The sequence below is a fragment of the Planctomycetota bacterium genome, from assembly GCA_016872555.1.
Lineage (GTDB): Bacteria > Planctomycetota > Planctomycetia > Pirellulales > UBA1268 > F1-20-MAGs016.
In genome coordinates this window covers 1-57,671 of record VGZO01000024.1, presented here as the reverse complement: position 1 = coordinate 57,671, position 57,671 = coordinate 1, and the positions used below count along the sequence as shown (strand labels likewise).

General features: G+C 71.6%; 45 protein-coding genes and 1 tRNA gene (1 of these 46 running past the window's edge). 24 read left to right on the top strand and 22 right to left on the bottom strand.

All coding sequences use genetic code 11. The features are described 5' to 3' along the window. A protein-coding gene (locus FJ309_09865; GenBank protein ID MBM3954904.1) for a transglutaminase family protein crosses the window boundary here: on the top strand, nucleotides 1–763 show its 3' portion. The gene continues 572 nt to the left of window position 1, outside the view; 763 of the gene's 1,335 nt are visible here — the last part of the coding sequence; its start codon lies off the left edge, out of view; its stop codon occupies nucleotides 761–763. 86 nt (nucleotides 764–849) lie between these two features. Here the strand turns inward: FJ309_09865 and FJ309_09860 are convergent, their stop codons facing one another. Beyond that, nucleotides 850–2,073, bottom strand: coding sequence for a sugar phosphate isomerase/epimerase (locus FJ309_09860; protein MBM3954903.1), 1,224 nt, complete (start codon nucleotides 2,071–2,073; stop codon nucleotides 850–852). Between FJ309_09860 and uppP the strand changes: the two genes are divergently transcribed. After that, nucleotides 2,072–3,001 carry an undecaprenyl-diphosphatase UppP gene (gene uppP / locus FJ309_09855; protein MBM3954902.1) on the top strand — a complete coding sequence of 310 codons (930 nt, stop codon included), beginning with the start codon at nucleotides 2,072–2,074 and terminating at the stop codon, nucleotides 2,999–3,001. The genes FJ309_09860 and uppP overlap by 2 nt on opposite strands. On the opposite strand, the gene FJ309_09850 is transcribed toward uppP, so the two are convergent. The 7 genes from FJ309_09850 to FJ309_09820 all read right to left on the bottom strand — a co-directional run bounded on the left by FJ309_09850 (nucleotide 2,869) and on the right by FJ309_09820 (nucleotide 10,402). Next, on the bottom strand, nucleotides 2,869–4,296 hold the full coding sequence (locus tag FJ309_09850; protein ID MBM3954901.1) for a sigma-54-dependent Fis family transcriptional regulator: 1,428 nt from the start codon (nucleotides 4,294–4,296) through the stop codon (nucleotides 2,869–2,871). The two genes, uppP and FJ309_09850, sit on opposite strands and share 133 nt — an antisense overlap. Nucleotides 4,297–4,456: 160 nt before the next feature. Next, the gene (locus FJ309_09845; GenBank protein ID MBM3954900.1) at nucleotides 4,457–5,272 is read right to left on the bottom strand and encodes a DedA family protein; all 816 of its coding nucleotides are present in this window, start codon (nucleotides 5,270–5,272) and stop codon (nucleotides 4,457–4,459) included. A 105-nt stretch (nucleotides 5,273–5,377) separates the two neighbouring features. Next, nucleotides 5,378–6,379: an FAD:protein FMN transferase gene (locus tag FJ309_09840; GenBank protein ID MBM3954899.1), complete on the bottom strand. Its 1,002-nt coding sequence runs from the start codon at nucleotides 6,377–6,379 to the stop codon at nucleotides 5,378–5,380. Continuing rightward, nucleotides 6,379–7,860 carry a CbtA family protein gene (locus FJ309_09835; protein MBM3954898.1) on the bottom strand — a complete coding sequence of 494 codons (1,482 nt, stop codon included), beginning with the start codon at nucleotides 7,858–7,860 and terminating at the stop codon, nucleotides 6,379–6,381. Before FJ309_09835 ends, FJ309_09840 begins: the two co-directional genes overlap by 1 nt. 9 nt (nucleotides 7,861–7,869) lie before the next feature. After that, on the bottom strand, nucleotides 7,870–8,442 hold the full coding sequence (locus FJ309_09830; GenBank protein MBM3954897.1) for a hypothetical protein: 573 nt from the start codon (nucleotides 8,440–8,442) through the stop codon (nucleotides 7,870–7,872). Between the two features lie 121 nt (nucleotides 8,443–8,563). Next, nucleotides 8,564–9,100 carry a hypothetical protein gene (locus FJ309_09825; protein MBM3954896.1) on the bottom strand — a complete coding sequence of 179 codons (537 nt, stop codon included), beginning with the start codon at nucleotides 9,098–9,100 and terminating at the stop codon, nucleotides 8,564–8,566. Nucleotides 9,101–9,406: 306 nt separating this feature from the next. Then, nucleotides 9,407–10,402, bottom strand: coding sequence for a hypothetical protein (locus FJ309_09820; protein ID MBM3954895.1), 996 nt, complete (start codon nucleotides 10,400–10,402; stop codon nucleotides 9,407–9,409). Between the two features lie 326 nt (nucleotides 10,403–10,728). Here FJ309_09820 and FJ309_09815 point away from each other — a divergent pair, with 326 nt between their 5' ends. Both FJ309_09815 and FJ309_09810 read left to right on the top strand, forming a co-directional pair. Beyond that, nucleotides 10,729–11,379, top strand: coding sequence for a hypothetical protein (locus FJ309_09815; GenBank protein ID MBM3954894.1), 651 nt, complete (start codon nucleotides 10,729–10,731; stop codon nucleotides 11,377–11,379). A gap of 410 nt (nucleotides 11,380–11,789) precedes the next feature. After that, nucleotides 11,790–12,341, top strand: coding sequence for a hypothetical protein (locus FJ309_09810; protein MBM3954893.1), 552 nt, complete (start codon nucleotides 11,790–11,792; stop codon nucleotides 12,339–12,341). A 129-nt stretch (nucleotides 12,342–12,470) separates the two neighbouring features. Here the strand turns inward: FJ309_09810 and FJ309_09805 are convergent, their stop codons facing one another. Next, a complete protein-coding gene (locus FJ309_09805) occupies nucleotides 12,471–14,303 on the bottom strand; it encodes a hypothetical protein (GenBank protein ID MBM3954892.1) in 1,833 nt (610 codons plus the stop codon). Nucleotides 14,304–14,534: 231 nt separating this feature from the next. Here FJ309_09805 and FJ309_09800 point away from each other — a divergent pair. Both FJ309_09800 and FJ309_09795 read left to right on the top strand, forming a co-directional pair. Beyond that, a tRNA-Gly gene (locus FJ309_09800) sits at nucleotides 14,535–14,607 on the top strand. A gap of 151 nt (nucleotides 14,608–14,758) precedes the next feature. Beyond that, complete coding sequence (locus FJ309_09795) at nucleotides 14,759–16,351, top strand: DUF418 domain-containing protein (protein MBM3954891.1); 1,593 nt, start codon at nucleotides 14,759–14,761, stop codon at nucleotides 16,349–16,351. 95 nt (nucleotides 16,352–16,446) lie between these two features. On the opposite strand, the gene FJ309_09790 is transcribed toward FJ309_09795, so the two are convergent. The 5 genes from FJ309_09790 to FJ309_09770 all read right to left on the bottom strand — a co-directional run bounded on the left by FJ309_09790 (nucleotide 16,447) and on the right by FJ309_09770 (nucleotide 21,001). Further along, entirely contained in the window at nucleotides 16,447–17,481 is a 1,035-nt protein-coding gene (locus tag FJ309_09790) for a DUF1559 domain-containing protein (protein MBM3954890.1), read from the bottom strand. A 212-nt stretch (nucleotides 17,482–17,693) separates the two neighbouring features. Further along, nucleotides 17,694–18,332, bottom strand: a complete 639-nt coding sequence (kynB, locus tag FJ309_09785; protein MBM3954889.1) for an arylformamidase — start codon at nucleotides 18,330–18,332, stop codon at nucleotides 17,694–17,696. Then, on the bottom strand, nucleotides 18,311–19,543 hold the full coding sequence (kynU, locus tag FJ309_09780; GenBank protein ID MBM3954888.1) for a kynureninase: 1,233 nt from the start codon (nucleotides 19,541–19,543) through the stop codon (nucleotides 18,311–18,313). Before kynU ends, kynB begins: the two co-directional genes overlap by 22 nt. Before the next feature lie 76 nt (nucleotides 19,544–19,619). After that, on the bottom strand, nucleotides 19,620–20,039 hold the full coding sequence (locus tag FJ309_09775) for a hypothetical protein (GenBank protein ID MBM3954887.1): 420 nt from the start codon (nucleotides 20,037–20,039) through the stop codon (nucleotides 19,620–19,622). A gap of 341 nt (nucleotides 20,040–20,380) precedes the next feature. Then, entirely contained in the window at nucleotides 20,381–21,001 is a 621-nt protein-coding gene (locus FJ309_09770) for a hypothetical protein (GenBank protein MBM3954886.1), read from the bottom strand. Nucleotides 21,002–21,335: 334 nt separating this feature from the next. Between FJ309_09770 and FJ309_09765 the strand changes: the two genes are divergently transcribed. Then, nucleotides 21,336–22,160 (top strand): hypothetical protein, encoded by an 825-nt coding sequence (locus FJ309_09765; GenBank protein MBM3954885.1) that lies wholly within the window; start codon nucleotides 21,336–21,338, stop codon nucleotides 22,158–22,160. A gap of 78 nt (nucleotides 22,161–22,238) precedes the next feature. On the opposite strand, the gene FJ309_09760 is transcribed toward FJ309_09765, so the two are convergent. Then, entirely contained in the window at nucleotides 22,239–23,804 is a 1,566-nt protein-coding gene (locus tag FJ309_09760; GenBank protein ID MBM3954884.1) for a hypothetical protein, read from the bottom strand. On the opposite strand from FJ309_09760, the gene FJ309_09755 reads away from it, so the two are divergent. Further along, nucleotides 23,756–25,114 (top strand): hypothetical protein, encoded by a 1,359-nt coding sequence (locus tag FJ309_09755; protein ID MBM3954883.1) that lies wholly within the window; start codon nucleotides 23,756–23,758, stop codon nucleotides 25,112–25,114. The two genes, FJ309_09760 and FJ309_09755, sit on opposite strands and share 49 nt — an antisense overlap. Before the next feature lie 9 nt (nucleotides 25,115–25,123). Here FJ309_09755 and FJ309_09750 read toward each other — a convergent pair whose 3' ends face one another. The 3 genes from FJ309_09750 to FJ309_09740 form a co-directional block, all read right to left on the bottom strand. Then, nucleotides 25,124–26,617: a glutamate synthase subunit beta gene (locus tag FJ309_09750; GenBank protein MBM3954882.1), complete on the bottom strand. Its 1,494-nt coding sequence runs from the start codon at nucleotides 26,615–26,617 to the stop codon at nucleotides 25,124–25,126. Next, nucleotides 26,610–31,325, bottom strand: a complete 4,716-nt coding sequence (gene gltB / locus FJ309_09745; GenBank protein MBM3954881.1) for a glutamate synthase large subunit — start codon at nucleotides 31,323–31,325, stop codon at nucleotides 26,610–26,612. Before gltB ends, FJ309_09750 begins: the two co-directional genes overlap by 8 nt. Before the next feature lie 107 nt (nucleotides 31,326–31,432). After that, nucleotides 31,433–32,476: a LysR family transcriptional regulator gene (locus FJ309_09740; GenBank protein ID MBM3954880.1), complete on the bottom strand. Its 1,044-nt coding sequence runs from the start codon at nucleotides 32,474–32,476 to the stop codon at nucleotides 31,433–31,435. A 465-nt stretch (nucleotides 32,477–32,941) separates the two neighbouring features. Here FJ309_09740 and FJ309_09735 point away from each other — a divergent pair, with 465 nt between their 5' ends. From FJ309_09735 to argF, 13 genes are all read left to right on the top strand, one after another. Further along, complete coding sequence (locus FJ309_09735) at nucleotides 32,942–34,405, top strand: hypothetical protein (protein MBM3954879.1); 1,464 nt, start codon at nucleotides 32,942–32,944, stop codon at nucleotides 34,403–34,405. A gap of 24 nt (nucleotides 34,406–34,429) precedes the next feature. Beyond that, on the top strand, nucleotides 34,430–35,083 hold the full coding sequence (locus FJ309_09730) for a hypothetical protein (GenBank protein MBM3954878.1): 654 nt from the start codon (nucleotides 34,430–34,432) through the stop codon (nucleotides 35,081–35,083). Then, entirely contained in the window at nucleotides 35,080–36,609 is a 1,530-nt protein-coding gene (locus FJ309_09725) for a hypothetical protein (protein ID MBM3954877.1), read from the top strand. Before FJ309_09730 ends, FJ309_09725 begins: the two co-directional genes overlap by 4 nt. Before the next feature lie 69 nt (nucleotides 36,610–36,678). After that, nucleotides 36,679–37,341 (top strand): hypothetical protein, encoded by a 663-nt coding sequence (locus FJ309_09720; protein ID MBM3954876.1) that lies wholly within the window; start codon nucleotides 36,679–36,681, stop codon nucleotides 37,339–37,341. Next, a complete protein-coding gene (locus tag FJ309_09715) occupies nucleotides 37,338–38,870 on the top strand; it encodes a hypothetical protein (GenBank protein ID MBM3954875.1) in 1,533 nt (510 codons plus the stop codon). Before FJ309_09720 ends, FJ309_09715 begins: the two co-directional genes overlap by 4 nt. A gap of 19 nt (nucleotides 38,871–38,889) precedes the next feature. Beyond that, entirely contained in the window at nucleotides 38,890–40,017 is a 1,128-nt protein-coding gene (locus FJ309_09710) for an FAD-binding oxidoreductase (GenBank protein MBM3954874.1), read from the top strand. Further along, on the top strand, nucleotides 40,014–41,054 hold the full coding sequence (locus FJ309_09705) for a glycosyltransferase (protein MBM3954873.1): 1,041 nt from the start codon (nucleotides 40,014–40,016) through the stop codon (nucleotides 41,052–41,054). The genes FJ309_09710 and FJ309_09705 overlap by 4 nt, the downstream gene beginning before the upstream one ends. A 61-nt stretch (nucleotides 41,055–41,115) precedes the next feature. Next, the gene (locus FJ309_09700; GenBank protein ID MBM3954872.1) at nucleotides 41,116–41,877 is read left to right on the top strand and encodes a glycosyltransferase family 2 protein; all 762 of its coding nucleotides are present in this window, start codon (nucleotides 41,116–41,118) and stop codon (nucleotides 41,875–41,877) included. Between the two features lie 22 nt (nucleotides 41,878–41,899). Next, complete coding sequence (locus FJ309_09695; protein ID MBM3954871.1) at nucleotides 41,900–42,670, top strand: sugar nucleotide-binding protein; 771 nt, start codon at nucleotides 41,900–41,902, stop codon at nucleotides 42,668–42,670. Next, complete coding sequence (locus tag FJ309_09690; protein ID MBM3954870.1) at nucleotides 42,661–43,644, top strand: sugar phosphate isomerase/epimerase; 984 nt, start codon at nucleotides 42,661–42,663, stop codon at nucleotides 43,642–43,644. Before FJ309_09695 ends, FJ309_09690 begins: the two co-directional genes overlap by 10 nt. Further along, nucleotides 43,641–44,630, top strand: a complete 990-nt coding sequence (argB, locus tag FJ309_09685) for an acetylglutamate kinase (protein ID MBM3954869.1) — start codon at nucleotides 43,641–43,643, stop codon at nucleotides 44,628–44,630. The genes FJ309_09690 and argB overlap by 4 nt, the downstream gene beginning before the upstream one ends. A gap of 63 nt (nucleotides 44,631–44,693) precedes the next feature. After that, nucleotides 44,694–45,935 carry an aspartate aminotransferase family protein gene (locus FJ309_09680; GenBank protein MBM3954868.1) on the top strand — a complete coding sequence of 414 codons (1,242 nt, stop codon included), beginning with the start codon at nucleotides 44,694–44,696 and terminating at the stop codon, nucleotides 45,933–45,935. A gap of 4 nt (nucleotides 45,936–45,939) precedes the next feature. Next, nucleotides 45,940–46,857, top strand: a complete 918-nt coding sequence (gene argF, locus FJ309_09675) for an ornithine carbamoyltransferase (GenBank protein MBM3954867.1) — start codon at nucleotides 45,940–45,942, stop codon at nucleotides 46,855–46,857. Nucleotides 46,858–46,893: 36 nt separating this feature from the next. Here the strand turns inward: argF and FJ309_09670 are convergent, their stop codons facing one another. From FJ309_09670 to FJ309_09655, 4 genes are all read right to left on the bottom strand, one after another. Beyond that, nucleotides 46,894–48,972, bottom strand: a complete 2,079-nt coding sequence (locus FJ309_09670) for a hypothetical protein (GenBank protein MBM3954866.1) — start codon at nucleotides 48,970–48,972, stop codon at nucleotides 46,894–46,896. 355 nt (nucleotides 48,973–49,327) lie between these two features. Further along, nucleotides 49,328–50,881 (bottom strand): hypothetical protein, encoded by a 1,554-nt coding sequence (locus FJ309_09665; GenBank protein ID MBM3954865.1) that lies wholly within the window; start codon nucleotides 50,879–50,881, stop codon nucleotides 49,328–49,330. Nucleotides 50,882–51,184: 303 nt separating this feature from the next. Then, nucleotides 51,185–51,631 (bottom strand): DMT family transporter, encoded by a 447-nt coding sequence (locus FJ309_09660; GenBank protein ID MBM3954864.1) that lies wholly within the window; start codon nucleotides 51,629–51,631, stop codon nucleotides 51,185–51,187. Between the two features lie 187 nt (nucleotides 51,632–51,818). Then, nucleotides 51,819–52,301, bottom strand: coding sequence for a hypothetical protein (locus FJ309_09655; GenBank protein MBM3954863.1), 483 nt, complete (start codon nucleotides 52,299–52,301; stop codon nucleotides 51,819–51,821). Between the two features lie 281 nt (nucleotides 52,302–52,582). On the opposite strand from FJ309_09655, the gene FJ309_09650 reads away from it, so the two are divergent. The 3 genes from FJ309_09650 (at nucleotide 52,583) to FJ309_09640 (ending at nucleotide 57,317) form a co-directional block, all read left to right on the top strand. Then, a complete protein-coding gene (locus FJ309_09650) occupies nucleotides 52,583–53,179 on the top strand; it encodes a sigma-70 family RNA polymerase sigma factor (protein MBM3954862.1) in 597 nt (198 codons plus the stop codon). Then, nucleotides 53,101–56,844 carry a hypothetical protein gene (locus FJ309_09645; protein MBM3954861.1) on the top strand — a complete coding sequence of 1,248 codons (3,744 nt, stop codon included), beginning with the start codon at nucleotides 53,101–53,103 and terminating at the stop codon, nucleotides 56,842–56,844. Before FJ309_09650 ends, FJ309_09645 begins: the two co-directional genes overlap by 79 nt. Before the next feature lie 284 nt (nucleotides 56,845–57,128). Next, complete coding sequence (locus FJ309_09640) at nucleotides 57,129–57,317, top strand: hypothetical protein (protein ID MBM3954860.1); 189 nt, start codon at nucleotides 57,129–57,131, stop codon at nucleotides 57,315–57,317. The last annotated feature ends 354 nt before the right edge of the window (nucleotides 57,318–57,671 follow it).

Genomic DNA, 57,671 nt, shown 5'->3' with positions numbered 1-57,671 from the left:
GGTCCCCGATTCATGGCCCGAGCAGCGCGTCGAGGTTGCGGGCGAAGACCTGTCCCCTGATGTCCGCACGCTGCGCTACCGGAGCCTGCCCGGTGGCGTGAAGCAGCTGGTCGTCGAGATACCAGACCTCCCGGCCGGCGAACGGGCCCGGGCGCTGGTGACGTTCGAACTCGACCGGGCGGCGCTCGTGGCGCCCGAGGACATCAGCGCCCTCCGCATTCCTGAAAAACCGTCCCGCGAGCTCCGGCCCTACCTCGCCCCGAGCCCGTACATCGAGAGCCGCCATCCGCGGATCGTCAAGCTCGCCAAGGCCACCGCCGCCGATCGCGAGGGCTGGGGACTGGTCGAGGCGCTGTACGACACCGTCCGCGAGAAGGTCGAGTACCGCAACGGCCCCCTCAAGGGCGCCGCCCGGGCGCTCGCCGACGGTTGGGGCGATTGCGAGGAGCTGACCTGCCTGTTCATCGCGATGGCGCGCGCGATGGCAGTGCCGGCCAGGACGGTATGGGTCGAGGGGCATTGCTACCCGGAGTTCCACCTCGTCGACGGGTCGGGCGAGGGATGGTGGTTCCCCTGCCAGGCCGCCGGATCGCGCGCATTCGGTGGAATGCCCGACCAGCTCCCGATCCTCCAGAAGGGCGACGCCTTCCGCGATCCAGACCGCCCGGCGCAGACGCTCCGCTACGTCTCGGAATTCGCGCGCGGCGCGACCAGCGACGGCGCCGGCTCGCCGAAAATCCAGTGGATCCGCGAAGGGGCCTGACGCCCCGACACCCCACCTCCCGCGGGCCGAGCGGGATCGACCGCCGTAGAGGCCGTGGAAGGAGCGGAGGCCAACGGGGCCAAAGCTCAGGTCGCCGGGCCGCGGCTCGGCACCGCGCCGCTGCCGGGGACCGGGGCCGGGCCCCCCTCGTCGCCGATCCGCCCCGGTTCGCGGACGACCGGTGCGAACCAGCGCGGTGTGATCGGCAGACCGGCGGCGCGCCACGCCGCATCGAGGCGGTCGCCAGAGAGGCGCACGATCTTCTCGCGCCCCCGGCCGACGAGCGTTTGCCGATCGGCCCACGGCGTCACCGGGCCATCGAAGCCGGCGTCACGGGCCGCCGCGAGAATCGCGGCCGAGTCGACAACCCCTGTCTCCCCGGGCATCAATCGTTGGCCGGGATGGAGCTCCGCTCCGGGCGTCTCACGCGGAGCGTCGGAGAGCCGCACCTCGACGATTTTTCCGGCGGGGATCTGCCCGATGATCGACAACGGCTCGCCGGTCACCGCCAGCGCCCAGCCATCGACGACGACACCGATCGCCGGGTGCGAAGCCGCCACCAGACCGATCAGGCCCTCGTAGGTGTGGATGAATTGCAGCGACTGACCGGCACGGAGCTCGGTCTCCGGCACCAACACCAGCCCGACCTGGATGCCGTGGGAGGCGGCGAGATCGCCGAGGGTGTTCAACCGGCTGCGGTGCAACTCGAAGAAGTCCTTGAACGAATGCTTGTCGCTGCCCGGGGCCACGGGCACGACGGCCCGCGACAGCTCGGTGGCCCGTGCCAACTCCATCCGCTTGCCGAGCTCCTTCACCTGCGCGTCGAACCGCTCGTCGTGGGTGTCGAGCGTGACGGGAATCTGGAACACGCCCGATTTCAGCCGGGCGCTGACCATCAACCGGCGGGCGTGCTCGACACCGAAGATTTCCGCCTGCCGCTGGAAATCGACGATGTCGATGTCCATCCCGTCGAAGCCGAACGAGAGGGCCAATTCGATGAGCTCGCTGGGACGGCCGGACAGGGGCAGGCCGACGGTGCTGAGATTGCGGAACATGCGGCGAACGACTCCTGGCAGACGGTTGAAAGGCCCGCCCCCACACGATGCGGCGTCCGTCGACTCCGGCACCCGGTGGGGCGCCTGGTGTCGATCGGGTGGCAACCGTCGACGATGACGGCTGCCATGGCCAACTGGCTGGGGAGCGGCGGATGGGGCATTATGCTCTCCGCCGTCAGGCGAGGGAAGATCCAGACCCCCTCCTCCGCCCTCGCTCTCCGGCCCCGGCTCCCTCCGTCCGCCATGATCCGCCATGAGCAGCCTCACGATCCTCGATGCAGTGATCCTCGGGATCGTCCAGGGGCTGACCGAGTTCCTGCCGATCTCGAGCACCGCGCACCTGCGGATCGTGCCCGCCCTGCTCGGCCGGGGGGACCCCGGCGGGGCGTTTTCGGCGGTCATCCAGCTCGGCACCCTGGCGGCGGTGGTGGCGGTCATGTGGCGCGACCTGCGCCGCCTCGCCGGCGGCTGCCTGACGGCGCTGGCCAGCGGCCGCCCGTTGGCCAACCCCGAATCCCGGACGGCCCTGGCGATCGTCGTCGGCACCGTGCCGATCGTCGTCTGCGGGCTGCTGTTCAAGGACCTCATCAAGGGCCCGCTGCGGTCGCTGGAGTCGATCATCGCCGCCCTCGTCGGGGCCACGGTGGTGATGGCCGCGGCCGAGATCGTCGCCCGCCGCCGCGCCGGCCACGGCCAACACGGTCGTCACGGCCTCGACGCGGTGACCTTCCGCGACACGCTCGCGATGGGCTGCGCCCAGGCGCTGGCGCTGCTCCCGGGCACGTCGCGGAGCGGGATCACGATCGCGACGGGCATGTTCGCGGGACTCGACCGGGCGACCGCGGCGCGGTTCTCGTTCCTGTTGTCGCTGCCGGCGATCACCGCGGCCGCGGTGCTCGAGGCGGTCGAAGAGCGCGCGGCGATCCTCGGATCCCCCGACGCCCGCGCCGCGATGATCTGGGGCACGGCGACAGCGGCGCTGGTCGGCTTTCTCTCGATCCGCTGGCTGCTGCGGCTCCTCGCGACGCGGACGCTGTGGCCGTTCGTCGCCTACCGGCTCCTGCTCGCCGCGCTCCTGGCGGCGCTGCTTGCGGCCGGGCGGCTCCCGGAGCCGGCGGCGGCGGGGCTCCCCGGCGGCGGCAGCGAACGCGGATCCATCCCCAATCGCTTGAGCTTCTTGTAGAGCGCGGTGCGGTTGATTCCCAGGTGCCGCGCGGCGGCGTCGCGCCGCCAGCCGTGGCGCTCGAGCGCCTCGAGGATCAGCCGGCGCTCGGGATCGAACAACGCCTCGCGGAGCGCCCCCGGACGTTGGCCACCGCCGGCAGCGGCGATCGCCGGCGGCAGGTCGGCGACATCGATCAACGGCGACCGGCCGAGGAACACCGCGCGCTGCACGGCGTGCTCCAATTCGCGGACGTTGCCCGGCCAGGGGTAGCGGGCCAGCGCCGCCAGGGCCGCCGCCGTGAAACCGAGCGATTCGCGTCCGGCCCGGGCGGCGGCGGCGGTGCGGAAGTGGTCGGCCAGCACGGCAACGTCGTCGGGCCGCGCGCGCAGCGGCGGCAGGTCGATCGACACCACGTTGACCCGCCAGAACAGGTCGGCGCGGAACCGCCCCGCCGCCACCAGGGCCTCGAGATCCTCGTGGGTCGCGAGGATCACGCGCGTGTCGACGGTGCGGGTCCGGCCGCTGCCGACCGGCTCCAGCCGCCGTTCCTGGAGGACGCGCAGCAGCCTCACCTGCAGCGCCGGCGACGCCGTGGCGATCTCGTCGAGGAAGATGGTGCCCCCGTCGGCCTCGACGAACCGGCCCGGGCGGTCGGCCACCGCGCCGGTGAACGCCCCGGCGACGTGGCCGAACAACTCGCTGTCAAGAAGGCCGTCGGCGAGGCTCCCGCACGACACCTCCACCAGCGGCCGCGCGGCGCGCCGGCTGGCGGCGTGGATCGCCCGCGCCAGCAGCGACTTGCCGGTGCCGCTCTCGCCGGTGACGAGCACCGTGGCATCGGTCGCCGCAATCCGGAGCGCGGTCTCGAAGGCCTGGCGGAAGACCGGATCGCGTCCGAGCGGCGTTGCGGTCGGAGCGGCATGCGTCTTTCCGCGGAGCCGGGCGGCTTCGCGGGCGGCGCTGATCCCCGCCTCGAGATCGGCGTCGGCCGGCAGCGGACCGACGACGGCGTCGGCCCCCGACTCAGTCGCATCGGGGCCGGTGGCGGTGCGGATCACGAGCGTGGCGGCTGCGGGCAAGGCACGGGCCAACGCCGCGAGCAGCGCCGGCGCGTCGGGCAGCCCACCGTCGATCACACACACGTCGCAGGACCAGCGGCCGACGAGGCGCTCGGCCTCGCCGCGCGATCCAGCCGCGCGGGCGTGCCAGCCGGTGCGGCACAGCCACTCCGCCAGCGCCGAAGCAGCGCGGCGGTCGTCGTCGACGACGAGCACGCGACCGGGGCCGCGCGGGGAGGTGCGAGAAGACGCCATGCCAGGCTCCGACGGAATGTCACCGTCAGAACCTAGGTCGCTCCGTCACGCCGGCAAACTCACCGCAGCCGTCAGGCCCTGCCGCGCGGCGCAGCCCGCCCGCACCACCGTCACGACCGCCACGACCGCCCAGAACGAGGCCGATGGTTCGGCGCCGGTGTCACTCCAGCGGCAGTCGCGGCAGCGATTGCCCGCCGCGGTGGTCGGCGCGGCCGTTGGCCACGTCCCCGCGGGCACCGTCGAGCGTTGCCGCGGCATCGTCTCCCGTGCCCCCGTCGTCGGCCGCGTGGGTCCGGCCGGGGTCGAACCCGATCCCGTCGGTGATCCGGTCGGCGGCCGGGCCGAAGATCAGCTCACGGTTCTCGAAGAGCCTCTCTGGATCCTGGTCGAGGAGCAGCATCCGCCGCTTGCGGAACCAGAAAAACGCGCTCACGGCGAGGACGGCGCACGACACGACGACGAGCGTCAGCCCCGCCTCGGCCGAGCGGATCAGACCGAAGATCCGGTCGCCGAAGAAATACGACAAACCGAAGAACCCACCGATCACCACCGTCGCACAGATCAGGTCGGCGAACAGGAACCAGCGGTACTTCACCCGAAGTATCCCGGCGGTGAGGTAGAACGGGCTGCGCAGCCCGACGAGGAACCGGGCCACGAAAAATGCCTTGATGCCGTGCCGCTGGATGAGGTCCTCGATCGTCCGTTCGCGCTGCGGCGTGAGGAATCCCGACCACCAGGGGTGTTCCTTGAGGATCCGGGCCCCGAAAAACCGGCCGATCGCGTACATCAGGCTGTCGCCGAGCAACGCCCCGATGAGGCAGGCGGGGAGGGCGTAATACCAGTGGATCGCCCCGGCGCGGCTGGCGACGCCGGCGGCGACGATCGGCACTTCCTCGGGAACGGGGAGCCCGATCCCGGTCAGGGTCAGGAACAACACGATGCCGAGGTAGGAACCCCGCTCGACCCACTCGATCATGTGCGGCAGCGTGACAGGCGGCGGGGAGCGGCGGCCGGACCATCCTGGCCTCGACACGAGTCTACCCCGGCGCAACGCGCCGGGCAGCAGCGATCCACCCCGGGATCAGGAGGCACGGATGATCTCCAACCCCGGCTCGGTGCTCCATTCGACTGCTTTGTCAGGCAGATTCGCGGTCACGACCCGCACGCCACCGGCCGTGCGCGCCGGCACCGCGACCAACGCCGCGACGGCGCCGCCGGGCGGCGCGATCCGGTCGAGTCCCGCTGGGCCGAGCACGTAGGCCGCCGTCGCCAGGGCGTCGGCGTCGGCCGCACTCGGCGCGAGGACGGTCGCCGACAGCACCCCCTCGGCCGGCGACCCGGACCGCGGATCGAGGATGTGGCCGAGGCGGCGGCCGCGGTCGATGAAGAACTGCGTTCCCGAACCGCTCGTGCCCAGCGCCCGGTCGACGAGCGTGAGTGTCGCGAGGCGCGTCTGCGGGCGGAGCGGATGGCGCACGCCGACCCGCCAGCCGCGCCGCCCGGGAAGGGCCGGGCCCTGCACGCCCCGCGCCACGACACTGCTCGATCCGCCGTGGAGGAGGAAGCTCGGCACGCCGGCGAGGGCCACGGCGGCACGGTCGAGGGCATACCCCTTGCCGATCGCGCCCGGATTGAGCTCCACCCCGGGGGTGGTGAAGCGGATCCGACGGCCAGCGCGGTCGAGTTCGACCCGCCCCCACCCCGATACCGCCAGCGCGGCGGCGAGTTCCTCGGCCGCGGGCGTGCGGCCGCTGCGGCGGAGAAAGCCCCAACAGCGCGACAGCGCCCCGGTCGCCATGTCGAACGCACCGTCGGTCAGCCGCCACAATTCGTCGGCGCGCTCCAACAACGCGAACAGATCGTCGGCGACCGGCTGCCAGCCTCCGGCGGCGGCGGCATTGAGCCGCGACAACTCTCCTCCCGGGCGGTGGATCGTGAGCCGCGCTTCGAGTGCCTCGACGACCTCCAGGGCATCGATCCCGCGCTGCGTCGCATCGTCCGGCTCACCGGCGTTGAACACCGCTTCGAACCGGCAGGCCATCGCATCGCGGCCGACGGCCAGCGTGTGCAGGTCGGCGTCCATCAGCGCGGGGCGAGCCCCCGGTCGAACGCTTCCTGGTCGCGCCGGAACACCGCCAGTTCCTTCTCGAAGCGCTCCAGCGGGATCGTCCACACCGGCTGCTCGGAGGTGTGCGAGTGGCAGTGGGCGACGCACAGCCGGTGGAGGAACTTGAACAAGTGCCGCGGCACGCGCAGCGTCCGCAGGCCGTCGATCAGGCGGCGCTGGTCGACGGCCGGGTCGAACAGCTGGGCGAGCGTCGCCGGGGGCGAGCCCGTGCTCGCCGCCTTCACCCGCTGCGAGGCGATGTCGTAGAGCGTCTCGCCGGTCCACTCCAGGTTGGGCACGAGGTTTTGCTTGTCGAGCCTGGCACGCTGGTTGAACTGCTCGTCCTCGCGCTCGATGAACCGATACAGCTCGTCGGGGAGGAGGAGCTTGAAGCCCAGCCCCGGCGACTTGAGGAACTTGTTGTCGAGCAACGGCCAGACCAGTTGCCGCATCCGGTCGGCCTGGCCGTTGATGGCGTGCGGCTCGTCGACCCGGTCGACGATCACCACCATCCCGCCGTAGCCGAGGCTCGTGAGGATCCCCTGGAACTTCGCCAGCAGTTCATAGCGGTCGTCGCTGCGGGCATGCCGCGGCAGCGGCTGCCCCGCCAGGTCCACCGTCGGCATCCGCGCCAGGGCTTGCGTCAGCTGGCCGACGGTGCGGTTCCCGGTCCGCATGCTGCCGACCACCGTGCGGGCGGTCCACCAGGCCCGTGCCCGCTGCCAGACCCACGGCCCCCAGGCGATGAGCACCACGGCCACCGGCACCCACCACGGTGCTCCCGACGGGACGATCCCACCCCAGCCGGCTCCCCTGGTGAGCGACACGGCCAGCGCTCCGAGAAACACCGTCAGCACGATGATGCCCAGCCACCAGGGCCAGGTCGCCCGCCACGTCCGGTACCCCACCAGCCGCCGCAACCGCGCCCAGCGCGAGGGAAACGTCTCTCCGGTCGACTGGTCGTAGCAGGCGGCGAGGAGCGCCAGATCGCGGGCCCGGGCCGGCCCGAGGCGCGGCTTGCCGCGGCCGCCATCGAGCAGCTGCGACACCAGTTGCGTCGTCGCCAGCGTGAGGATGGCGTCGATGTGGTCCCACAGCTTCCAGTGGGCGAGCACCTTCTCGACCGGTCGCCGCGGCCCGACGCGGCCGATGAACCGGTCGAGGAACGGATTGAAGTCGTCGTACACGACGACGAACGTCTTCCGGTCGGGATGGTCGGCGGCGTGGCGCTCGAACTGCCGCACCATCTGCAGCTTGAGCGCCGTCTTCCCGGAGCCCTTCTCCCCGAACACGATCGCCGTGCTCGGGTCGTCGGGATCACCGTAGACCTTGTCCCACGCCGGGTGGAACGTCGACTCGAGGCAGGTCCGCTTGAAGACGGTGTCGTTCTGGGCGTCTTCCTCGGCGAACGGATTGCCGCCGATACCGTGGTGTTCGAGGAATTCCTGGATGCGCATCGTGGCTGGTCACCGGGCCGCCGGGACGAGCCCCTCGACCATCGCCCGGAAGCCGTCGGCGTGCTTCGAGACGGTGGCCGCAGGGCCATAGAACTTGAGGAAGTAGATGCCGGCGGCCGGGGTCTCGACGATCGCCGCGAGCATCCGGTAGCCGGCACGGTCGACCGCCTTGCCGCCGGCGAACGGCCCGGCCGGGGCGTCCTTGTAGGTGCCGGCGACGTCGACCATCGTCACCGTGCACTGGGCGATCTTCACCGTCTTGGTGACCGCCTTGTCCTTGGTGGCGCTGCCGTCGGGCTGCGTGAACTGCCCGTACCAACGGTCGATGTTGGCCTGCACGCTGCCGCCGGCGCCCATTACCGTCATCCGCCCGGCAGGGGCGTCTCCCTCCGACGGGATCGCGAACTCGGTCTCGACGATCGTCGACTTGGGCTGGACCCGTGTCCAACCGGCCGGGGCCTCGAGCGAAAAGGCACCGTCGCCGATGCGGAAGGCACGCTGGCCATCCTGGGCCAGTGCCGCGACCGGGACCACGGCCAGGGCGACGACGGCGGCGACACTCGGCAGACGACTGGGGCGCATGACGAATTCCTCGACGGGGTGCAGCGCTGGGCCGCGAAGCGGCCCCCGCACGCCCCCCATGATAGCCGCGATCGGCAGCCGGGGGCCCCGCAGGCCGCTGTCACCCCGTCGCCGGGGCCGCTCAGCGCCCCTTGTGCGGGCTGGGCTGGCGTTCCGGCACCAGTCCGGGCAGGGGCGCGAGGGGGACCATCTCGGCCAGGCCCGCCTTCACCATCTCACGGCCGGTCACGTAGCGGTGGGTGCAGATCCACTCGGTGATCAGGTCGACCGCGGTGCCAAACAGCTCGCAGAGAAGGACGTCCATCTCCTTCTCGAGCTGGCCGAAATGCCGCGACCATTCCGCCGCCTCGGTGATCCCGATGTGTTCCTCGCTCTGCCACTTCATCGGGTGGAACAGGAACACGCTGTAGGGCGTGACCACGCGGCGGCTGCAGGCCGCGAACGGCCACAGTGCCGCCGACGAACACTCGCCGGTCACGATCCCGGTGGCCTCGATGCCCCGCAGCTTGATCAGCGACACCAGCGACATCGCGCAGTACGGACTGCCCCCGGGCGAATCGAAGTAGACGATGCATTCGCCGCCGGGCTCGATTCCCATCAGGCTGCCGGTGATCTCCCCCTCGTGGTTGCCGAGGTCGCCGAGGATCGCGATTTCGATCGGGCCGGCCGGCCCCTCGTCGGACTCGGACTCGGACTCGGACTCGGAGTCGGACTCGGGCCGCGGTGCCGCCTTGCGCGCTGCCATGCTGGATTCCATTGATTGAATGATGCGCTCCGTGCAACTGCCGACGGAGCGCGATCGAAACCGGCCGTTGACCCCCCCACTCTACCGGAAACCGGCACCGTCCCTCCGCCCGAACCGAGGGATGTGGGGACCGGGCGGATCAGCGTAGCCCCGCGAGCCGCTGACGCAACCCGAACGCGTTCCCGTCAAGCGCCCGCTCGCGTCTCGGCGCCGGTCCGGTCAGCTCCGGTAGGCGTCGTGGCAGGTGTCGCACGATTTCTTCAGGCTGCCCACGGCCGTTCTGAAGCCGTCGTAATCGTCGCGGCCGGCGGCAACGCGGGCGGCTTCGGCGGCGGCCCGCATCGCGGCGGCATAGCCGCGGTAGGTTTCGTCATCGTGGTATTCGTAATCGGGGCGCTGGATGGCCTCGGCGATCACCGCCGCGATCTCCACTTCGTGGACCAACTGCGCGAGCTGCTCCTTGAACACCGTCCGCGATCCGGTGGCGGCGGCGGCGACGGCATCGACCTGCGCGAGGCGGTTCATCAGCGCCGGCCGGGCGGCGATCTGGCTCCACGGCGGGTCGCCGGCGTCGGGATCGCGGTCGGGGCGCGACGCCAGGCCGTTTCCCTCGAGCAGCGTGCCGAGGTCGGCGCCCCGCGCCTTCGCCTCGGCGAACGACTGGTCTGTCCCGACCTTGCAATTGAAGCCGACGCGGCCGAACAGATCACGGGCTGCGGCCGCCTCCTTCTTCCAGCGGATGTCGCCGTCGTAGGCGGCGATCACGCCGTACACCAGCGCGATCGACGAAAACGCCACCCGCGCCCGCTCGTAGCCTCCCCCCTTGAAGGTCGTCGCCGACCCGATTGCCTCCTCGACGATCCCCTTCTGGTCCTTCACCTCGTCGGCGAGGGTTTCCGCCGACACCAGCGCCGACCAGCGGAAGCCGTCCCCGGCCGGCGGATTCCCCCCTTCCGGTTGCACCGCCGTGGACGCGGGCCGGCCTCCGAGCGCCGCGAAGTCGGGGCGCTGTCCCTCGAGCGTCGCGAACGCGTCGTCGAAGAACGTCGACTGCACCAGGGGCGGCCAGCGTTCCGGGGGCCGCGCCCGGAGTCGCTCAGCGGGCGGGGGCGCCGCCAGGGCGCCGTGCTCGACAGCGCACCGGCCCGCGGCAACCAGCGCCGTCAGCACGACGATCGTCGCCGCCGCTCCACCGCCCCGCCGTCCCGTCGTCATCGTCGCCTCCGCGGGCCTCGCCACGTGCACCGGCCCAGACGCCCCACGCCCGTCCTGCCGTCTTTCCCACCTTACCAACCGCCGGCCGCAGGGCGGGAGAGTCGCCCGATTGACCTTGACCCGTTGCCGGTCAGCGGTCACTCTTCCCGCCCCGATCGCCCCTCAGCAACCCGTGGAAAAAGTGATCGGCCGCCGGATGCGGCCGACGGCGACCCGGCAAACCCTCGGTGTTTCCCGCGGTCGCCTGAGTGGACACTGGCCTCAGAGGGCTTTGTCCACGGACAGCCAGCTCGCCAATTCCATTCGGCTTTTCCGGAGGCTCGCGCATGCAATCCGCGACCGACTCGTCGTCCCGTGCCGTCACCCGTGGCCAATGGTCGCTGTGGCTGGTCAGCTTCGTGGCCGGGTGTGCGGCCGTGGCCGCGCTCACGGTCACCGGATGCTCCTCGGCGTCGGGACCGGCTCCGGCCACGGGCGCATCGGGCGCCGCCACCGAGCCGGCGAAGCAGGCGGTCGTGACGTTTCTCGAGGCGATCAAGCGCGGCGACAACGACGCGGCCTCTGCCCAACTGAGCAAAGTCGCCAAGGCCCGCACCGAAGAGCTCGGGATGATGGTCGCCCCCCCCGTCAAGCCGTCGGCGACCTACTCCGTGAGCGAGTCGGAAATGGTCGGCGACGCCGGCGATCTCGTGCACGTCGCCACGACCTGGACCGACACCGACGAAGAGGGATTCAAGAGCAGCGAGGAAGTGGTCTGGGTCGTCCGTCTCGATCCGGAGGGCTGGCGCGTGGTCGGGATGGCGATGAAGGTGTTTCCCGACATGCCACCGCTGCTTTTGAATTTCGAGGACCCCGACGACATGGTGGCCAAGCAGGAGCTGGTCGCCGAGGAGCTCCAGCGCCGCGCCACCGCCTCCGCCCAGGGCGAGGGGGACCGCACCGCACGGGCTCCCGCCGGCACCGTGCCGGTGAAGTGACAGCTCCGCCTGCCCGTGGAGGCGACGGCGGAGCTCCTCCCGGGGCGCCCGACCGCCCTCACGGGATGGGAACCGCCCCTCACGGCACCCGTTTTCTGCGGGAGTTGCCTCGTTCTTCTCGTTCCCTAGAGGGGGATGCGCGTTCTTGACACGCGCGGGGGGCCTGCTAGCCTTACAGCTTGCCCAAATTGCCCAGGCGGGATTTTTTCGCTAACCGACAAACCCAACGGCGGCCACTCGCACCAGCGAATGGCCGGCGGTGGCGACCGTCGGAGACACGCGATCGTGCCTGCGGCTCTGCCGAGCAACGGGTTGCTCGGGGCTTTGGTCCGGCGGCGGTCCCGGATCCTCGTGGTCCGGGAAAAGCCGGATGACCGTGGGTGCTTTCGTTCCTTGTCTGGAGACAACAGATGAAGCGGTTCGTCGGATACGGTGTGGCGATGTTCGCGGCGTTGGTCGCGATCGCCCTGGTTGGTGGCGATTCGGGTGCGGTCGCTGGTCACGGGTGCCATGGGCGTGGCGGCTGCCACGGTGGCGGCCTGCTCTCCAAGCTGCACTCCAAGAAGTGCCACGGTGCCAGCTCGGCGGCCTCGTCGGGCTGCCATGGCGGCGGTCTGCTGTCGAAGCTGCACTCGCGGAAGGCCAAGTGCCACGGTGCGGCTGCTCCCGCTCCGGCCAGCTGCGGCAGTGCTTGCGGCGGCGAGGCGATCAGCACTGGCTGCAGCAGCGGTTGCGGCGGCGAGACGATCTCCTCCGGCTGCAGCGGCTGCGGCGGCGAGACGATCAGCAGCGAGGGTGGCGTGATCAGCGGTGGCTGTGCCGGCGGCGGCTGCAGCGGTGAGTCGGTGATCTCGACCGGCGAGGGCGCCGTCATCGAGAGCGGCTCGAGCATCATCACCGACGGCGTTCCGACCGAGGCCCCCGCTGCCCCGGCGGCCCCCGCCGCTCCGGCCTCGACCTGATCCCGGACGCCTCTTTTCCGTCACGCCCGAGCGGGCGACGGCGGACAGGCTGGCGACAACAAGAGCCGGGCCATCCGCAGGGGTGGTCCGGCTTTTTTCATGCCCTGCCGCACAGCGACCGCGCGTCGCTCACGGCGCGGAGGATGGCGGCGTGGGCGGGGCCTGCGGACCGAGGAACCTCCGCAGCAGCCGGCCACGGCGCGGTTGCGCGGCCGGGGCCGGCTCGGTTCCCGCCGGCACCGCCGCCTCGGCGGCCGCTCGTTCGGCGCGGCGGCGGGCCAGCTCGTCGATCACACCTCCGACGAGGTCGATGAGCTTGTCGGTCGACGGATTACCGGCGACCTCCGGCGGGAGTCGGTCCTTGAGTTGGTCGAGCCGGTCGGCAGTGCCCGACGGCCGCGGTTGTCCCGCCGTGCTTCCCGCGGCCGCGGCATCGCCGGGGCCGTTCCACTGCGGCCGCGGCGGGGGGGGCGTCGCCGCCCCGCCGCCGCTCCGCGGGGCCGGCAACGCCAGCGGCTCGACGTCTTCGCCGGTGGGCAATCGGCCCGGCTCGCCTGCTGCGGTGGCATCCGCATCGTCGCGCGGTCCCGACCACCCCGGGGCCGGCGGTGGCGGAACGGTTCGCGCGGTGGCAGCGCCCGCGGGCGTGGGAGCCGGAAGGAGCGGCCCCTGGCCACGCACGCGGCCCTGCCCGGCGACCCGATCGATGAGATCGACGACGACGTCGCCCGCGAAGCGACGGAGCGACCCGTCGAAATTGACCTTCGGCGTCCCCAGTTCGCCGCCGACGCCGAGCGAGACGGTCTTGCCCGCCACTGCCGAAAGGAGCGGCCGATCGGCGGGGAGCTGCTCGGGCAGCGGCAGCGACAGCTTCAGGTCGAGTGCGCCGTCGTCGAGCGCGACGCTTCCCGCGGAGGTGATGTCGAGTCGCCGCGCCGGGCCCGGCAGCGGCACGCCGAAGCGCAGGCCCGCGTGCCACACCTTCCGGTCTGCCATCCGGAACGCGATCCGCGAGTCGTCGGCGATGCGGATCGCCGGCGGGGCGTCGAGCTTGCCCGGGAGGGCGGCGAGGATGTCGGTCACCAACGGGCCGGGGCCGAGATCGACCGCGTGCATCGTCAGCTCCCCCGACAGCGTGCCCTCCTCGGCGGCGCCGAGCGGGAGGCGCACCTCGTCGACCTGGAGCGAAAAGCGGCCGGCGGTGCGCGTCGTGTCGGCGAGGATCGGGGCCACGTAGGCAAGCACGCCCTGGGCGACATTCGGGTCGAGGCGCGAGTCGTCGAGGAGCCGCGTCCGCCCGAGGACGAGGTCGCTGTGGGCGGCGTTCGGCGCCCGTTCGATGCCGGCCTGGAAATCGATCGGGCTGCTCGTCCACACCCCCTCGGCCCACGGCCCCGACACCTTGACGACGGCGTCGTCGAAGTCGAGCCGGAGGTGGACGGGGGACCGCTGCGGTCCCCCGGGCGCGACGGGCCCGGCTGCCGCGGGCGCGGCGGCGACGACGCGCGACAGATTCGACTCGCGGTCGGCATCGAAGACGACGTCGAGCTCGGCCCCGGAGACGTGGAACCGCCCCAGGTCACCGCCGGTGAACAGCATCGCCGCCAGGCCGTAGCTCCCCTCGATCCGTTCGATCGAAAGCGGGGCGCGCGAGCCGTCGCGGGGCTCGACGCGCACGTTTTCAAACACCGGCGGCACCAGCCAACCGAGCCGCACACGACCGAACGTGACGTCGGCCCGCAACGCCGGCAGCGCCCGGGCGACGAGCGCCGAAAGCCGCGCCGGCTGGCCGAGCAACCACGGGGCGACGCCCAGCGCCACCATCGCGATACCGGCCAGAAGGAGGGCGATCTGGCCGACGCGGCGGAATTTTCCCCGGGCGGGCGCCGGCCGATGTGCCGCACCGCCGCTCGGCGCGGCCCCTGTGGGGGCCTGGGGTTGGGGGGCGACGGGATCGGTCATGGGGCGCTGCTCCTGGCGGGCCGATCGCGGCGCACCGGGGCGTTGCCTCCCGGGATCCGCGGCAACCCTCATCGTACATTCCGGTGGTAGCAGCCCGATTCGGGCCCGGAGGAATACGTGGCCGAGGGGTGGCGGGATCGCGCGGGGGCGCGGAACGTGGCTTTCAGCGGCGGCCTGCCTTCCCGGTGGACATCGCGCCACGGCTGATAGAATCGCGGCAGGTAAAGTCTCGCGGGCGTAGCTCAGTTGGTAGAGCGCTAGCTTCCCAAGCTGGATGTCGAGGGTTCGAGTCCCTTCGCCCGCTTTTCTGCAGGGCCTCTGCGGCCTGCCTGCAAGGGTTCGAGGTTTCGTGGCGTGCACAGCCGCGCAGGACCGCATCGCCGCGGTGGCTGGCTCGGGACGATCCTGCTCTGTCAGCCGCGTCCGAACGGCAAGCGGTCGCTGAGGGGGGCGCGATGGGCCGTGACGCCTGCAATGCCGTCGACACCGCCGCGACGGGCGGCCCGAGTCCTCCGGGCGTTCGCCCGCCGCCGGCCGACGGCGATCCCGCCGCGACGCCACGGCGGCTCGCCCCTCTCGACCTGCTCCGCGGTGTCGCGGTCTGCGGCATCCTGCTGATGAACATCGTCGACTTCGGATGGCCGGGTGACGCCTACTTTCGCGTCGCCGCGCCGTACTACGCCCTCGACAGCATCGGCCCCGTCGACGACCCGGACGAGGTCGACGCCCGCGTGGCCCGTGACGATGAAGGCATGTCGTGGGTCGAGCGCGAGCGGCGGCGCCTGGCGCGGCAGCGTGAGCAGCCGCGGTTTCCCACCGGGGAGATCCGCTTCGGCGCCGTCTCCACCGATGCCGACCGGGTCGAATTCGTCCTCGCTGAGATCTTCGTTGCCAACAAAATGCGCGGGTTGCTGTCGATGCTGTTCGGTGCCGGTGTCGTCCTCTCCACCGCCGCCGTCGCCGCGCGGGGGGCGCGGGCCGGACGGTGGCACTACCGGCGGATGTTCTGGCTGGCCGTGATCGGCGCCGCGCACTGTTATCTCCTTTGGGAGGGTGACATTCTCCTCGGCTACGCGGCCGCCGGGCTGTGGCTGTACCCGCTGCGAAACCTCGCCGCCCGGGCGCTGGCTGCCGTCGCCCTGGGGCTCGTCGCGGCCCACGTCGTGATCGCATGGTTTCTGGTACCGGCGATCGGGTGGGTCGATCGCCGCGGCGCGGCGGTCGAGGCGCGCCTCGTGGAGATGGTCGCCCGTGCCGATGCCGCCGATCGCGGCGCCGACGCCTTCGCGCCGGGCGACGACGATCTGTCCAAGGTCGACGAGTTCGTTCTCGACTTCCACCGTCAATTCACCGCCCAACGACACGACCGCCAGCGGCCTGAGCTCACGACGCTCGCGATCCGCCGGAGGCAAAACCAAGGCTATGCCGCGGGGATCGTCGAGCGGTTCACGAGCATGATCGGGGCGCAGGCGGGGGAGTTGCTGTTCGGGATCGTCCTCTGGGGAACCCCGATGATCCTCGGGATGGCGCTCGTGAAGAACGGATTCCTCGGCGGGGAATGGAGCGCCGCCGCGTATCGACGCTGGGCGGTGCCCGGCTACGCCATCGGCGTGCCACTGGCCTGGGCCGCGGTGATGGTCTCACTGCGCGGCGGCGTGGCGTTCGCGACGTACCTCCGCGTGGTCGTGCCACTCGAGCTGGTGGCAACGCTGGCGCTGGTCTGCGCTCATGCCGGGGCCATCCTCTGGGCCTGGCGCGGCGGGGCGTTCGGTTCCTTGGGGCCACGCCTCGAGGCCGTGGGGGCGATGGCGCTGTCGAATTACCTCTCCCAGTCGCTGATCTGCTCGCTGCTGTTCTTTGGCCACGGTCTGGCGCTGGCCGGCACGGTGCCGAGGACTGGGCTCGTCGTCATCGCGGTCGTGATCTGGACGTTGCAGCTCGCCTGGAGCCCATGGTGGCTCGCGCGGTTCCGACTCGGTCCGGCCGAATGGCTGTGGCGATCGCTCACCGCCTGGTCATGCCAGCCGTTCCTCCGCGAACACCCGTGACCCAGGGCGGATTCAGCCGGTTTGGCCTGCTCAGAGCGGGAGAGTCGACTCCGCCGGCAGCGGCGATGATCGGGTTTTTTCGCGGCCACCCCGATTCAGTCCACGGTGGCGGCGGACTCACCTCCGTTCATGCTCGACAGGGCCGCCCACGCCCCCTTGTCGATCGTGTCGGCGACGAACCGCACGCCACCGTCGACGAACACCACGTTGCACCCGCCCGGATGTTCGGCATACATCTGGCAAACGTGGGCGGCTCGATCGTTGGGCGGATGGATCACCCCCGGCTCGGTCGGAGCCGGACCGCTGTGGACCAGCAGCAGCGTCGCCGCCGCGTCGGCCTCGGTCGCGGCGATCGTCCCCCCGCCGAAGCGGAATCCGTCGCCGGGAACACTGGCCGCGCCGACCACCGTTCCCGCCCATGCCTTCTGGGACAGTCGCGACGTGTGTTCTCCGAGGAGCACGGTCCGCGCGGTGCCGTCGGTGATGTCGGCGACGCGCGTCCACGAATTGCGGTACAGCGGTCCGTTGGCCAGGGGGGCCCAGTCGTCGAGCGGGGCCGACCAGGGCTCGGCATGCCCGGCGTTGCCGACGTAGCTCGACCGGCCGAGGAGGGCCCCGGAGGCATGCGGACGCCTTGCCGCGTCGAGCGCGGCGAACGGACCCAGCGGTCCGCTGTCGGACGGGCAGCGGAACAGCGCCGGTGAGGCGGAAACGACGGCGCGGTTGACCGGATCGGCGATCCCCTCTCCCACGTCGGCGCGGTACGCGGCGGCCAGCGCCCCCTCCTCGAGATACGGGGCCGCGAGAAGCCCCCAGCCGGTTCCCGGTGGGCGGTCGCGCGTGGCGGGATCGACCGGCGTTCGCGCCGTGCCACTGACATACCCGGCGGGAAATCGCCGCCGCGCCGATTCGTGGTTGGCCAGTGCCAGCGAGAGTTGACGAAGGTTGTTGCCGCAGCTCACCCGTCGCGCCGCCTCTCGCGCGCCCTGCACCGCCGGAAGGAGGAGGCCGACGAGCGTGCCGATGATCGCGATCACGACGAGTAACTCGACGAGCGTGAACCCGCCGCGTGCCGAGTGACCTTGGAAAACTCCCGGGGCTCCCCGAGAACCGGCTTCGCGGTCGGCCATCGCAGCACCCTCGCGGAACAGCTTTTTTTGTGATCAAAAATAATTTTTTTGATTACTCAAAATCATAGCCGATCCGAGCGCGTTGGCAACCAACGGGCTCACGCCCCGCGCTCCGAGATCCGTGAGGATCGGGAGGCTGAACGGGCTTCCCTCACCATCGGAGCCGGATGCCCGACCTCTGCCACCCGCGATTTTCAGAAGGGGGTGCTACCTCATCCGCGCCGCAGCACCGCCCGCACCGGGCTGGCATCGAGGTTCGTGAACTTCAGGGGCAGCGCCACCAGCTCGTAGTCGTCAGGCTCCACATGCGCGAGGACGAGATTCTCGAGGATCCGCATTTCGGCCCGGCAGCAGGCGTGATGGGCGGGAAGCGACTTCGAGGTCTCGGGATCGACCGATGGCGTGTCGACACCCACGAGGACCACGCCGCACGACGCCAACAGCGCGATCGTCTCCGGGGCCAGCGCCCGGAACCCGGTCGGCCAGACGAGCGGGTCGAGCCGGTCCATCAGCCGCAGGAGGATCCGCGACGGCGCTCCCTCCAGGGCGGCCGCGATCGCGCCGGGCTCGCACAGCGGGCCCGGCCCCCGCGCGTCGATCACGCGGCATGGGCCGATGAACGGCGCGAGATCCAGGCCCGCCGCCGCGGTGCCCTGGGCGTCGTAGTGCAGCGGTGCGTCGGCATGGGTCCCGCAGTGGACGGAGAATGCCACGCGCGCGACGTTGACCGGCGACGTCGCGCCGATCCGGCACGTCCAGTCTTCGGCGTAGGGGGCATCGCCGGGAAACACCGCCATGCCGGGCGCCAGCGGCTGGGTGATGTCGATGATCACGTGACGGCCCTCCGCGATTGAAATCGAGGCTCGTCCCACCGGCGCGTGTCGAGGATCCCCGCCATGACCGCCACGGCGTCGAACGCGTCGGTGAATCGGGTGTACAGCGGGGCGAAGCCGAAACGCATCATGTCGGGGGCGCGAAAATCGCCGACGACACCGGAGGCGATCAGCGCCTGCATCACCGCATGGCCCTGGGGGTGGCGGAGCGACACGTGCGACCCCCGCGCGGCTGTCTCGCGCGGGCCGGTCACCGTGACGCCGTGGCGGGCGCAGCGCTCCTCGATGAGATCGATGAACAGGCTGCACAGGGCGAGTGACTTCTCGCGCACGTCACGCATCACGATGCCATCCCACACGTCGAGCGCCGCATCGAGGGCCGCCATCGAGAGGATCGGCTGCGTGCCGCACTGGAAGCGGTCGATCCCCGGCGCGGGCCGGTAGTCCGGCGTGAAGGCGAACGGTTCGGCGTGGCCCCACCAGCCGGTGAGCGGCGGCCGCACGAGGTCCTGGAGATCGGGGCGGACGTAGAGGAAGGCGGGGGAGCCCGGTCCGCCGTTGAGGTATTTGTAGGTGCACCCGACGGCGAAATCGGCCCCCGCGGCGGCGAGGTCGACCGGGATCGCCCCGGCCGAATGGGCGAGATCCCAGATCACCCGCGCGCCCCGGGCATGGGCCTTGGCCGTCACGGCCCGCATGTCGTGGCGGCGCGCCGTGCGGTAATCGACCTCCGTGAGCATCGTGAAGGCGACGCGCTCGTCGATCGCGTCCGCGACCTCCTCCGGAGCGACGATCTCGAGCGTGTAACCGTCGTCGACGAGGTCGCGGAAGCCCTGGGCGACGTACAGATCGGAGGGAAAATTTCCGTCGTCAGAGAGGATGACGCGACGCGGGCCGGCGAGTTGCGCGGCGGCGCCGAGGAGCTTGAAGAGATTGACCGAGATCGTGTCGCCCGCGACGACGCTCCCGGCCGGCGCGCCGATCAGCCGCGCGATCCGATCGCCCACCCGGCGCGGCAGCGTCAGCCAGCCGTGCTCGTTCCACGATCGGATCAGCGATCCGCCCCACTGCGTCTCCACCACCTCGCGCACGCGCCCCGGCACGTGGGCCGGAAGCACCCCGAGCGAATTGCCGTCGAGGTAGATCAGCCCCGCGGGAATGGCGAAGGCACCGCGCTTCGGGGCGAGCGGATCGTCCCGGTCGAGGGCTTCGCACTCGGATCGGTTCATGCGATCGCTCTCCGCCGACGACCGAGGGGGTGTGCCGCATCCCGGCGACACGCCGGCGCCAACGACGGCGGCCGCGTCATTTCGCGTGGCTGTACGAGTAATTGCCGGCGATCACCGTCCGGGCGTCCTCGCTGAGCTCGGGAAACGACCGCCGCAGGCCGTCGGCCACCGCACGGTCGAACTCGGCGTCGGGCAGCATCCAGTCGAGGTTCAGTGCCCGGCTCACGCGCGCCCCGAAGAACTGCTCGAGCAGCAGGATCCGTTCGATGTCCGCCTCGGGGCCAAACTCGTCGCGCAGCCGGGCCAGACGCGTTTCGGGGGAGCCGATCGGCCAGTAGCCGACCGGTGCGCCCGGCTCCCGCGGGCTGCCGTGGTAGGCGACGATCGCCCGGCTCATGTCGTCGGCGGTGAGACCGCAGTAGGTGTCTGCCGGGATGCCGTGGTGTCGTTCCAGGTCGGCGATCGACAGCGACGATCGGGCAATGTCTTCTGCCATGGGAGTGGCCCCGGATGCCGTCAGCGGCAGTCGCGGCGGCGAGTATACCCCTCGGTAGCAGGCTCGATTCCCCGCCTCTGCGGTCGCCACCGAGCCGATCACCGGGCCCCAGGCCATGCTGGCGCCGAACCGGGCTCGGTACCGCCGGCGTGATCCTCCCCGCCGGCCGCGGGGCAGGAGAGAACCGTCGACACAGAGAAGCTCGCGTGCGCTCGGTGCACGGGCACTGGCGGACCGGCGGCTGCGGGGCGGCGACTGACCCCCATAAAGGGGGCAAACGCGTCGGCGCGGGTCGCCGGCTGTGCACCCCGCACGAGGGTTTTCACGGCCTTGGTCGCCTCTCAGCCTGAGCGCCGCAACCTTGCAGGGGAAATGGCCGTTAGAACGACCTGTCCACCCCGGTTTGCCCCTGTTGGGGCACCTTCCGGCGGCCGATCGCGCCCCGGGCTGGCACCGCCACCGCACCTGTCAGGAGAGCTTCCATGGCCACTGTGTCCGCTGCCGACACCCGGCGTGCCCTTCGGGAGCTCGCGGCCGAACGCAAGGGATCGGGCAAAGGGGGCTGGGTGTTCTGGATTCTCCTCCTGCTGCTCCTGCTCGGTTCTACCGTCGGGGTTGCCGGGTTCTTTCTCGGCTGGTTCACGACTCCGAAGAACGTCGCCGAGTTCAAGTCGCTCGTCGATCAGCAGGTCGCCGACCTCGACAAGATGGCCCGCAACGAGAAGCCCTACACCGAGTCGTTCGACGGCATGCGGGGGATGTTCGAGAAGATGCGCGACGTTCCCCGTGAGGTGCGTGAAGAGCAGATGATGCGGCTGATCGAGGCTCGCGAGCGGGCGGCGGCCAATTCGTTCTTCGCGCTGCCGCCGCAGCAGCGGCAGGCCGAGATGGACCGGCGGTTGAAGTCGGAGGAGGACCGGCGGAAGGAGTGGATGGCCCGCCGCCAGCAGGAAGGAAATCAACCTCGCCCCCCGCGCCCCGATGGCCAGCAAAACGCAGGCCGTGGTGGGCCTCCGGGCGGGAGTGGGCGCGGCGGTCCGCCGGGAGGCGGTGGGCCTCCGGGAGGCGGCCGGCGTGGGAGCAGCGAGGATGCATCGAACGCCCGACGGCTCGCCGGCATCAATCGCACGAGCCCCGATGATCGGGCCCGTCGAACCGAATACCGGCGGATGATGGACGAAGCCCGCGCCAAGCGGAGCGGTGGCGGCGGTGGCCGCTGAAACTGACTGCCGCGGCACTGTCGAACGCCCGGTCGCGTCCCGGCCCGGTGGATGACACCCGTCGAGGCAGAAGTCCATGGCGAAGGCGAAGCGGTCCACGAGCGCGGCCCACACGGCCCACACGATCGGTGAGCTCCCGGCAGCGGTCCTCGAGCGTGCCCGCGAACTGTTCACGGCGGCCGAGCAGCGGATCTTCGACTCGAGCCTCGGCGCGAGCCTCGCGAAAGCCACCCACGAGCAGGTCGCCGCTGCCTCCAAGCAGGCCCGGGCCCTCCGCGACAAATGGCACGCTCTCACCAGCGGCCAGCAGCGGGCCAACAAGCGCCGCGCCGCGGCGCGGATCGACGTCGCCGCCAGCCGGAGCCGCGAGAAACTCGACCTGTTTCATGGCGCCGTGGCACGGTTCGAGCGGCGGCTCGCCGAGCTGTCGACGACCGTCACCGCCAAACGGACGCCGGCCAAGGTGCGTCTCAAGACCGACGCCGGGCAGAAGGGGCGCGGCAAGAAGATCGTGACGCGGGCCTCGCGCCGGACGGCAGCCCGGCCGACGCTCCCCGCCCGCCCGGCGAAGGCCGCGGCACCCGCGGCTGGCATCGTCGAGCAGACGCTCCGCAAGGTCGTGGCTGCCGCCAATCCACCGGCCCCGCCCGCACCGGCCCCCCGGCCGGCCGCAGACTCGAGGAAGGTGTCGAAGAAGGTCCGCAATGCCGGGCTCCGGGCCGCGCTCGGCGCCCAGGCTGGTAACCAGGCGATCCAGTTCGATCGGGCGAAGCAGCGCTCCGCGGCCACCGCCGCCAAGGCCCGTCGGCTGGCGGTGCAAGGGCTCGACACGCGCCGCAGCGGCCATGCCGCGGCACGCGTGAAGATCAAGCAGGCGAAGCGCGATCAGCGCGGGCGCTGAGCCGGCGGCCCGAGCGCCCTGGGGATGCCCTGGCCCAAAACCGGGCGCAGGCCCGGCGGCCGGTCGTGCCGCTCCGCCTCAGGTCGTCGCCGGTGGCTGGCTGGCGCGGCGGTAGTCCCACGGCGGCGTGGGGTTGGCTTCGGCCCACAGTCCGAGCCGCTGGGCCTGGGCCTGGGCTTGGAGCCCTGCCAGCGCGGCGTCTTGGGAGTAGGTGGCGTAGTGCCAGGCGTTGCCGCTGGCGACCAATTGCCGGTTGACGTCGGTGCCACCGACGCTGACACGGCCGATCCAACGGCCGTAGCGGTCTTTGCCCTGGTCGACGACCTGGACGGTCTTGCCGAACACGAGGTCGGCGAGCGCCTCGCGCGACACCTTGCCGTAGTCCTGGCCGATCTCCGGAGCGTCGATCTCCGCGAGGCGCACCTTCTGCTGGACGTTGGTCTCGTCGAGGCAGGTGATCGTGTCGCCGTCGTGGACCCCGACGACGCGCCACACGTGGACGGTGCCGCGGGGCGCGGCGCCGGCCGGGGCTGCCGGCCCGGTCGCGACCGGCACGAGCGGCGCCGACTGCGGCGCGACCGGCGGGGGCGGATTGGAAGGCTGCCCCGCCGCGATCGCCGCCGCGCTTCCTGCGATCACCGGCGGCGCCGCGGCGGCAAGTGACTGGCCGACAGCGTTGCCGGGTTGGCCGACGTTGGCCGGCGCCCCGGATGCCGCCACACCGGGCACCCACTGGTCGGGCGCCGCCGGCTGGATGAACGGCGGGGGCGCCGCCGCGACCGGCAGCGACTGCGGCGCCGATGGCGGGCCGGCATAGATCGGCGGCGGGTACGCGAGCGGCTGCGGCGGTGCCGGGGCAACCATCATCGGCGGCGGCATCATCGGCTGCATGACCGGCGGCGGGCCCGGGGCGACGATCGGTGTCCCCGCCAGCACCGGCGCGCCGGGGGGATACTGCCACGGGACCGGGCGCGCGACCTGCGTGGGCAGTTGATAGCCGGCCGGCGCAGCCGACTGCATCGCGTAGGTCCAGCCGGGCACCGCCTGCGGGCGGGCCACGACCTGCGGCCGGGCGACGGGAACCGCCATCGGCACCGGCGGTCCGACGGCGTAGGTGAACGTGTACGTCGGGGCGACGACCATCGTCGTCGGTCGTCCATCACCGCCGATCGCCGGCCACGTCACCGCCTGTGGCTGCCAGCCCGGCGGGATCGTGCCCCCCTGGATCACCGCGCTGGCGAAGGCCGGTGCCTGGCCGATCGGCACCGCGCTGGTCGAACGGTAGGGCGCGGGGGCCGCCGCGGCACCTGTTCCGGAAACAGCCGGCGAGCCCGTCGCCCCCGGCGTGTCGTCAGCCCCCCGGGCGGGGACGAGCGCCGCGCAGAACACCGCGATCGCCACCGCCCACGGCAGCGACACGGCTCTGCAAGGCCCCGCTCGTTTGCTCCGCATCGACAGCACCGCCGGGCCTCCGTCACGGCGCGGCAGGGGCGCCGCAGGGGTTGTTTCGGCGGTTCGGGCGGAAGACCGTGACTTTGTCGGCCACCTCCCCGGTCGCCTTGCCGCATCCCGGTGAAGCGGATGAACTGGGGAACATGGCGAGTCATCGATCGACCCTTCTTCCGCGCGCGAGAGGCGCGCCATCGGTCTCCCGCCGCGCTGCCTGCCGGGCCGTCGCGGCGCTCGTCCTGCTCGAGGCCGCGGGCCGGGCCGCCGAGCCGTTCGACCCGGCGCCGCTTGCGGCGCTGGCGCGACGCGCCGGCCTCCGCGTCGTCGCCGGCCGCCACCTCACGCTCGTCACCGACGTCGCGGCGCGCGACGGCGACGGCATCGACGAGCTCACCTGCGTGTTCGACGACGCCGTCCCGGCCTGGTGCCGGCACTTCGGGCTCGTGCCTGAGTCGCTCGCCGGCTGGCATGTCTGCGGGTGCCTGGTGGAGGACCGCGAACGCTTCCGCTCCGCCGGCCTGCTGCCCCCCGACGGCAGCGTGCCCGACTTCGTCAACGGCTTCTCGGCCGGCCACCGCTTCTGGCTCGCCGAGCAGACCAATCCCGCCTACCGCCGCCATCTTCTCCTCCACGAGGGTGTGCACTCCTTCATGGCCACGGTCCGCGAGGCGTCGACACCGCCGTGGTACACCGAGGGGATCGCCGAACTGCTGGCCACGCATCGCCTCGTCGCCGGCCGGTTCGAGCCGACGCCGATCCCGGCGCGGGCGGCCGACGTCGAACAGCTCGGGAGGATCGACGCCCTGCGCCGCCTCCGCGGCACCGCGTCGCAGCCGTCGCTGTCGGAGGTCGTGGCGCTGCCCCCCGCGCTCCACGCCGAGATCCCCGCCTACGCCGCGGCATGGGCCGCGGTGGCGCTGCTCTCGGGGCACCCGCGCCACGCCGGGGCATTCGCGCGGGCTGAGCGCGGTGCGCTCGACGGCGAGTTCACGGCGCGGCTCATCGCCACGGCGGGGTTCGACGCGCGGAGCGCCGGCCGCGACTTCGACGCCTTCCTCGACGACATCGACTACGGCTACGACCTGCCGCGGATGGTGATCGACTGGACGGCCGGTCCGCCGCTGGCGGCGACGGCCCGGGCGACGGTGGCCGCCGACCGCGGCTGGCAGAACGCCGGCGTGAGCCTCGCTGCCGGGCGCGGCTACCGGCTCCGTGCCACCGGCCGCTGCCGGCTCGGCAGCGCCGGCACGACGGCGCTCGAGAGCGAACCCGACGGGATCTCGTTCGACTGGTACCGCGGCCGCCCGATCGGCCGCCTGCTCGCCGCCCAGTGGCGCGCCGTCGAGGCGGGGCGCCGCCCCACCTTCGAGGTGCTCGCCACCGGGGCCGGCGGAAAACTGCGTGGCGCCGTCGACGGGCCGCTGTTCCTCCGCGTCAACGACGCCCCCGGCGCCCTGGCCGACAATCGCGGCGGCTACGACGTCGAGATCGCCGCAGACCGTTGACCGCCACGCTCAGGCGTGAACGGCGAATTCACCGGCCGACACGCTGGGGAGGTTGGTCTGACCGGTGAGCCACAGGTCGATCGACCGCGCTGCCTCGCGCCCCTCGTGGATCGCCCACACCACCAGCGACTGCCCGCGGCGCATGTCGCCGGCCGCGAACACCCCCTGGCGGCTGGTGTGGAAGTCGGCACCGGCTTTGACGTTGCCGCGCGGATCGAGCTCGATGCCGAGGTCGGCGATCGGCCCGTGCTTCTCCGGGCCGACGAACCCCATCGCCAACAGCGCCAGCTGGCACGGCCACTCCTCCTCGGTCCCGGCCAGCTCGCGGAACTTCTGCTGACCGCTCGCCGGATCCTGGTACCACTCGATCCGCACGGTGCGCAGGGCGCGGAGCCGGCCGGCGTCGTCGCCGAGGAACTCCTTGGTGAGGATCCCCCACTCGCGCCGGCAGCCCTCCTCGTGCGACGAACTGGTGCGGAGGATCGAGGGCCACGCCGGCCAGGGGGTGGCCGCCGGGCGCTCGCCGCGCCGCGGATACTTGCCGAGGTCGGGCGGCTGGGGGAGGAGCTCGAACTGCGTCAGGCTCCGTGCCCCCTGACGGTTGCTCGTGCCGTCGCAGTCGCTGCCGGTGTCGCCGCCGCCGATCACGATCACGTCCTTGCCGGTCGCCGAGATCTGGGCCGGCACGTCGTCGCCGGCGTTCCGCTTGTTCTGCTGTGGGAGGAACTCCATCGCGTAGTGGACGCCGGCGAGCTGGCGGCCGGGGATCGGCAAATCGCGGCCGAGGGTCGCGCCGCCCGTGAGGAGGAGGGCGTCGTACTGCTCGACGAGCTGCTGCGTCGGCAGATCGACGCCGACGTTCACCGAGCAGCGGAACTCGACTCCCTCGGCCTCGAGCTGCTCGACCCGCCGCCAGACGCGCCACTTCTCGAGCTTGAAGTCGGGGATCCCGTACATCAGCAGGCCGCCAGGGCGGTCGGCGCGCTCGAACACGGTGACATGGTGGCCGGCGCGGTTGAGTTGCTGGGCGGCCGCCAGGCCGGCCGGGCCGCTCCCGACCACGGCGACGCGCTTGCCGGAGCGTTCCGCCGGCGGCTGCGGCACGATCCACCCCTCGGCGAACGCCCGGTCGGCGATCGTCATCTCGATCTGCTTGATGGCCACCGGATCGGCGTTGATGCCCAGCACGCAGGCCGCCTCGCACGGCGCCGGGCAGACCCGGCCGGTGAACTCGGGGAAGTTGTTGGTGGCGTGGAGGCGCTGGCTCGCCTCGTGCCACTGGTTGCGGAACACGAGGTCGTTGAAGTCGGGAATGATGTTCCCCAGCGGACAGCCGGTGTGGCAGAACGGCACCCCGCAGTCCATGCAGCGGGCCCCCTGCGTGCGCACCTCCTCAGGGGGCAGGATCGTGAGGAACTCGTTGTAGTGCCGGAGGCGCTCGGGCACCGGCGCGTAGCCCGAGACCCTGCGCTCGTACTTCATGAATCCGCGTGGCTCACCCATGGACCTTCGCCTCCTCTGCCCGTGCCTCGGCCTGTTCGCGTTCCTGGAGCCGGCGCAACTCCGCCAGCGCCCGCTTGTAATCGGTCGGCATCACCTTCACGAACCGTGACGACTCGCTCGACCAGCGTTCGAGGATCTCGCGGCCCCGCGTGCTGTCGGTGAGCGCGACGTGCTTCTCGATCCGGCCGCGGAGATACTCCAGATCCCCGGGGTCGAGCGGCTCCAGCTCGACCATCTCGCGGTTGACCAGCGCCGCAAATCCACCCGTCAGGTCCCACACGTAGGCGATGCCGCCGCTCATCCCGGCGGCAAAGTTGCGCCCCGTGGCGCCGAGGATCACCGCCCGCCCGCCGGTCATGTACTCGCAGCCGTGGTCTCCGATCCCCTCGACGACCGCCTCGGCGCCGCTGTTGCGGACGCAGAACCGCTCGCCGGCGATGCCGCGGATGAAGACCTCGCCGCTGGTCGCCCCGTAGAGGACGACGTTGCCGGCGATGACGTTGTCCTCGGCGCGGAACGTCGCCTGGCGGGGCGGGCGGACGACGATCCGCCCGCCGGAGAGTCCCTTCCCGCAGTAGTCGTTGACGTCCCCCTCGACGCGGATCGTGACCCCGGGCGAGCCGAACGCCAGCAGGCTCTGCCCGGCGCTGCCGGTGAACGTGATGTCGATCGTGTCCTCGGGAAGCCCGGCCGCGCCGAAGCGCCGCGTCACCTCGCTGGCGATGATCGTGCCGACGGTCCGGTGGACGTTGCGGATCGGCAGCGTGAGCTTCACCGGCTGGCCGTCCTCGAGCGCCGGACGGCAGGCGCGGAGCAGCGTCGTCATGTCGAGGGAGCGCTCGAGGCCGTGGTCCTGCCGGTCCTGGCACCAGGTCTTCACGTGGGGCGGGGCCTGCGGCTTGTGGAGGATCGTCGAGAAATCGAGGCCGCGGGCCTTCCAGTGGGCGATCGCCTCGCGCGTGTCGAGCCGGTCGACGCGCCCCACCATCTCGGCGATCGTGCGGAACCCGAGCCGGGCCATCAGCTCGCGCACCTCCTCGGCGAGGAGGAAGAAGAAGTTGACGACGTGTTCCGGCTGGCCGGTGAAGCGGCGGCGCAGCTCCGGATCCTGGGTGGCGATCCCGACCGGGCAGGTGTTGAGGTGGCACTTGCGCATCATGATGCACCCCAGCACCACCAGCGACGCGGTGGCGATGCCGTATTCCTCGGCGCCGAGCATCGTGGCGATGACGACGTCCTTGGCGGTACGGATCATCCCGTCGGTCTGGACGACGATCCGCCCGCGGAGATCGTTGAGGACGAGGACCTGGTGGGCCTCGGCCAGCCCCAGCTCCCAGGGGAGCCCGGCGTGCATGATCGACGTCTGGGGGCTGGCGCCGGTGCCGCCGTCGTGCCCCGAGATCAGGACCACGTCGGCCTTCCCCTTCGAGACCCCAGCCGCCACGGTCCCGACCCCGACCTCGGCGACGAGCTTGACGCTCACGCGCGCGAAGCGGTTGGCGTTCTTGAGGTCGTGGATCAGCTGCGAGAGATCCTCGATCGAGTAGATGTCGTGGTGCGGCGGCGGCGAGATCAGCCCCACCCCCGGCGTGCTGTGCCGGATCCGGGCGATCTCACGGTCGACCTTGTGGCCGGGGAGCTGCCCCCCCTCGCCGGGCTTCGCGCCCTGCGCCATCTTGATCTGCAGCTCGCGGGCGTTGACGAGGTACAGGCTGGTGACGCCGAAGCGGCCGCTGGCGACCTGCTTGATCGACGAGTTCTTGCTGTCGCCGGTGGGATCGGGCTGGTAGCGGACCGGGTCCTCGCCCCCTTCGCCGGTGTTGCTCCGGCCGCCGATCCGGTTCATCGCCACCGCCAGCGTCTCGTGGGCCTCCTTGGAGATCGATCCATACGACATCGCCCCGGTCGCGAAGCGCTTGACGATCTCCCGCGCCGGCTCGACCTCCTCGAGCGGCACCGGCCCGGCGCTGGTCGGGTCGTCGGCGGCCCAGACGAAATCGAGCAGCCCGCGGAGCGTGAGGAGGCGCGTCTGCTGCTCGTCGATGAGCTGCTGGTAGCGGCGGAACTCCTCGCGGCTGTTGATCTGCGTCGCCTGCTGGAGCCGGGAGACGACGTCGGGGGAGAGCATGTGGGCCTCCCCCTTGCGGCGCCACTGGTAGCGGCCGCCGACGTCGAGCTCGAGGGATTGCGGGACGAGCGTCCGCGGCCAGGCATGCTCGTGGCGGCGGAGCGTCTCCGCGGCGACGCCGTCGAGGCCGATGCCCCCGATCCGGCTCGGTGTCCGGGCGAAGCACTCGTCGATCAGGTCCTGCGCCAGCCCGACCGCCTCGAAGATCTGCGCGCCGCGGTAGCTCTGCTGCGTCGAGATCCCCATCTTGCTCATCACCTTGAGCAGGCCCTTGCTGGCGGCCTTGACGAACAGCGCGTGGAGTTTCTCGCGCGGGAGATCGGCGGTGATCATCCCCTCGGCCTGCATCTGGTCGATCGTCGCGAACGCGAGGTAGGGATTGACCGCCCCGGCGCCGTATCCGGTGAGGAGGGCGAAATGGTGGACTTCGCGGGCCTCCGCCGTCTCGACGACCAGCCCGCAGCGCGTGCGCGTCCCCGCGCGGACGAGGTGATGGTGGATCGCACCGGTCGCCAGCAGCGCCGGCAGTGCCACCCGGTCGCGGTCCACGCCCCGGTCGGAGAGGACGAGGATCGTCGCCCCCGCGGCCAGCGCCGCCGACGCCTCGCCGCGCAGCTCCTCGAGCCGCCGCCGCATCCCCGCCGGGCCGTCGGCCGCGGGAAAGACCAGCGACAGCGTCCGCGCCACCAGCCCGGGGCGGTCGAGCGCCTTGATCCGCGCGCACTGGGCGTTGGTCACGACCGGGGTCTCGAGGCGCAGCAGCCGGCACTGCTCCGGGGTGGTCGCGAGGAGATTCCCCTCGGCACCGATCGTCGTCACCAGCGACGTGATGATCTCCTCGCGGATCGCGTCGAGGGGCGGATTGGTGACCTGCGCGAACAACTGCTTGAAGTAGTTGGCAAGGAGCTGCGGCCGGTCGGAGAGCACCGCCAGCGGCGTGTCGTTGCCCATCGACCCGACCGGCTCGGCGCCGTCGGTGGCCATCGGCCCGAGGATCACCTTGAGGTCCTCGAGCGTGTAGCCACAGGCGCGCTGCAGTTCGAGGAGGCTCGCGCGCTCCCCCGCCACGCCGGCGGCGTGCCAGGGATCGACGGCGTGCGGCGCGGAGGCGTCGTGGGGCTGCGGATCGCCGTCGGGGCCGACGGCGGCCGCCGGCGCCCCGGCGAGGCAAGCGCGCGAGGCCGACAGCTTCGCCGCCTCGGGGGGATCGGGCAGGTCGTCGAGCCGCACCTGCCCCGACCGGATCCACTCGCGCCACGGCCGGGCCGTCGCCAGACGGCGCTTGATCTCCTCGTCCTCGACGATCCGCCCCTCGCGGGTGTCGACGAGGAACATCCGCCCGGGGCGGAGCCGTCCCTTGCGCACCACCTGCGCCGCCGGCAGGTCGAGGACGCCCGACTCGCTCGCCAGGACCACGAGCCCGTCCTTCATCTGCCACCAGCGCCCGGGGCGGAGCCCGTTGCGATCGAGAGTCGCCCCGATCCGCGAGCCGTCGGTGAACGCGATCGCCGCCGGACCGTCCCATGGCTCGACGAGGCAGGCCTGGTACTCGTAGTAGGCCTTGAGGTCGTCGGCGAGGCCGGCATGGCCGCTCCACGGCTCGGGGATCAGCATGCTGATCGCCTCCTCGATCGGGCGTCCGGCCTGGACGAGCAGTTCGAGGACGTTGTCGAGCGTCGCCGAATCGCTGCCCCCGGGGCGGACCACCGGGGTGATCTTCGCCAGGTCGGGGCCGAACACCGGATGGTCGAGGAGGCGCTCGCGGGCGTGCATCCAGTTGATGTTGCCGCGGATCGTGTTGATCTCGCCGTTGTGGGCGATGTAGCGGAACGGGTGGGCAAGATCCCAGGTCGGGAAGGTGTTGGTGCTGTATCGCTGGTGGACCAGCGCCAGGCAACTGGTGAGCCGCTGGTCGGAGAGGTCGGGGTAGTACCTCGCGACCTGGTCGGCCAGCAGCAGCCCCTTGTAGATCACCGTCTTGCTCGACAGCGAGCAGACGTAGATGAAGGTCTGGCCGACGAGCCCGAGGTGCCCCAGCTCGATCTCGAAGCGGCGCCGGACGACATACAGCTTCCAGTCGAAGTGCTCGCGGCTCGTCTTCGCCCCCCGACCGACGAACGCCTGGCGGACGGTCGGTTCGACGTCGCGCGCGGTGCCGCCGATCGGGCGATTGTCGGTCGGCACGGTGCGCCACCCGAGGAGCTCCTGCCCCTCCTCGCGGCACAGCCTGGCGAACAGCTGCTCGGCACTCTCCTGCTCCTCGACATCGGGCGGCAGGAAGACGTTGCCGACCGCCCAGTCGCCCGGCTTGGGGAGCCGGATCCCGGCCTGCGGCGCGACGGCCGTGAAGAAATCGTGCGGTGTCTGCACGAGGATTCCGGCGCCGTCGCCGGTCAGCGGATCACAGCCGCAGGCCCCGCGGTGGGCGAGGTTCTCGAGCAGCTCGAGCCCCTGCCGAACCACCTGGTGGCTGCGGCGGCCGTGCATCTGCACGACGAACCCCACGCCGCAGGCATCGTGCTCGTAGGCGGGATCGTAGAGGCCCTGGGCGGGAGGCGGAGCGGGGCGACGCGATGGCATGGCGAACTCGCAGGGCCAGGAGGGTCGTCGGATCGTGGTGTCGGGCGGGAGGGGAAGGGGCCCCCGGTTCACCGGCGGACGAGAGGCGTCGGCCGGAGCACCGGGGATCAGGCCGTGGCAGGCGCCGCGGCCCCGGGGACGGCTGCCGCGACCTTCGCCGCGGCGCGGCGCGCGGCGGGTGCGGCGTCGGCGTCGCGCCGCGCGGCACGCGGCGGAGGGAATCCGTCGCCGACGTTCTCGCGAAGCAGGGCGATGAACCGCTCCACGGTGTGCGCCAGCGGCTTGCCCCGGCTGCGGACGATGCCCAGCGGCCGCACCAGCTCGGTGGGTGTCGCAGGGTTGTCGGAACGCCCGGGGAGCGGCTTGAGCGGTGCGAGGCGAACGGCCACGAGCGTGCCGGCGGCCAGCTCGCGCCCGATCGTCGGCTCGGGGAGGAGCGACACGCCGGCGTCGATCTCCACCGCCCGCTTGATCGCCTCGATGTTGTCGAACGCCATCACGACCCCGGGCGCGGCGTCGTGGGCGACGAGGGCCCGGTCGATCTCGTGGCGGATCACCAGGTCGGCGTCGAAACCGACCATCGCGACGCCGTCGAGCTCGCCGAGCGACACCTCGACCCGATCGGCGAACGGATGGCCGGGAGCGCAGACGAGCACCATCGGCTCGTCCCGCCACGGCTCGGCCTCGAGCGAACGCGTGCTGCGGGGGTAGCTGACGATGCCGATGTCGGCCTGGCCGTTCTCCACCGACTCGAGCACCCGCTCCGGATGGAGGTACTCGAGTCGGACGTTGGCCCGCGGGTGACGGCTCGTGAACTCCTGCACGTGGCGGCTCATGAGGTGCAGGCCGACGGAGTAGATCGCCGCCACACGGACCCGCCCCGCCACCTCTTCCCGCAGGCTGCGCACCTCGTCCTCGAGGGCGTCGTATTTGGCGATCAACTTGAGGCAGCCATCGAAGAACACCTGCCCCTCTTTGGTGGGCACAAGCGGCCGGCGTGAGCGCTCGATGAGCTGGACACCGAGGCGGCTCTCCAACTGCCCGACGACCTGACTGGCCCCCGACTGCGAGATGCCGTTGTCCTCGGCCGCCCGCGAAAAGCTGCGACGGGCGACGATGTCGCAGAAGATCTTCAGCGACTTCAGGTTCACACCCGGAGCGGGCCCGGCTGAGGCGCCTTTGGCAGCGTGTTCCGTACCGTCGCGTTCAGTCACCGTGCCACTTCCCGCTGTGCCGCCGGCAGCCCGCTTCAAGGTGAAACCGACCCCGCCATCGCAGACCGGACCACTACCGCCACAGGTCAATCACAATTGCAAATGATTCTGCGTCGCTTCATTCGGAAATCAAATGGAGTGTAGGTTCGGAATTCTTCCCGTCAAGGAGCTGCAATCGGCAGAAAGCAATAACCCAGAACTCCCATCTCACCCATTCGTGCGGTTTGCGTGGCTGCGGAATCTTCGGAATCGGAAAAGTTTGCAGGACCGGTATCTCCGGGCCCGATTCCCGCTGATACGTCCGCGGCGTGTGCACCGGAAACACTTCCGCCGCCGCGCCCACCGTGGAGGCCTGACGCCGGCTGGAGAGGTGGCAGTTCCGCCCAGCGGCACTGGAAGGCCATGCGACTCCCCCTCCTCCTGGCGCTCCTCGGTGCGGTCATCGCCAGCATGGTGCCGGCGCTGGCGGACAACGTGCGCATCCGGGAAGCCGACGCGATTTCGTCCCGGACATGGTCCGGGAGCCGCCCGGCGGCAGAGCGTGTGCCGGCCATGCCGTCGCCCGAGGACCTGCCGGCGGACGACGCCGAGGCGGAGGCGTTGCTGGAGGCGGCGATCGACGCCGCCGTCGAAGCACGCCTCGCCGGCATCCCGCGGCCGCGCTACATCCCGGCGACCGATCTGGCCGGACCGCGCGGCCTCGTTCTCTTCAAGGAGCCCCCGGACAGCGGCGGCTTTCCCTTCGCGCTGGCGATCGGCGGGTTTCTCCAGCTCCGCTGGCTGGAGTTCGCCCGCGGCACGACCGAGTGGACCAACGCCGCCGGCACGACGCTGCCCGTGCGGAACCTCAACGTCTTCTCCCTCAACCGCTATCTGCTGTCGTTCACCGGCCATGTCGTCGACGAACGGCTGCTGTACGCGTTCGCGATCTTCGGCACCTCCAATCCGGGCATCCAGTCGGGCGTCGTGCCGATCGGGATGGTGGGGTGGAAATTCGGGCCCGAAGCGATCCTCGGCGGCGGCATGACGATCGTGCCGGGGACGCGCGAGTGGGTCGACTCCAACTCCTGGACCGTGGGAGTCGACCGGAGCATGGCCAACACCTTCTTCCGCCCCGGGTACAGCCCCGGGGTGCTGGCTCTCGGGGCGCTGTTCGAGGAACGGTTCCACTATCAGGCGGGCATCTGGAACGCGATCGACGGCAGCGCCGGTGGAGTGCTGCGACGCGGCACGTCGATGGCCTTCGCCGGCAACGTCTGGTGGGAACCACTGGCGCCGTTCGGCCTCGGCTTCGGCGACATGGAGCACCACGACGAGGCGGCGGTGCGCGTCGGCACCAGTGGCACCTACGCGCGCACCTACGCGCAGATCCTCCCCACCCTCAATCCTGAAAACACGATCGTCCGGCTGTCCGACGGCACGCCGCTGGCCGCCGCGGGGGCGCTCGGCCCCGACAGCCAGGTCGACGCCTACCGCTACCACCTGTCGAGCGTCGACGCCGGTTGGAAGTGGCGCGGCGTCGGGCTCGGGTTCGAGTACTACTTCCGGATGCTCGACGACTTCACCGGCAGCGGCACGTTCACCCGCTCGAGCGTCTTCGACCACGGCGGGATGGGCTACCTGTCGTGGTGCTTCCTGCCGCGCCGCGCCGAAGTCTACGGCCGGTCGAGCGTGGTCACCGGGCCGTTCGGCACCGGGCAGGAGTACGGCGGCGGCCTCAATTGGTACGTCAACGGCTCGCGGCAGGGCCGGTTCACGGTCGAGGCGCTGTCGATCCTCCGCAGCCCCACGCAGGCGATCCTCTATCCGTACCGCGCCGGTGCCACCGGCACGGCGATCCAGACGCAGTTCATGATCGTGTTTTGATTCGGCGCCTCCTGGAGCTCGACCGTGGCCGCCTTCCGACACGACCGGGGCCCGACCGATGACCACCACACGGCGTGCCGCGTGGCCGGCGCCGTCCGCCGCGTGGCGGCGTGGGCACTCGTCGTCGCCACGATCCTCGCCGCCGGCGGGGCGGCGTTCGCCTTCGTCGAGCGGTCGGCACGCCACGAGCTGGACGCCATCTTCGGTCGCCCCGGGGTGCCGATGGCCGACGTGGTCGGACTGGCGGAGGTCGTCCGCTTGGCCGGCGGCGTGCGCGTCGAACAACCCTTCCGGTCCGAGCGCGACGGACTCGACGGCGTCCAGGTGCGCACCGCCACCTGGAAGGTCGTCCCGGCGGCGGCCGACTGCCGCTGGCGGCTCGTCGCCGCCGCGGACGACGGTTCCGCGGCGCGCGTGATCCGCTCCGGAACGCTCGACCCACGGCGCGCCCGCGATTGGACGTTTCTCGAGATCCCCTTCGCACCGGTCGCCGACAGCAGCCGCCGGCGGCTGTCGCTGGTGATCGACGGTCCGGCGGACGACCCAGGGGCCGCGCTCGGGATTCCGCTGTTCACTCCCACCACCCCCCATCCCCCGGCCGTCGTCACCGGCAGCGGCCCGGCCGCAGGCTGCCTCCACCTGATGCTGCTCTATCCGGAGGGGGAACCGCGCCGATGACGCCCCCTCCCTCGACAGAGCCCCTGCCGCCATCGCCCACGGCGACGGCGCATGGCGGACGATCGTTCGGATCGGACCTCCACCGGGTGCTCCTCCATCCGTTCACCGCCTACCTGGCGGCGACGACGGCCGCGGTCGTCGTCCTCTTCGCGCGGGCACCGCGCCCGTACGTCGTCCCGCAGCTGTTCGCCGAGGACGGCATGTGGAGCTCGCTGGTCCACACGCGCGGCTTCCTCCACGCCGCGTTCCACGGCCGGCCGGAGAGCGACTACACGATCCTCGGCAACATCCTCCTCCTCGAGGCGGGGACGGCCTGGTGCCACCTCGTCTTCGGTGGCGATCCCCTGGAGTACGCGCGGAGCTGCGCGCTGGTGAGCTACGTGTTCGTCGCGGCGGTGGTCTCCCTCCCGGTGCTCCTCCTCCGGCACCGCCTCCCGCCCCCGTTCCTCGCCGCGCTGTGGCTGGCCGGCTGTGTCCTACCGCTGGGGATCCACGACCGGACGTTCTCCGGGTTCGAGATCCTCGGCCGCGTCTCCAACGCCGGTTTCGTCTGCCTCTACGCCGCGTTTCTCCTCGTCTGGCACCGGACCACCGCCGCGCCGCGCGGGGCGCGGCTCGCCGCGGTCGATCTCGGCCTGCTGGCCTGCATCACGACCAATCCGATCTGCGCCGCCGTCCTCCCCGCCGCCGTCTGGCCGCAGGCCCGCGCCGTGTGGCGCGGGCGGCGGACGGCAGCGGACGTCGCCCGCGATCCGGCCGTCGTCGGCCTCGTGCTGCTCGCCGCGGCCGCCGCCGGCCTGTGCGGTCTTCCCAACCCGTGGAAGATCCGCCCCCGCGAGCCGGTGCCACCGCTCGACGTCGCCGGGATCGTCGAGATCGCCCTCGCCCGCAGCACGCTCTACCCGGTGCTGTGGCCGGTCTACCGCCATCTGGGCACGGGCCTCGTGCTCGCCGCGACCGTGCTCGTGGTGGCGCTGGTCGCGCGCGTGTCGACGCCGCACCGGCGGATGGTGTACCTCGGCGGCGGCGCGCTGCTGGCGCTGGTCGCGGCGGTCCTGGTCTTGTTCCGGCCGGAGCTCGGCACGCACCTGCGGGGCTACGACGGCACCTTTCCCGACCGTTACTTCCACGGCCAGAACCTCGTCGGCGTGGCCCTCCTGGTGACCCTCGCCGCCGACGTCTCCCGGCGCGCCCTGCACCGGCGGTGGTTGCGGCACGTCCCCCTGGCGCTGGTCGCCGCCTGGATCGTGGCGGCCGTGCTCCACGAGCCTCCGTGGCGGCTCGCGCCGTCGCAGACGCTCCGGCCGGAGGGGAGGCTGTTCGCACTGCGCGCGGCGCGCGCGGTGACCGCCGGGAGCTTCGTCGACGAGCGGTTCGCCCCCGACCCCGACGGCCGGTTCGTCCTCATTCCCAATCCCGAGGGCACGCCGAAGAAGTTCGTCTTCCCGCGGGAGCCGTTGATCCGTGCCCTGGCCGCGCGGGGCTATGCGGTCGCCGGCGCAGCGAATCCGCCGCTGCCTCGCTGACCCCGACTCACGTTGACACGGCCCCCCGGGCCCCCTACCGTCCCGCTTCCCTTTTTTCGAATCCCTGCCATGCCCGCCACCCGTACCCGCCGCCGGCTCCGCTGGCTCGCCTGCCGGGCGATCGCCTGGGGCATCTGCCTGGGGGCGCTCGTGTCGGCGGTCGGCATCGCCTTCCGTGGCATCGAGGCCCAGGCGCGCGGAGCGCTGGCCGAGCGGCGGGCAGGGCGGGCGCCACCCGACGGCGAACTGCTGGCGATTGTCGGCACCCCGCTCCCCGACCTGCCGCTCGCCCCCGGCACGACGATCGAGCAGCCACTGTGCGCGCTCCGCGACGGATTCTGCGGCGTCCGAGTCGAGGCCCGCGCGGTGCCCACGGGCCCGCCGTCCGGGGAGATCATCTGGCGGATCGTCGCGACCGACGTTCCCGCGGGCGCGAAGCGCCGCCTCGCGTCCGGAACGCTCGATCTCGCCGCGGCGCGGGAGACGGGCTGGTTCGACATCCGGTTCGCGCCGCTGCCGATGAGCGGCGGCGGGCGCTACGCCCTCAAGCTGCTCGTACCGGCCGAGCTCGGTGGGCCGACGCCGGCACTCGCGCTCTACAGGTCGCCCGAGGGGCGCGCGACACCGGTGATCACCGGGCCGACACCCGACACGCCCCCCACGGTCTATCCCCTGGGGACGGCACTCCACCTCCGGCTGAGCTACGCCACGGCCCCGGAGCCGGCACCATGATCCCGCTTCGGCCACTCCGGTGCGGTACCGGCGCGCCGTTTGCCGGCCTCGTCGTCGAGCACGTCTGGGACGTGCTCCGCGGACCGTCGTTTCGGTTCGTCGCCGCGACCGCCGCCGCATTCGTCGTGTTCTTCGCCCGTGCACCCGGGCCGTGGGTCAACCCCGTGTTCTTCGCCGAGGACCGCGACTGGACGACGCTCCTGGTGACCCACGGCTTCTGGCACACGGCGTTCCACGCGCGTCCCGACTATGCCGTCCTCGGCAACGTCGCGGTGCTTTGGGGAGGGATGCGGCTGTGCGACCTGGCGGGCGACGACGTTCTCGCGATCCCCCGCTACCAGGCGCTCGTTTCGTACTGCGCTTTCGCGCTGGTCGTCTCACTGCCGGTGCTCCTCCTCCGCCGCCGGCTTCGTCCCGCGGCGCTGGCCGCAGTCTGGCTGCTGGCGGTGTCGATGCCGCTGGGCATCCATTCCGGCTCGTGGAGTGGCTACGAGATCCTCGGCCGCGCCATGAACGTCGGCTTCGCGGCCCTGTTCGTGGCCTTTCTCCTGGTGTGGGTGCGTCTCACGACGCACCTCCGGCCGGCCCGTGCCGCGGTGATCGACGCCGGCCTGGCCACGTGCGTGCTCACCAACCCGATCGCCACCGCCCTCCTGCCGGTCGCCGCCTGGCCGGCGCTGCGGCGGCTCGCACCGGTCCGCGACCGGGCCGGCCTCCGCACCGCGGCGCTGGCGATCGTCCGCGATCCGGCGGTCTGGACCCTCGCCACCGCCGTGCTCGCCTGCCTCGCCGGCAACGGCATCCCCACGACAGTGGCGCACGGCGACCGGGCCGCGCTGGCGCCGCCGATGCCGTTCGACCGGGCGATCGAATGTGGCCTGGCACGGAGCCTGTTCTACTCGCTCTCCTGGCCGGTGTACCGCTGGCTCAACACCGACCGCACGGTGGCGCTGGCAGCGCTGGCCCTGTGGCTCACGTGGCGCTTCGGCCTCCCGCGCCACCGCTGGCTGTATGCCGGCGGCCTCGGCCTGCTGGCGCTCACGTCGGCGACGCTGGTCTTCAAGCGCCCCGAGCTGGCCGCCCACCTCGGCGACTACCGGACGACGTTCCCCGACCGCTACTTCTACGCGCAGTATCTCGTCGGCCTGCCGTTGATGGCCGCCTTCGCCAGCGATCTCCAGACACGCCTGGCCGCTCGGCCGTTCCTGGCACGGCTGCCGCTGGCGGCACTGTTCGGCCTGGCGGCGCTGGCGGTCTGCCGGGAACCCCCCGGGACGGTCGCCGCCTCGCAATTCATCGTCGACGACGACGGCTGGTTCCGGCGTGCGGCCGCCCGGACCGTCTCCCTCGGCGCGTGGCGCGGCGTTGACGGCAAGCTGGCCGTCGACGGCGCCTTCGTCGGCATTCCCGCCCATCCGTCGATGCCGAGGGAGATCCTCCTCCCCCGTGCCGCAGTCGAGCGCGCCGTCGCCCGCGCGGCCCCGGCGCGGCTCGCCGGTCGCCACGCGGCCGCCACCCCCCCACGCTGACCTCGCCGGAACCGCCCCCGTGCCCGCCACCCACGCCGTCATCGGAGGAGGCTTCTACGGCTGCCTGCTCGCCGAGCGGCTGGCCCACGGCGGCGCCGGCGTGGTCCTCTTCGAGCGCGAGGGCGACCTCCTCCTCCGCGCGTCGCTGGCCAACCAGGCCCGCGTCCACGGCGGCTACCACTACCCGCGCAGCCTGCTCACCGGCCTGCGCTCCCGCGCCAACCTGCCGCGCTTCCGCGCCGAGTTCGCCGACTGCATCGACGACTCGTTCACGATGCTCTACGCCGTCGCCGCGCGCCACTCGCACGTCACGGCGCGGCACTTCGCCGGGTTCTGCCGGCGGATCGGGGCGCCGGTGAGCCCGGCGCCGCCGCACCTGGCGCGGCTCTTCGACCGCGACCTGGTCGAGGCGGTGTTCACGGTCGAGGAATGGGCGTTCGACGCCGTCGCCCTGCGCCGCGCCTGCCACGCGCGCCTCGCCGCGGCGGGGGTCGCCGTCCGGCTGGCGACCGAGGTCACGGGGCTGGGCCGTGCGCCGCGCGGCGGGGTGACGCTCGCCTCGCGCGGGCCCGACGGCGCCGGGGTCGCCCGGTTCGAGCGTGTCTACGCCTGCGCCTACTCCCGGCTCAACCTGCTCCTCGACGCCGCCGGCGTGGCCCCGATCCCTCTGCGCCACGAGGTCGCCGAAGTCGCCCTCGTCGAGGTCCCCGACGAGGTCCGCGGTCTCGGCGTGACGGTGATGTGCGGCCCATTCTTCTCGGTGATGCCGTTCCCGTCGCGTGGCCTCCACTCCTTCACCCACGTCCGCTACACGCCCCACACCAGCTGGACCGACGGCCCCGGTGGCCTGCTCGACGGCCACCGCTACCTGGCCGAGACGGCGCCGAAGTCACGCTTTCCGCTGATGCAGCGTGACGCCATCCGCCTCCTCCCGGTGCTGGCCGGGTGCCGGCAGGTCGACAGCCTGTGGGAGATCAAGACGGTCCTCCCCGCCAACGACCGCGACGACGGCCGCCCGATCCTCCTCGAGCACGACGTCGGCCTGCCGGGCCTGTCGTGCATCCTCGCCTCGAAGCTCGACAACGTCTTCGACATGCTCGACGCCATCCCGCTCGACGCCGCCCCTTCCCTGCGGAGGGCCGCATGACCGCTCCACGGGCCAGCTTCCTCTCGGTCGTCGCCCTGGTCGACAACGACGCGCCGCGCCTCGACGCGTTCGTTGCCGAGGTCCTCGCGGTCCTTGCGGCCACGGCCGCCGACCACGAGCTGATCCTCGTCGACGACGGCTCGGCCGACGCGAGCGCCCGCGAATGTGCCGCGATCCTCGCGCGCCACGAGTGCGTCCGCGTGCTGCGCCTCTCGCGCCGCCACGGCCCCGACGTCGCCGTCACCGCCGGCCTCGACTCGGCGCTCGGCGACATGAGCGTCGTGATGGCGGTGGCCACCGATCCGCCGGCGCGGATCCCCGATCTGGTGGCGCTGGCCGCCGGCGGCGCCGACATCGTCATCGGGACCACCGGCGCGCGGGGCCGCTCGCTCCCGCGGCGCATGGCCTGGAATCTGTTCCACCACGTCTTCCGGCGGGCGACGGGGTTCGATCTCGTGCGCGGCGCCTCGACCCTGCGCCTGTTCAACCGCCGGGCCCTCAACGCCCTCACGCGCCACCGCCAGAAGACCGTCCACCTCCGCCTCCTCGGCTGCTCGGTCGGATTCCGCACCGCGACGCTCGATTACGAGCCGACCGGGCCGGCGCGGCTGCGCCCGTGGCTGGGCACGCTCGGCGAGGCGGTGTCGATGCTCGTCAGCCAGTCGCCGGCGCCGCTCCGCCTCGTCAGCTGGCTCGGCGGGTTCGCCAGCCTCCTCAACGTCGGCTGCATGGCCTGGGTGGTGGCGGCCAACCTCTGGAAGGACCGGGTCGTCGAGGGGTGGACGACGCTCTCGCTGCAGCTGGCGGTGATGTTCTTCTTCCTGTTCACGACGCTGGCGGTGATCGCGGAGTACCTCGCCCACGCCTTCGAGGAGGTGAAGGACTGCCCGCTGTACCACGTCGCCGAGGAGGCTTCGTCGTCGACGGCGTTGACCGACGCCCGGCGCCGCAACCTCTGCTCGCTCGCCGCCGCCGGCGCCCCCGTGCCGACCCCCGAGGACGCCCGTGAATCCGCCCCCGCACGCCGTGCCGCCTGACCTCCGCGCCGTCGATCCGGCCGCCGCCGCTGCCTGGGCCGTCCCGGAGCACGACGCCGTCGTGCTCGCCGAGCGCCGTGGCCGCCGCGCCGTCTGCCTGTTCGTGATCGACGAGGGGGAGCGCCTCCACGGCCAGCTCGAGCGGATGCGCCACGTCGACCACCCCCTCGACGTGATCGTCGCCGACGGCGGCAGCCGCGACGGCTCGACCGATCCCGGTCGCCTCGCCGCGGCCGGCGTCCGCGCGTTGCTCGTGAAGCGCGGCCCCGGCCGGCTCTCGGCTCAGATGCGGATGGGTTTGGCCTGGTGCCTCGGCGCGGGCTACGACGGCGTCGTCGTGATGGACGGCAACGGCAAGGACGATCCCGCGGCGCTGCCGCGCTTCGACGCGGTGCTGGCCGACGGCGTCGACCACGTGCAGGGCTCGCGCTACCTTCCCGGGGGCTGCGGCATCAACACGCCGCTCGCGCGGCACCTGGCCGTCACACTCGTGCACGCCCCGGCGGTGAGCCTCGCCGCCGGCCGCCGCTACACCGACACCACCAACGGCTTCCGCGGCTACTCGCGGCGCCTCCTCCTCGACCCACGGGTGGCGCCGTTCCGCGACGTGTTCAGCGGGTACGAGCTCCACTACTACCTCGCGATCCGTGCCGCCCGGCTCGGCTTCCGCGTCGAGGAGATCCCCGTGACCCGTGCCTATCCGGCCCGCGGCGCGGTGCCGACGAAGATCCGCGGCCTCCGCGGCAACCTCGCCGTCCTCGGCACGCTGGCCAGCGCCTGCCTCGGCCGCTTCGATCCGCCGTGCGGCCGCCGGGCCGCCTGACGTTCCCCCCCGGAGTCCATCGATGGGAGACGCCCTCGTCGGCAGCACCGGTTTGGTCGGTGGCACGCTCCTCCGCCAGCGCCGGTTCGCCGACTGCTACCGCTCGACCGACATCGAGCGGATCGCCGGCCGGCGCTACGAGACGATCTGGTGCGCGGGGGCCCCGGCCGAGAAGTGGAAGGCCAACCACGACCCGGCCGCCGACCGGGCCAACCTCGCCCGGCTCGTGGCAGCGCTGGTCGCCGCGGAGGCGCGGCGCGTGGTCGTGATCTCGACGGTCGACGTGTTCGGGGATCCCAGCGGCGTCACCGAGGCGGACGAGCCGTCGCAGGCGACCGCCTACGGCCGCCACCGCCTCGAGCTCGAGCGCGCCCTGGCCGCGCGGTTTCCCGCGCTCGTCGTGCGCCTGCCGGCGCTGTACGGCCGCGGCCTGAAGAAGAACGCCGTCTACGACCTGCTCCACGGAAACCAGCCGGAGAAGATCGACTGCCGCGCCCGCTACCAGTTTTACGACCTCGAGCGCCTCGCCGCCGACGTCGACCGGGCGCGCTTGGCGGGGCTGTCGCTCGTCCACCTGGCGACCGAGCCGGTGTCGATGGCGGCGGTCGCGCGCCATGCGTTCGGCATCGAGTTTGCCAATTGCCTGCCCGGCAAGGCGCCCGCCTACGACTTCCGCACCCGCCACGGCGAGGTCTTCGGCCGCAGCGGTCCCTACGTCGCCGGCGCCGCCGAGGTGCTCGACGGGATCCGTGCCTTCGTGGCGGTCGAGCGGAGCCTGCGCCGATGCGCGTGAGTGGCTGCGGACCACATCAGCGGCCGCCGGAAGCGGCCGAAGGCGACCCGGGAGACCCTCGGCGTTTCCCGCGGTCGCCACAGTGGACAAAGGCCACGGAGGGCTTTGTCCACGGGAAGCTGAGCGCGTCGCAGATCGCCTGGCCCCCCGGGGCCGACGCCGAGGCCGCCGCGCTGTTGGTCGCGCACGGGATCGCCGGGGTCGAGCTGGTGCCGGCGCGCGTCTGCGAGCGCCCCTGGGAGGCCGACGGACGCCGCGTCGCCGCGGTCCGCCGGTTCTGGGAGGAACAGGGCCTGCCGATCGTGGCGCTGCAGGCGCTGCTCTTCGGGCGCGACGGGATGGCGCTGTTCGGGTCGGAGGGACCGCGGCAGCTCCTCGCCGACCACCTCGCGGGGATCGTCGACCTGGCGGCCGGGCTCGGCGCGGAGTCGCTCGTCTTCGGCGCGCCGCGCCAGCGCCGCCGCGGCACGCTGGACGTGGCGACGGCGACGGCGATCGCCGTGCCGTTTTTCCGAACGCTGGCCCGGCGCGCCGCCGACCGGGGCGTGTGGCTGTGCCTCGAAGCCAATCCCCCGGACTACGGCTGCGACTTCCTCACCGCGTCGCGCGACGTGATCGACTTCGTGAGCACCGTCGCGGCGGACGGTCTCGGTGTCCACCTCGACACCGGTGGGATGCACCTCGCGGGGGAGTCGGCGGCGGCCGTGATCGCGGCGGCCGGGCCGCGCTGGCGGCACGTCCATGCCAGCGAGCCGCACCTCGTGCCCCTCGGCGACGGCGGCACCGACCACCGCGCGGTCGCGCGGCTGCTCGCTGCCGCCGCCTACGACCGGTGGGTGTCGGTCGAGATCGGCCCGCCCGGGGAGGGAGAGGACTGGCGGGCGCGCCTCGGCCGCGGGCTCGCCGCCGCCGCGGCGGCCTATGCACAGGAGGGGGAAACCAACGTTTTCCCCCCGCCGCAGGCCGGGGTATGATCGGCGGTTTCCCCTCCGGAACCAGCCGCACGAGGAAGCGTCGCGCCGTGCCCAGTCCCCCGAGCGTCTCCAGGGCGCAGCAGAAGGCGATCCAGAAGGCCGACACGCTCGTCGAGGCCCTCGGCTGGATCCGCAAGTTCCGCGACACGACGACCGTGATCAAGCTCGGCGGCAGCGTCGTCGAGCATCCCGAGTCGCTTCGCCACCTGCTGCTCGACATCGTCTTCATGTCGACCTTGGGGATGAAGATCGTCGTCGTCCACGGAGGCGGCAAGGCGATCAGCCGGGCAATGGACGGCGCCGGGATCACCCCGCGTTTCGTCCAGGGGCGGCGCTACACCGACGAGGCGACGCTGGCGATCGTCGAGCAGGTGCTGGCCACCGATCTCAACCACGAGCTCGTGGCGAGGATCGAGGAGTTCGGCGGCCGGGCGATGTCGCTCAACTTCCGCTCGACGAACGTCCTGTTCGGCGAACGGCTCACGCTTCCCGGCCCCGACGGTCCGGTCGACCTCGGCCATGTCGGCGAGGTGACGCGCGTCGACCGGCTGTCGATCGACAACCTCACCTACGCCGGCCAGGTGCCGGTGATCCCGTCGATGGCGCTGGGCCCCGACGGCGGCAGGCTCAACGTCAATGCCGACACCGCGGCGACGGCCGTCGCCGCGGCGATCGGCGCCGAGAAACTCGTCGTCCTCTCCGACATCCCCGGCGTGCTCCGCGACATCGGTGACCCGGAGAGCCTGATCCACTCCCTCACCGCCACCGAGGCGCGGCGATTGATCGCCGACGGCACGATCGCCGGCGGCATGATCCCCAAGATCGAGGGCTGCCTGGAGACGCTCGACCGGGGCGTGAAGAAGGTCCACGTGATCGACGGGCGGCTGCGGCATTCGCTCCTCCTCGAGATCTACACCACCAGCGGCGTCGGCACCGAACTGGTGCGCGACGACGTCGCCGCCGGATCACGCCCCGCGCAGCGCTGACCCCGACAGACCACTGCGGCCGGCGCACGGCGCGCCTGCCGCCGCGAGAGGAGGGTTTCCACCATGGCCACGATCGACGCCCCGTCGCCGGCACCCGCCATTGGCACCGTCACCCGTGCGGTCATCGACACCTTCGACCGCTACGTCGTCCCCAACTACCGGCGCTTCCCGGTGTGCCTGGTGCGCGGCAGCGGCTCGCGCGTCTGGGACGCCGAAGGCACCGAGTACCTCGACCTGTTTCCCGGGTGGGGCTGCAACCTCCTCGGCCACTGCCCCGAGCCGGTGGTCCGCGCCGTCCAGGAGCAGGTCGCGCGCCTGATCCACGTTCCCAACACCTGGTACATGGAGGCCCAGGGGGAGTGGGCCCGGCTGCTCTCCGAGCGGAGCTTCGGCGGCAAGGCCTTCTTCTGCAATTCCGGCACCGAGGCCAACGAGGCGGCGATCAAGCTGGTCCGTCTCCGCAGCGACGGCAAGCGCTACAAGCTCATCTCCTTTCGCGGCGGTTTCCACGGCCGCACGATGGGGAGCCTGTCGGCCACGGCGCAGCCGAAGTACCACGAGGGGCTCGGGCCGATGCTCCCCGGCTTCGCCTACGCCCCCCACGGCGACCTCGAGGCGGTCGAGAAGCTCGTCGACGACCAGACCGGCGGGATCCTCGTCGAGCCGATCCTCGGCGAGGGGGGCGTGGTGCCGCCGCCGCCGGGATTCCTCGAGGGGCTGCGCCGGATCGCCGACGCCCACGACCTGCTGCTGGTGTTCGACGAGGTGCAGTGCGGCTCGGGGCGGACGGGCACCTGGTTCGGCTACCAGCGGTTCGGCGTCACCCCCGACGTGCTGACGCTCGCCAAGAGCCTCTGCGCCGGCGTCGCCGGCGGCGGCATGCTGTGCCGCGCCGATCTCGCCGGCCACCTCCGGCCGGGGATGCACGCCGCCACCTTCGGCGGCAACCCGCTGGCTGCCGTGGCCGGGATCGCCGCGATCCGGATGATCGAGGAGGAGGGGCTGCTCGACCATGTCTCCGCCGCGGCGGCGATCTTCCGCGAGCGGCTCGAAGAGCTCCAGGAGCGCTGCGACGCGGTGGTGGCGGTCCGCGTGATCGGGATGATGATCGGCGTCGAACTGTCGATCGACGGGGCGCCAGTGGTCGAGCGGGCCCTCGAGAAGCGGCTCCTCGTCAACTGCACGCAGGGGCGGGTGATCCGCCTCCTGCCGGCGATGACGATCACGCCCGCCGAGATCCACGACGGCTGCGACCGGCTCGGTGAGGCGATCGTCGAGACCGCGGCCCGGGCCGGCCACGGGTGATCCGATGACGCGCCACCTCGTCGACGTCGAGGATCTCTCCGCCCACGAGATCGCGGCGATCTTCTCGATCGCCCGGGACCTCGAGACCAAGTACCGGGCCGGGCTGCGCGAGCCGCTGTTTCCCGGCCGCGTGCTCGCGCTGGTATTCGAGAAGCAGTCGCTGCGCACCCGGGCGAGCTTCGAGGCGGCGATGGCCCACCTCGGCGGCACGAGCCTGTTTCTCGGTGCCGACACCGGCTTCGCCACCTCGCGCGAGAGCATCGCCGATTACGGCCGTGTGCTCTCGCAGTATGCCGACGCGATCGTCTGCCGTAGCAAGGCCCACGACACGATCGAGGGCCTCGCGGCGGTGGCCACCGTCCCGGTGATCAACGGCCTCTCCGACCACAGCCATCCCTGCCAGGCGCTGGCCGACCTGTATGTGCTCGAACGCCAGGTGGGGAAGCTGGCGGGCCTGACGCTGGCGTTCGTCGGCGACGGCAACAACGTCGCCCGCTCACTGGCGGTGGCCTGCGGGCTGCTCGGAATGCGGTTCGTGCTCGCCGCGCCGCGCGGCTATCAATTCGACGAGGCATTCCGCAGCCATCTTCGCGCGATCCTTCCGCAGGCCGAGTGCCACGAGACGACCGACGCGGTCGCGGCGGTGACCGGGGCGGCGGCGGTCTACACCGACGTCTGGACGAGCATGGGCCAGGAGGGGGAACGGGCGAAGCGGACCCGTGACCTCGGCCCCTACCAGGTCAACGAACACCTGATGCGTCACTGCCCCGACGCGCTGTTCATGCACTGCCTCCCGGCGCGGCGTGGCGAGGAGGTGACCGACGGCGTGATCGACGGTGCCCGGAGCATCGTCGTCGAGCAGGCGGCGGCGCGGATGCACCTCCAGAAGGGGCTGCTTGCCTGGCTCCTCGGCCACCGCTGACGGCGGCGACCGTCGGCCGACCACAGTCGCAAGCGATCACAGTGCCGGGAAGGTGATCTTCGGCCACGATGGCTGCGGCGCCATGGGAATGAACTGTACGCCCGGCTGCGGAGGGGGAGGAGGAGGGACGACGATCTCCCGGACGGAGAAACCCGCCGGTGTGTTGAGTTCCCAGTTGGCGAGCAACTCCCAGGGAGTTCCCCGATTCCGCTCCCGGCAGCGCTCCAGGAGCCGGATCGCTTCGGCCGTGCGGTTACGAATCGCGAGGTTCTCACCGCACAACTGTGGACCGGGCCCGAGGAGAACCCGATTCGTCGGCGGTCGGAGGCCGTTCGGCTGCACCATCGCGTTGCAGATCGCGAGATACTCCTGGTAGCGGACGCTCATCGCGAGGAGGCGACCGCGAGTCAGGTCATACCAGGCCTGCCAACGACGCGAGGGTTCCTTGGCATATTCGTACTCCCAGTCGATGGCTGATATGAACGACGTCAAGGCCTCCTCCGCCATCTGCGCCGACTGCCGGATCGGTTGCACGGCCGCCGCCACATTGCTGGGTAACTCGACTCGAAAAACCTCGGGGCTGCAGTATCCCGGCGAGTAGATCCTGAAGGGATACACTGGCGTCTGCGGCGGCGCCAGGAATTGCAGTTGCGGTGTGGAGCGATCGGCCGACAGGTGTGTGCACCGCACGGCGTTCATCACGGCCATCCGCAATGGCGAGGCCCCCACGGCCTCGACGATTTCGTAGGCGCTGCCGTAGTCCGGCAGGTAGTCCTTCATCCGTTCGAGGTCGAATGGAGCGGTTTCCCCGGGTCGATCGAGGATCCTGAACGTACCGCCCGTTTGCAGGGCGAGGCGTGTCAATGAATACGGGCCGATACCGGCCATCAGCCGCTCCCGCAGCGGCCCGCCATACCATTGCCTGCCGTCAGCGACCAACACCCCTTCGTAGGCTCCCGCATCGTCGTCGTCGTCGAACCAGTAGGGAAGGAGCACCCGTTCCTGGAGGAAGCTGTCGGGGCCGCGGGTGACAGGAAGGAGAAACCGACCGTGGCCGGGTACGGTCCACGGTTGCAGTCCCCGATCGGTACCGAAGACGCTCGACGGCCCCACGACGTGGACGACGGTGCCGGTGGCGCGGCAGGCGGCGATCGCCTCTTCGAGAAGGCTGGTGTCGTCGCCCGACTCGTCAGTCCAGATGACGATGCGCAGCCTGTGGCGCCGCTTGACGTCATTGTGGAAGCGTTGCTGGAAGCGGATCACGACGGCAAGGACGGCCGACATCACGTTTTCACGGCCGCTCGGATCGATCGGCAAGTTCTCGATCGCTTTCAGGTTCGCATACGGGGAAAAGTCGGCCATCAGGTTGACCCCCGCCCCGAACGCGACGACCGCCGTCAATAGACGGCCGGGCTTTCCCGGCTTCGGCCATTCCGCCTTCACGAACGGCTCCAAGGTCTTGGCGAGTGATCGCCGGTCTTCCGTGAGACTGATGGAGGCGTCAAGTACCCAGGCGACGTATGTCTGGCCCTCTTCCAGATCGGTGCCGAGCATCCCGAGCAGGCCGTTCGCCGCGCCGGTGGCATCGGCGGCCGCGGTGATGCCCTCCGCCGGAGCCGTCGCAGCCTGGGGCTTGAAGCCCGTCCAGCGGGGACGGTCCGGCTTCGCCCGCTCTGCCACCACACCGAGCTTCGTGGCGGTCGGTGAAAACTCGCGATTCAGGATCTCCGTTCCCGGGAGATCTGCCATCAACGCCGTCGAGGAATCGCGCGGCGGCAGATCCAAAGCGACCGCGTCCAGGGCCGACGCCGGATCGGAGGCCACGTCGCCGACGGACATCGCTTCGGCGACTTCGGCAATCGCCACGTCCGACATGTCGCCCGCAACCCCGAGGTCCACGGTGGACTCGATCGCGACGTCCGGGGCCACCGAGGCAGATCCCAGATCGATGACGAACCGGGGGCCGACGAGGCCCGATGGCATGAAAGTCGCCAGAGCGAGCACGAGCAGCACCGCCACATGAAACACGAGGCTCACGACCCACGGCGGGGCGTTTTTCAGCGCGACCGGTACCCGGCTGCGGATCATCTCCGTCGCCCCGACGAGCCACTCCATCGCAGCCATCCGCCCACTCCTTCCCGATCCGGGTGTCACGGGTTCTCTCAACACTGCGATCGCTCGGTCCTCACATGAACTCATGCGGAATCCGTTCGCCGATCACGCCACGCAATGCCACGCCCCCCTCGGGAGGGTACCTGGCAAAAAGAAAATCGGCTTTCAGCGCCCCTCCGTCGGCGTGTCGGGACCGACGGCATCGCTGACTGGCCCAGCGAACGACGTCGTCACGGAGCGGGGGCCGCGAACACGTGCCGTGGTGGGGGAGCGTTTCGCCACTCCAGTGCGATCTCCCGTTCGGCCTCAGCCCGAGGGCTGATCGTGCAACCTGGATGCCGACTGCCCGACAGGACGATCACCGAACCGGCGGATCGAGGCTCAGGATCTCGATCTTCGCGTACCGATCCTTCCCGACACACCGCACCGTGAACACCTGTCCCGCTGCGACCGGTTTTCCGCGAAGCTTCGTGAAATAGCGTTGCGGGTCGCGTTCGGCGTCGTCGCTCACCTCGACCAGAGAGTCGAATCCGACCGACTCCTCGTGCAGACCGGTCGGATGCTCTGCCACATCGACCAAGGCAAACATCGGTCCGCTCCCGTCGGCGGCCGTTTGCCCGCCAGCACGCATTCCTCCCGCCCGGACCGCGGAAGCCGGACCTGGATCCTCGAGCATCAGATCGCTTCCCCAGAAACCACGGACCTCGGCCCCTCGGTCAAGCGAAAACCGACTGTGTGCGACGCTGAAGTAGGCGCTTCCCACCTCCACGCCATGGCCGACGAGTTTCCGCGAGCCCGGCTCCGTCTGCACCGCCCATTTGATCCCGACGGTCGCGACAGGCTTCAGGACGATGTCGAGCCGCTGTAGTTTCTGCCCGCCAATGTCGTGTGGTTGGTGGTATTCCGCCCCGGGACACTCGGCGCGGACGAGGAACGTGCCTGGTGAGACGGCGTCGAAGCGATACTCACCTTCGTCGTTGGCAATGACGGCGTCCCAGTCGCAGATCCGCACGATCGCCTTTGCGGCAGGCCGGCCGTCCGGGAGCGACACCCTCCCGCCGACACGGATCGCATCCCGCGCGGTCAGTTTCCTCAACGAAAAAGTTTTGGAAGTTGTCACCTTCCCCATGGGAATCAAGACGTTCTGGTCGAGGCCCAGGCAGCCCGGCGCGCCGATCCGCACGCGGACCTTCCCCGACGACCGTGGAGCCGCGGTGACGAACACTCCGGAGTCGGGAACGACAACCCGACCGATCATCCCTTCGATGATCACTTGGTCCATGCGGACACCCGACGGAATCACGAGCTTGCCGATCATGAAGTTCGTGTCCCACAGGACATCGGCGTCGGCGGGCAGCAAGTGCTTCTTGATCCCCGCCACGTCACCGTTCCCGGCCAGTTCCGCGATCAACCCTCGATCCAGAGTGAAGGCCTTATCCGCCAGCTTCTCCAGACGCGGAGACAACGGCAAACCAGCGTCGCGGCGCGTTTCGATGACGAATCTCAGGAACGGACCGACGCCCTGTCCGCCCGCGGTGCTACCGAGGATCCGATCGCCCGTCGAATCGACAAGGACCATCGTCGGATAGCCGCCGCACCCGTATTTGCCCTCGATCGCCTTGTCTTCGACGGCCTTGACCCAGACGAAGTCACGAAGCGCCCCGCGAATCTCCGGATGGGGCAACGTATTGGCCTCGAATGACGTACAGAACCCGCACCAGGGCGCACTCATCATCACGAACATCGGCTGCGCTTGCTTCGCGGCCTTGGAGCGGGCGCTCTCGAGGTTTGCCTCCCAGGGCAGCCCCGCGGGCTCCGCGCCCATGGAAAGTGAGACGGCTGCACCGAGCGCCGCGAGAAGCGACCATGTGAACAGTGAACGTCCGACGAGCCGATCCAGCGTGTAACGCATGGCTATTCCTCTCCTCGGGAAGGCAGCGGGTCGATCGTGGAGTGCGGCCCACTGGCCACGATCGGCCAAATGACGCCACCCTTGCGCGGCTGGCGATCGAGTCTGCCAAGCCAACCGACCTCCCAGATGAACATGCGGAATCGGTTCGTGATTCACGCCACGATGATTGCCGCGCCACCACAGCGAGGGGTGCCGAAGGAGGTTCCGGCGGAGACCCCCCCTGACAGGTCAACTCCGCGGTGCACCGCTCGGACTCTCCAAACGGCACGACGAGCCTCGCCACCCGGGAGACACCGACTGCGTTCAGCGGCCGAGCAGCACGCAGGCCACGCCGGCGATGATCAGCACCGCCCCGGCGAACGTGCCCGGCGTCGCCTGCGTCTCGCGGAACAGCACCCAGGCGAAGATCACGGTGAACAGCGGATACGTCGTCTCCACCACGGCCGCGAGCGTGGCATTGCTTCCGCGCACGCTCGCCAGGATGCAGAGGTTGGCGGTGAGATAAACACTGACGCTCGCCGCCAGCCACCATGCCTCCCGGCCGCCGGCGGCGAGGAGCGCCAGGTCGCGGCGGAAGCCGCCGCCCAGGCACCCCATCGTCAGCGAGACGACGAGCCCACCGAGGGCCGCGGCCAGGAGCACCGTGGCGGTCGACACGGTCTTCAGGAGCCGCTCGGTAAGGACGTAATTCAGCCCCCACAGGATCGATGCGGCCACTGCAAACACGAACCACGGGCCGATGGATGGCATGGCACCTTCCTAAGGGCGTTCGGGCGCCGTGAAGACCGGGGGTCACGGATGTCCGCCGGACGCCGCAGCGCGAGCGGGGGCGCGGATGGCCTTCCTCGATGGCAGGGGGCGATCGCCCCCGCCCACCAAAGCCTATCCGCTACGCGCCGCTGCGGCGAAGCCATGCGCCGCCGGCCGCGGGGCGACCTCAGGATCCGACCACGCGGACACGTGTCCGCGGGTGATGGGCCAGCAGGTCGCTGTACAGGGGCACGACGCGCAACAGCATCCGCAGCGAGTGCTCGCTGCGGTTCCACAACTGATCGTCACGGCAGAGGGGGTGGATGTTCAGCGGAACCTCGAGCGGGATCCACTCGATCCCGAAACGCGGTGGCTCGATGACCGCGCCATCATGGCCGACGATCACTGCCGCCAGCCGACCGAGCCACGAGCGCTGCCGAGCCCGCCGCGGCGGTTCCACCGTCGTCGCCCGGTCGCACTCGAGGTGGAACCAGACCGTTTCCCAGGTCGGTCGCCCGCACACAACGCACGTGTCGGTCAGCACCATGCTCCCGTCCGCGATCCGGTCGCGGACGAATTCCACGGTCACCGGAAGGGTGTCCGGCTCGTCGATCGCGCCGCGCTCCATCGTCGTCCCTCCATGCCACGCCCCGCGTCGGAGAGGACCCACACTGCGGTTCCTCTCATGGTTATGGCGTGAAACGGAGCGAAAAGACGCCACGGGTCTGGCGGGCTTTTTCGCAAGGTTCACCCCCGCCGTCGAAGGGGTGTCGGTTTTCCGCCAAAAAACCCTTCTTCTGGGCGATTCCGGTGCGATTCGTGGGGTCACCTGGACGGGGGTGTAAACTGCGGAGGCCGTCGGAGAGATCGGGGGCTGATCAGCACCCGGCGGCCACCGTGACGCGCCGACTGCGTCCCGAGCCCCCGCCCGTGTGCCGGGGGCATTCCAGGATGGCGACGGTCGACGATCCACGGACGGCGCCGGCGTCCCTCGACACGCCGGCGCTGGTCACGCTCCTCTACCGTGAACTGCGGGCGATCGCCCGGCGGCGGCTGGCGGCCGAGCGCCACGCCCATTCCTGGCAGCCGACCGTGCTCACGCACGAGGCGGTCGAGCGGCTCCTCCGCGACAGCGGAGGCACTTCCTGGGACTGCCCGGGGCATTTCGTCGCAGCCGCGTCGCGGACGATGCGCCGGCTGCTCGTCGATGCCGCCCGGAAGCGGCGGTCGGAGCGCGCCGGAGGCGGGCTGACGCGGCACGACATCGCGCTGGGGGAAGTGGCGGCCGACGACCCGTGGGCCGAGGCGCTGGTGATCGACGACCTCCTCGACCACCTCGCGGCGTCGAGCCCGAGCGCGGCGTTGGTGTTCGAGCTGCGCCACTACTGCCGGCTGACCGTGCGCGAGACGGCGGCGGCGCTCGGGCTGGCGCCGCGGACCGTCGACCGGCGCTGGGACTACGCCTGCGAATGGTTGGCCCGGGAATTGGACGGCCCCGGATTTCCCGACGATTCGCGCACCACGGAGGCGCGGCGGCACCCGCGGTAGCGGCCATGGACGCCGATCCTGCCTCGCCGCACGCGCCCGATCCCGCGCGGCCGCTGCCCGACGACGCCGAGATCTTCGAGGCCGCGATCGAGGCGGTGCGGGCCGATCCGGCTGGCCTCGGCCCGTTTCTCGCCGCGGCCTGCGGCGGCGACCGCGCGCGTGAAGCACGGATCGGCGACCTGGTGCGGCGCTGCCTCGAGCGCCGCGGCGGCGGCGCGTTCGCCACCCCGCTCCCGGAGCGGATTCCGGAACTGGCCGCCGCGTTCGCCGCCGACGGCGCCTTTGACGACGACCTCGCCGACGAGGACGACGACGACCTGGTCGGCACGGCCATCGGCCCGATCGTGCTCGTCCGCCGGATCGGTGCGGGGAGCTTCGGCATCGTCTACGAAGGGCACGAAGACTGGCCGGCGCGGCTGGTGGCCGTGAAGGTGATGCGCGCCGACGTGGCGTCGCGCGAACTGGTGCGCCGCTTCGAGCGCGAGGCCGACCTGCTGGCCTGCCTCGACCACCCCGGCATCGCCCGGGTCATCCGCGCCGGCACGATCGACCGCGACGGCCGGAAGCTCCCCTACCTGGTGATGGACCACGTCACCGACGCCCGATCGATCACCGCCCATGCCGCCGCCGCGGGGCTGTCGCTCCGGCAGCGGCTCGAGCTGTTTCACCTCGTCGCCACCGCCGTCGGTGCCGCCCACGCGCGCGGCGTGATCCACCGCGACCTCAAGCCGGCCAATCTTCTCGTCGGCGCCGACGGCCTCCCGCGGGTGATCGACTTCGGCTGGGGCCGGGCGATCGGCCTGCCGGTGTCGCCACGCCACGAGGCCACGATCGCCGGCCGGGTGATCGGCACCGTGCAGTACATGAGCCCGGAGCAGATCCGCGGCGCGCCCGAGGGAGTCGACACGCGTGGCGACGTCTACTCCCTCGGCGTGATCCTCCACGAGCTGCTCGCCGGCCGGCCGCCGTACGACGTGCGCGACAGGGGACTGTTCGAAGCTGCTGCCCTCGTCGAGACCGCGCTCCCCGCGCCGCTCCACCGGCTCGACCGGCGCGTCCCGCGCGACGTCTCCACGATCGTCACCACCTGCCTGCAGAAGGATCCTGCCAAGCGCTACTCCAGCGCGCTGGAATTTGCCGCCGACCTCGGGCGGCATCTCGCCGGCGAACCGATCCACGCCAGCCCGCCGCGGGCGATCGACGCCCTGCAGCGATTTGCCCGCCGCCACACGCTCGCCGCCACGGCGCTGGGGATCGCGTTTGTGTCGCTGACGGTAGCGATCGTCGGGGTGACAGGTTTCGCGCTGCGGTCGGAGCGGGCCCGACGCGCCGAACACGCCGCGCTCGCCCTCGCGGAAGCGCGCCTCGGCATCGCCAACCGCGAGACGCTCGCGGCCCGCCGCGAGCTGTACGTCGCCAATCTCTACCGGCTCGCCGACCTCGTCGACGGGCCGAGCGTGGCCGCGGCGATGGACAGCTTCGACGACACGCTGCGCGGCATCGGCATCGATCCGGCCGGTCGCCGTGGGAGCGAAGTGCCGGGCGTGCCGCTCGAAATGCGCTGCCTGTGGCCGGCGATCGATCAGGCCGTGCTGACCCCGGGGGGGCTTCTCGACGGCAAACCCTCCCGCGTCTCCTGGAGCCCCGATGGCCGGTTTCTCGCCGCGGCGAGTACCGGCAATGCGGCGTTTGTCGTCGCGCTCGAGGATCCCCGCTTCGCAAGCCGCCTCGAGTCGGGCACGGCAGCGGTCTATGACGTCGCCTTCAGCCCCGACTCGACGCGCCTGGCGACCGCGTCGGCCGACGGGATCCATGTCTGGGAGACCGACTCCCGGCGGGTCGTCACCGCCGCAGAGGTGCCCGTCGCACGCTGGGACCACGTCGCCTTCCGCCCCGACGGCGGGCAGATCGCCGCCACCGCGTCCGATGGCACGGTGGTGCTCGTCGATGCCGTCACGGGGCAGCGGATCGGCCGGGAGGCCCGCCATGGTGGCGCCGTGAGCTTCCTCGCTTATTCCCCCGACGGCTCGCGGGTCGTCACCGCCGGGATGGACGGCACGGTCCAGATCCGCGACGCCACGACGGCCGAGCGCCTCCACAAGCTGTTCGTGACGTATCCCAAGCCGTTTCGCTGCGCCGCGATCAGTCCCGACGGCACCCGCGTCGCCGCCGGCGATGTCCGCGGCGGCGTCTTGCTCTGGGACGTCGTCACCGGCCAGATCGTGGAGAGTGTCCGTGAGACCGCCGACCCGATCCGCGCCCTCGCGTTCAACCCCGACGGTTCCCTGCTCGCCGTGGGCGACGAGCGCGGGATCGCCACGATCCGCGCTGCGGCGGATCTCGACCGCGTCGTCGCCCGGCTCGAGGGACATGGCCGGCTCGTATCGTCGCTGGTGTGGAGCCCCGATGGCCGCCGGCTGGCGACCGCGAGCCATGACCGCCACCGGTTGATCCATCTGTGGGACGTCGAAACCGGCCGGGAGATCCGCGTCTTCCGCGGCCATGCCGACGCCATTTCGTCGCTCGCCTTCAGCCCCGACGGAAAGTGGCTCGCCTCTTCGTGCAACGGTAAAACCCTGCGGCTGTGGCCCGCGTCCGATAGCCCCGCGACCGTGCTCGCCGCCGACAGCCCGATCACCATCGCGGTCGTGGCGGCCGATGGCACGGCGATCGCCTGCGGCACCGAGGCTGGCGAGCTGATCGTGTTCGACGCCCGCTCGCTCGAACGCCGAAGCGTGGTGACGGCGCACGACGGCGCGGTCACGGCGCTGGCGATCTCCGCCGACGGCGGCGCGCTTGTGTCTGCAGGTATCGACGGCTGCGTGCGGGTGCACGCGCTGCCGGGCCTCGCCCCGCGCGGCCTTGTGGCCGAGCATCGCGGGGGCGTGCGGGCGCTGGTGTTGCTTGCCGACGGGCGCTGTGTGTCGGCCGGTGCCGATGGCATCGCGCGGGTGACGCTCCTCCATACGGGAGGGTCGCTCGCGGCGACCGCCGCCGGCCCTGGTGCGGTGGCGGCCCTGGCCGTCGCTGTGCCGCGGCCGAGCACGACTGGCGATCACGGCTCGCCGGGAATCATCGCGCTCTCGTATGGCGGCGGCGGGGCTGCCACGTTCGCGCTCGAGACGGGGGAGCGGCTGGCCGATGTCGGCGGCGCGAAGGAGAGGGTGTCGCGACTGGCGCTGTCGCCGGACGGTCGCTTGCTGGCCACGGGCGCCGAGCGCGGCGGCACGGTCGCGCTGGTAGACCCCCGTGATGCCGCGGTGGTCGCCACCTGCGCCGGCCACAAAGGCTCGATTACCGAGTTGGGGTTCTCGGCCGACGGCAAGCATCTGCTGTCGGCGGGAGAAGACAACCACGTCCGCGTCTGGAAGGTCCCGAGCGGCGAGCCGGTCGACAGCCGTGGCGGCCTCGACAACCAGGTGCTGAGCGTGGCCGAGTCACCCCTGGGAGACCGGCTGGCGACCGGGTCGGCGGATGGCACGGTGCGTCTCTGGGACCGGTCGAAGGGGGATCAATTGGTCGTCCTCCGCGGCCGCGGCGCGCGGGTCAAGTCGGTCGCCTTCGCGCCCGACGGCACGTGGCTGTTGTCGGTGAGCGACGACGGCACCGCGCGCGTGTGGGGGCGTGCCGAGGCCGACATCTTCGCGGCGCGGATGGGGTGGTAGGGCTCCGTCGGCGGTGAGTTGCCGATCAGCGTTCCCTCTCGCCACTCCGCGCGACCGCCCCCTGGTCTCGCCCGCCGGGGCGCTGTCGGCGAACCTCTCCGGCACGCCCCGGGCGACCGACGACGCCGATCTCGTCATCGCCTTCGACGCATTCGACGATCGCCATCGACGGAGCCCCTGCCAGGGTAAGATCCTGTGGCTCGCTCATGGACACTCGTCGCCGCCCACCGATGCCCGAGCCCCACGACTCCCCCGCGGCTCCCGCGCCCTCGGGGCACGATTCGATGGACGACGTCATCGCGATCTACAAGCGCGACGTCGATCGCTCGCTCCTCCGGGCGAATCTCGCCAAGACGCCGGAGCAGCGCTTCCGCGACCTGATGCAGATCCAGGCCGCCGCCGAGGAGCTGCGCCGGGCCGGAGCTGCGGCGCGCCGGAAGGGCGCGGCTGGCCGGGAGGATGACGCTCGATGATCGACCTCGGCCGCCTCCTCCGCGCGCTGGCCGAACGCGACGTGCGGCTGATCATCGTCGGCGGCATGGCCGGGATCGCCCTGAAGCGGGCCGCCGGGCGGCCGAAGGACCTCGAGGCGATCGCCGAGCTCGAATCGCTCCGCGACGAGCGCTCCTGAAGCTCACGGCAGCGGCAGGCCAGGTGTTCCAGGACATCAGGAATCGGAAGACAGTCGCAATTGAACGAGTACCTCTCCCCCGACCCCCGCGGTCCCTTTGACGCCGACGGACAAGCGCGGTAGGTTCCCCCGAAAAGAGGGAGACCTGCCATGCGGCGTTCGATCCGGCGGCGGCGTGCGGCACGACGAAGCGCGG

Bases quoted from the DNA above. Each gene is read 5' to 3' on its own strand.
- uppP (MBM3954902.1), top strand. From the start codon at position 2,072: ATGAGCAGCCTCACGATCCTCGATGCAGTGATCCTCGGGATCGTCCAG.
- FJ309_09860 (MBM3954903.1), bottom strand. From the start codon at position 2,073: ATGGCGGATCATGGCGGACGGAGGGAGCCGGGGCCGGAGAGCGAGGGC.
- FJ309_09850 (MBM3954901.1), bottom strand. From the start codon at position 4,296: ATGGCGTCTTCTCGCACCTCCCCGCGCGGCCCCGGTCGCGTGCTCGTC.
- FJ309_09845 (MBM3954900.1), bottom strand. From the start codon at position 5,272: ATGATCGAGTGGGTCGAGCGGGGTTCCTACCTCGGCATCGTGTTGTTC.
- FJ309_09840 (MBM3954899.1), bottom strand. From the start codon at position 6,379: ATGGACGCCGACCTGCACACGCTGGCCGTCGGCCGCGATGCGATGGCC.
- FJ309_09835 (MBM3954898.1), bottom strand. From the start codon at position 7,860: ATGCGCATCCAGGAATTCCTCGAACACCACGGTATCGGCGGCAATCCG.
- FJ309_09830 (MBM3954897.1), bottom strand. From the start codon at position 8,442: ATGCGCCCCAGTCGTCTGCCGAGTGTCGCCGCCGTCGTCGCCCTGGCC.
- FJ309_09820 (MBM3954895.1), bottom strand. From the start codon at position 10,402: ATGACGACGGGACGGCGGGGCGGTGGAGCGGCGGCGACGATCGTCGTG.
- FJ309_09815 (MBM3954894.1), top strand. From the start codon at position 10,729: ATGCAATCCGCGACCGACTCGTCGTCCCGTGCCGTCACCCGTGGCCAA.
- FJ309_09810 (MBM3954893.1), top strand. From the start codon at position 11,790: ATGAAGCGGTTCGTCGGATACGGTGTGGCGATGTTCGCGGCGTTGGTC.
- FJ309_09805 (MBM3954892.1), bottom strand. From the start codon at position 14,303: ATGACCGATCCCGTCGCCCCCCAACCCCAGGCCCCCACAGGGGCCGCG.
- FJ309_09795 (MBM3954891.1), top strand. From the start codon at position 14,759: ATGGGCCGTGACGCCTGCAATGCCGTCGACACCGCCGCGACGGGCGGC.
- FJ309_09790 (MBM3954890.1), bottom strand. From the start codon at position 17,481: ATGGCCGACCGCGAAGCCGGTTCTCGGGGAGCCCCGGGAGTTTTCCAA.
- kynU (MBM3954888.1), bottom strand. From the start codon at position 19,543: ATGAACCGATCCGAGTGCGAAGCCCTCGACCGGGACGATCCGCTCGCC.
- FJ309_09775 (MBM3954887.1), bottom strand. From the start codon at position 20,039: ATGGCAGAAGACATTGCCCGATCGTCGCTGTCGATCGCCGACCTGGAA.
- FJ309_09765 (MBM3954885.1), top strand. From the start codon at position 21,336: ATGGCGAAGGCGAAGCGGTCCACGAGCGCGGCCCACACGGCCCACACG.
- FJ309_09755 (MBM3954883.1), top strand. From the start codon at position 23,756: ATGGCGAGTCATCGATCGACCCTTCTTCCGCGCGCGAGAGGCGCGCCA.
- FJ309_09760 (MBM3954884.1), bottom strand. From the start codon at position 23,804: ATGGCGCGCCTCTCGCGCGCGGAAGAAGGGTCGATCGATGACTCGCCA.
- FJ309_09750 (MBM3954882.1), bottom strand. From the start codon at position 26,617: ATGGGTGAGCCACGCGGATTCATGAAGTACGAGCGCAGGGTCTCGGGC.
- gltB (MBM3954881.1), bottom strand. From the start codon at position 31,325: ATGCCATCGCGTCGCCCCGCTCCGCCTCCCGCCCAGGGCCTCTACGAT.
- FJ309_09735 (MBM3954879.1), top strand. From the start codon at position 32,942: ATGCGACTCCCCCTCCTCCTGGCGCTCCTCGGTGCGGTCATCGCCAGC.
- FJ309_09725 (MBM3954877.1), top strand. From the start codon at position 35,080: ATGACGCCCCCTCCCTCGACAGAGCCCCTGCCGCCATCGCCCACGGCG.
- FJ309_09720 (MBM3954876.1), top strand. From the start codon at position 36,679: ATGCCCGCCACCCGTACCCGCCGCCGGCTCCGCTGGCTCGCCTGCCGG.
- FJ309_09715 (MBM3954875.1), top strand. From the start codon at position 37,338: ATGATCCCGCTTCGGCCACTCCGGTGCGGTACCGGCGCGCCGTTTGCC.
- FJ309_09705 (MBM3954873.1), top strand. From the start codon at position 40,014: ATGACCGCTCCACGGGCCAGCTTCCTCTCGGTCGTCGCCCTGGTCGAC.
- FJ309_09695 (MBM3954871.1), top strand. From the start codon at position 41,900: ATGGGAGACGCCCTCGTCGGCAGCACCGGTTTGGTCGGTGGCACGCTC.
- FJ309_09690 (MBM3954870.1), top strand. From the start codon at position 42,661: ATGCGCGTGAGTGGCTGCGGACCACATCAGCGGCCGCCGGAAGCGGCC.
- argB (MBM3954869.1), top strand. From the start codon at position 43,641: ATGATCGGCGGTTTCCCCTCCGGAACCAGCCGCACGAGGAAGCGTCGC.
- FJ309_09680 (MBM3954868.1), top strand. From the start codon at position 44,694: ATGGCCACGATCGACGCCCCGTCGCCGGCACCCGCCATTGGCACCGTC.
- argF (MBM3954867.1), top strand. From the start codon at position 45,940: ATGACGCGCCACCTCGTCGACGTCGAGGATCTCTCCGCCCACGAGATC.
- FJ309_09670 (MBM3954866.1), bottom strand. From the start codon at position 48,972: ATGGAGTGGCTCGTCGGGGCGACGGAGATGATCCGCAGCCGGGTACCG.
- FJ309_09665 (MBM3954865.1), bottom strand. From the start codon at position 50,881: ATGCGTTACACGCTGGATCGGCTCGTCGGACGTTCACTGTTCACATGG.
- FJ309_09660 (MBM3954864.1), bottom strand. From the start codon at position 51,631: ATGCCATCCATCGGCCCGTGGTTCGTGTTTGCAGTGGCCGCATCGATC.
- FJ309_09650 (MBM3954862.1), top strand. From the start codon at position 52,583: ATGGCGACGGTCGACGATCCACGGACGGCGCCGGCGTCCCTCGACACG.
- FJ309_09645 (MBM3954861.1), top strand. From the start codon at position 53,101: ATGGTTGGCCCGGGAATTGGACGGCCCCGGATTTCCCGACGATTCGCG.
- FJ309_09640 (MBM3954860.1), top strand. From the start codon at position 57,129: ATGGACGACGTCATCGCGATCTACAAGCGCGACGTCGATCGCTCGCTC.